Source organism: Prauserella sp. PE36, from assembly GCF_003311655.1.
Taxonomy (GTDB): Bacteria; Actinomycetota; Actinomycetes; order Mycobacteriales; family Pseudonocardiaceae; genus Prauserella_A; species Prauserella_A endophytica.
Genome location: NZ_QEQT01000092.1, coordinates 111,215 through 168,393, shown reverse-complemented (window position 1 = coordinate 168,393; position 57,179 = coordinate 111,215). Strand labels below are relative to the sequence as shown.

At 71.4% G+C, this 57,179-nt stretch carries 50 protein-coding genes (2 of these 50 running past the window's edge); 31 read left to right on the top strand and 19 right to left on the bottom strand.

Annotation, left to right across the window (positions count from 1 at the left end):
* The 3 genes in view from DI005_RS29420 to DI005_RS29410 are tightly spaced (at most 14 nt apart) and all read left to right on the top strand, a layout consistent with a single transcriptional unit that may run on beyond the window.
* Positions 1–592, top strand: partial view of a carbohydrate ABC transporter permease gene (locus tag DI005_RS29420; RefSeq protein WP_199543304.1) — the 3' portion only. The gene continues 302 nt to the left of window position 1, outside the view; the window shows 592 of its 894 coding nt (coding positions 303–894); its start codon lies beyond the left edge, outside the window; it ends in the stop codon at positions 590–592.
* Complete coding sequence (locus DI005_RS29415; RefSeq protein ID WP_112269836.1) at positions 589–1,953, top strand: sugar ABC transporter substrate-binding protein; 1,365 nt, start codon at positions 589–591, stop codon at positions 1,951–1,953. The genes DI005_RS29420 and DI005_RS29415 overlap by 4 nt, the downstream gene beginning before the upstream one ends.
* Positions 1,954–1,967: 14 nt before the next feature.
* Positions 1,968–3,026 (top strand): ester cyclase, encoded by a 1,059-nt coding sequence (locus DI005_RS29410; protein WP_233520361.1) that lies wholly within the window; start codon positions 1,968–1,970, stop codon positions 3,024–3,026.
* On the opposite strand, the gene DI005_RS29405 is transcribed toward DI005_RS29410, so the two are convergent.
* On the bottom strand, positions 2,955–3,860 hold the full coding sequence (locus tag DI005_RS29405; protein WP_112269840.1) for a LysR family transcriptional regulator: 906 nt from the start codon (positions 3,858–3,860) through the stop codon (positions 2,955–2,957). The genes DI005_RS29410 and DI005_RS29405 overlap by 72 nt on opposite strands.
* A 72-nt stretch (positions 3,861–3,932) precedes the next feature.
* On the opposite strand from DI005_RS29405, the gene hisD reads away from it, so the two are divergent.
* From hisD to DI005_RS29385, 4 genes are read left to right on the top strand one after another with little or no spacing between them, the layout of a single operon-like run.
* Positions 3,933–5,267 (top strand): histidinol dehydrogenase, encoded by a 1,335-nt coding sequence (gene hisD, locus DI005_RS29400; RefSeq protein ID WP_112269842.1) that lies wholly within the window; start codon positions 3,933–3,935, stop codon positions 5,265–5,267.
* A complete protein-coding gene (locus DI005_RS29395) occupies positions 5,264–6,451 on the top strand; it encodes an ester cyclase (RefSeq protein WP_112269844.1) in 1,188 nt (395 codons plus the stop codon). Before hisD ends, DI005_RS29395 begins: the two co-directional genes overlap by 4 nt.
* Positions 6,448–7,245 (top strand): nitrilase-related carbon-nitrogen hydrolase, encoded by a 798-nt coding sequence (locus DI005_RS29390; RefSeq protein WP_113644301.1) that lies wholly within the window; start codon positions 6,448–6,450, stop codon positions 7,243–7,245. The genes DI005_RS29395 and DI005_RS29390 overlap by 4 nt, the downstream gene beginning before the upstream one ends.
* A gap of 44 nt (positions 7,246–7,289) precedes the next feature.
* A complete protein-coding gene (locus DI005_RS29385) occupies positions 7,290–7,874 on the top strand; it encodes a helix-turn-helix domain-containing protein (protein ID WP_113644300.1) in 585 nt (194 codons plus the stop codon).
* Here DI005_RS29385 and DI005_RS29380 read toward each other — a convergent pair.
* A complete protein-coding gene (locus tag DI005_RS29380) occupies positions 7,871–8,599 on the bottom strand; it encodes a hypothetical protein (protein WP_369973629.1) in 729 nt (242 codons plus the stop codon). The two genes, DI005_RS29385 and DI005_RS29380, sit on opposite strands and share 4 nt — an antisense overlap.
* 46 nt (positions 8,600–8,645) lie before the next feature.
* On the bottom strand, positions 8,646–9,575 hold the full coding sequence (locus DI005_RS29375; RefSeq protein ID WP_199543301.1) for a LysR substrate-binding domain-containing protein: 930 nt from the start codon (positions 9,573–9,575) through the stop codon (positions 8,646–8,648).
* 84 nt (positions 9,576–9,659) lie between these two features.
* On the opposite strand from DI005_RS29375, the gene DI005_RS29370 reads away from it, so the two are divergent.
* Positions 9,660–10,949 carry an aspartate aminotransferase family protein gene (locus tag DI005_RS29370; protein ID WP_112269852.1) on the top strand — a complete coding sequence of 430 codons (1,290 nt, stop codon included), beginning with the start codon at positions 9,660–9,662 and terminating at the stop codon, positions 10,947–10,949.
* A gap of 43 nt (positions 10,950–10,992) precedes the next feature.
* On the opposite strand, the gene DI005_RS29365 is transcribed toward DI005_RS29370, so the two are convergent.
* Positions 10,993–11,685 (bottom strand): DNA alkylation repair protein, encoded by a 693-nt coding sequence (locus DI005_RS29365; RefSeq protein WP_113644298.1) that lies wholly within the window; start codon positions 11,683–11,685, stop codon positions 10,993–10,995.
* Positions 11,686–11,814: 129 nt separating this feature from the next.
* On the opposite strand from DI005_RS29365, the gene DI005_RS29360 reads away from it, so the two are divergent.
* A complete protein-coding gene (locus DI005_RS29360; RefSeq protein WP_199543299.1) occupies positions 11,815–13,056 on the top strand; it encodes an aromatic acid exporter family protein in 1,242 nt (413 codons plus the stop codon).
* On the opposite strand, the gene DI005_RS29355 is transcribed toward DI005_RS29360, so the two are convergent.
* Both DI005_RS29355 and DI005_RS29350 read right to left on the bottom strand, forming a co-directional pair.
* Entirely contained in the window at positions 13,046–14,236 is a 1,191-nt protein-coding gene (locus tag DI005_RS29355) for an RtcB family protein (protein WP_113644297.1), read from the bottom strand. The genes DI005_RS29360 and DI005_RS29355 overlap by 11 nt on opposite strands.
* Before the next feature lie 225 nt (positions 14,237–14,461).
* Positions 14,462–14,995, bottom strand: coding sequence for a hypothetical protein (locus DI005_RS29350; RefSeq protein ID WP_112269857.1), 534 nt, complete (start codon positions 14,993–14,995; stop codon positions 14,462–14,464).
* A gap of 371 nt (positions 14,996–15,366) precedes the next feature.
* On the opposite strand from DI005_RS29350, the gene DI005_RS29345 reads away from it, so the two are divergent.
* From DI005_RS29345 to DI005_RS29290, 12 genes are all read left to right on the top strand, one after another.
* A complete protein-coding gene (locus DI005_RS29345) occupies positions 15,367–18,003 on the top strand; it encodes an ABC transporter permease (RefSeq protein WP_147263921.1) in 2,637 nt (878 codons plus the stop codon).
* On the top strand, positions 17,990–18,667 hold the full coding sequence (locus tag DI005_RS29340; RefSeq protein ID WP_233520360.1) for an ABC transporter ATP-binding protein: 678 nt from the start codon (positions 17,990–17,992) through the stop codon (positions 18,665–18,667). The genes DI005_RS29345 and DI005_RS29340 overlap by 14 nt, the downstream gene beginning before the upstream one ends.
* Positions 18,664–19,281, top strand: a complete 618-nt coding sequence (locus DI005_RS29335) for an ABC transporter ATP-binding protein (protein WP_113644295.1) — start codon at positions 18,664–18,666, stop codon at positions 19,279–19,281. The genes DI005_RS29340 and DI005_RS29335 overlap by 4 nt, the downstream gene beginning before the upstream one ends.
* 114 nt (positions 19,282–19,395) lie before the next feature.
* Positions 19,396–20,352, top strand: a complete 957-nt coding sequence (locus DI005_RS29330) for a MaoC family dehydratase (protein ID WP_113644294.1) — start codon at positions 19,396–19,398, stop codon at positions 20,350–20,352.
* 43 nt (positions 20,353–20,395) lie between these two features.
* Positions 20,396–21,763, top strand: coding sequence for an MFS transporter (locus DI005_RS29325; RefSeq protein WP_112269862.1), 1,368 nt, complete (start codon positions 20,396–20,398; stop codon positions 21,761–21,763).
* Entirely contained in the window at positions 21,760–22,764 is a 1,005-nt protein-coding gene (locus tag DI005_RS29320) for a hypothetical protein (RefSeq protein WP_112269863.1), read from the top strand. The genes DI005_RS29325 and DI005_RS29320 overlap by 4 nt, the downstream gene beginning before the upstream one ends.
* A 36-nt stretch (positions 22,765–22,800) precedes the next feature.
* Complete coding sequence (locus DI005_RS29315) at positions 22,801–24,495, top strand: thiamine pyrophosphate-binding protein (RefSeq protein ID WP_112269864.1); 1,695 nt, start codon at positions 22,801–22,803, stop codon at positions 24,493–24,495.
* A gap of 5 nt (positions 24,496–24,500) precedes the next feature.
* Positions 24,501–25,697, top strand: coding sequence for a CaiB/BaiF CoA-transferase family protein (locus DI005_RS29310; RefSeq protein ID WP_113644355.1), 1,197 nt, complete (start codon positions 24,501–24,503; stop codon positions 25,695–25,697).
* Between the two features lie 2 nt (positions 25,698–25,699).
* Positions 25,700–26,416, top strand: coding sequence for a GntR family transcriptional regulator (locus DI005_RS29305; protein WP_199543296.1), 717 nt, complete (start codon positions 25,700–25,702; stop codon positions 26,414–26,416).
* Positions 26,413–27,852: an FGGY-family carbohydrate kinase gene (locus DI005_RS29300; protein WP_113644293.1), complete on the top strand. Its 1,440-nt coding sequence runs from the start codon at positions 26,413–26,415 to the stop codon at positions 27,850–27,852. The genes DI005_RS29305 and DI005_RS29300 overlap by 4 nt, the downstream gene beginning before the upstream one ends.
* 357 nt (positions 27,853–28,209) lie before the next feature.
* The gene (locus DI005_RS29295; protein WP_112269866.1) at positions 28,210–28,869 is read left to right on the top strand and encodes a class I SAM-dependent methyltransferase; all 660 of its coding nucleotides are present in this window, start codon (positions 28,210–28,212) and stop codon (positions 28,867–28,869) included.
* Positions 28,870–29,247: 378 nt separating this feature from the next.
* Positions 29,248–29,868 carry a dihydrofolate reductase family protein gene (locus DI005_RS29290; RefSeq protein WP_112269867.1) on the top strand — a complete coding sequence of 207 codons (621 nt, stop codon included), beginning with the start codon at positions 29,248–29,250 and terminating at the stop codon, positions 29,866–29,868.
* Positions 29,869–29,953: 85 nt separating this feature from the next.
* On the opposite strand, the gene DI005_RS38360 is transcribed toward DI005_RS29290, so the two are convergent.
* Positions 29,954–30,115: a hypothetical protein gene (locus DI005_RS38360; RefSeq protein ID WP_158559919.1), complete on the bottom strand. Its 162-nt coding sequence runs from the start codon at positions 30,113–30,115 to the stop codon at positions 29,954–29,956.
* Between the two features lie 217 nt (positions 30,116–30,332).
* On the opposite strand from DI005_RS38360, the gene DI005_RS29280 reads away from it, so the two are divergent.
* From DI005_RS29280 to DI005_RS29270, 3 genes are read left to right on the top strand one after another with little or no spacing between them, the layout of a single operon-like run.
* Positions 30,333–30,665 (top strand): type VII secretion target, encoded by a 333-nt coding sequence (locus tag DI005_RS29280; RefSeq protein ID WP_112269870.1) that lies wholly within the window; start codon positions 30,333–30,335, stop codon positions 30,663–30,665.
* A gap of 22 nt (positions 30,666–30,687) precedes the next feature.
* On the top strand, positions 30,688–35,658 hold the full coding sequence (locus tag DI005_RS29275; protein ID WP_113644291.1) for an RHS repeat-associated core domain-containing protein: 4,971 nt from the start codon (positions 30,688–30,690) through the stop codon (positions 35,656–35,658).
* On the top strand, positions 35,655–36,215 hold the full coding sequence (locus DI005_RS29270) for a YbaB/EbfC family nucleoid-associated protein (protein WP_112269874.1): 561 nt from the start codon (positions 35,655–35,657) through the stop codon (positions 36,213–36,215). Before DI005_RS29275 ends, DI005_RS29270 begins: the two co-directional genes overlap by 4 nt.
* 15 nt (positions 36,216–36,230) lie before the next feature.
* On the opposite strand, the gene DI005_RS29265 is transcribed toward DI005_RS29270, so the two are convergent.
* The 9 genes from DI005_RS29265 to DI005_RS29225 are packed head-to-tail and all read right to left on the bottom strand — an operon-like array spanning position 36,231 to position 45,447.
* Entirely contained in the window at positions 36,231–37,313 is a 1,083-nt protein-coding gene (locus DI005_RS29265; RefSeq protein ID WP_113644290.1) for a serine hydrolase, read from the bottom strand.
* A gap of 2 nt (positions 37,314–37,315) precedes the next feature.
* The gene (locus DI005_RS29260; RefSeq protein WP_112269878.1) at positions 37,316–38,911 is read right to left on the bottom strand and encodes an ABC transporter ATP-binding protein; all 1,596 of its coding nucleotides are present in this window, start codon (positions 38,909–38,911) and stop codon (positions 37,316–37,318) included.
* On the bottom strand, positions 38,908–39,756 hold the full coding sequence (locus DI005_RS29255) for an ABC transporter permease (protein WP_112269880.1): 849 nt from the start codon (positions 39,754–39,756) through the stop codon (positions 38,908–38,910). The genes DI005_RS29260 and DI005_RS29255 overlap by 4 nt, the downstream gene beginning before the upstream one ends.
* On the bottom strand, positions 39,753–40,709 hold the full coding sequence (locus tag DI005_RS29250; RefSeq protein ID WP_113644353.1) for an ABC transporter permease: 957 nt from the start codon (positions 40,707–40,709) through the stop codon (positions 39,753–39,755). The genes DI005_RS29255 and DI005_RS29250 overlap by 4 nt, the downstream gene beginning before the upstream one ends.
* A 13-nt stretch (positions 40,710–40,722) precedes the next feature.
* Positions 40,723–42,276, bottom strand: coding sequence for an ABC transporter substrate-binding protein (locus tag DI005_RS29245; protein WP_112269884.1), 1,554 nt, complete (start codon positions 42,274–42,276; stop codon positions 40,723–40,725).
* 32 nt (positions 42,277–42,308) lie between these two features.
* On the bottom strand, positions 42,309–42,746 hold the full coding sequence (locus tag DI005_RS29240) for a thioesterase family protein (RefSeq protein WP_113644289.1): 438 nt from the start codon (positions 42,744–42,746) through the stop codon (positions 42,309–42,311).
* Positions 42,739–43,692, bottom strand: coding sequence for a 3-hydroxyacyl-CoA dehydrogenase NAD-binding domain-containing protein (locus DI005_RS29235; RefSeq protein WP_113644288.1), 954 nt, complete (start codon positions 43,690–43,692; stop codon positions 42,739–42,741). The genes DI005_RS29240 and DI005_RS29235 overlap by 8 nt, the downstream gene beginning before the upstream one ends.
* On the bottom strand, positions 43,685–44,578 hold the full coding sequence (locus tag DI005_RS29230) for a 3-keto-5-aminohexanoate cleavage protein (protein WP_113644287.1): 894 nt from the start codon (positions 44,576–44,578) through the stop codon (positions 43,685–43,687). Before DI005_RS29230 ends, DI005_RS29235 begins: the two co-directional genes overlap by 8 nt.
* Positions 44,575–45,447: a TetR/AcrR family transcriptional regulator gene (locus DI005_RS29225; RefSeq protein WP_112269891.1), complete on the bottom strand. Its 873-nt coding sequence runs from the start codon at positions 45,445–45,447 to the stop codon at positions 44,575–44,577. The genes DI005_RS29230 and DI005_RS29225 overlap by 4 nt, the downstream gene beginning before the upstream one ends.
* Positions 45,448–45,979: 532 nt before the next feature.
* On the opposite strand from DI005_RS29225, the gene DI005_RS29220 reads away from it, so the two are divergent.
* The 6 genes from DI005_RS29220 (at position 45,980) to DI005_RS29195 (ending at position 53,281) form a co-directional block, all read left to right on the top strand.
* Complete coding sequence (locus tag DI005_RS29220) at positions 45,980–46,648, top strand: GntR family transcriptional regulator (protein ID WP_113644286.1); 669 nt, start codon at positions 45,980–45,982, stop codon at positions 46,646–46,648.
* Entirely contained in the window at positions 46,645–47,787 is a 1,143-nt protein-coding gene (locus DI005_RS29215; RefSeq protein WP_113644285.1) for a mandelate racemase/muconate lactonizing enzyme family protein, read from the top strand. The genes DI005_RS29220 and DI005_RS29215 overlap by 4 nt, the downstream gene beginning before the upstream one ends.
* Before the next feature lie 109 nt (positions 47,788–47,896).
* Complete coding sequence (locus DI005_RS29210) at positions 47,897–49,630, top strand: IlvD/Edd family dehydratase (protein ID WP_228713672.1); 1,734 nt, start codon at positions 47,897–47,899, stop codon at positions 49,628–49,630.
* Between the two features lie 22 nt (positions 49,631–49,652).
* Positions 49,653–50,270: a bifunctional 4-hydroxy-2-oxoglutarate aldolase/2-dehydro-3-deoxy-phosphogluconate aldolase gene (locus tag DI005_RS29205; RefSeq protein WP_113644283.1), complete on the top strand. Its 618-nt coding sequence runs from the start codon at positions 49,653–49,655 to the stop codon at positions 50,268–50,270.
* 47 nt (positions 50,271–50,317) lie between these two features.
* Positions 50,318–51,736 (top strand): Nramp family divalent metal transporter, encoded by a 1,419-nt coding sequence (locus DI005_RS29200; protein WP_113644282.1) that lies wholly within the window; start codon positions 50,318–50,320, stop codon positions 51,734–51,736.
* 105 nt (positions 51,737–51,841) lie between these two features.
* Positions 51,842–53,281, top strand: coding sequence for an NAD-dependent succinate-semialdehyde dehydrogenase (locus DI005_RS29195; RefSeq protein WP_112269901.1), 1,440 nt, complete (start codon positions 51,842–51,844; stop codon positions 53,279–53,281).
* 94 nt (positions 53,282–53,375) lie between these two features.
* Here DI005_RS29195 and DI005_RS29190 read toward each other — a convergent pair whose 3' ends face one another.
* The 3 genes from DI005_RS29190 to DI005_RS29180 are packed head-to-tail and all read right to left on the bottom strand — an operon-like array spanning position 53,376 to position 56,028.
* Positions 53,376–54,206, bottom strand: a complete 831-nt coding sequence (locus DI005_RS29190; RefSeq protein ID WP_113644281.1) for an ABC transporter permease — start codon at positions 54,204–54,206, stop codon at positions 53,376–53,378.
* Complete coding sequence (locus DI005_RS29185; protein ID WP_113644280.1) at positions 54,203–55,009, bottom strand: ABC transporter ATP-binding protein; 807 nt, start codon at positions 55,007–55,009, stop codon at positions 54,203–54,205. Before DI005_RS29185 ends, DI005_RS29190 begins: the two co-directional genes overlap by 4 nt.
* Positions 55,006–56,028, bottom strand: coding sequence for an ABC transporter substrate-binding protein (locus tag DI005_RS29180; RefSeq protein ID WP_113644279.1), 1,023 nt, complete (start codon positions 56,026–56,028; stop codon positions 55,006–55,008). Before DI005_RS29180 ends, DI005_RS29185 begins: the two co-directional genes overlap by 4 nt.
* Positions 56,029–56,274: 246 nt before the next feature.
* Here DI005_RS29180 and DI005_RS29175 point away from each other — a divergent pair, with 246 nt between their 5' ends.
* Positions 56,275–57,179 carry the 5' portion of a TauD/TfdA family dioxygenase gene (locus tag DI005_RS29175; protein ID WP_113644278.1) on the top strand. The gene runs 22 nt beyond the window's last position, so the window shows 905 of its 927 coding nt (coding positions 1–905); its start codon is at positions 56,275–56,277; its stop codon lies beyond the right edge, outside the window.

The window sequence follows — 57,179 nt, the reverse complement described above, 5'->3', positions numbered from 1 at the left end:
GGCCACCACCATCGTCTCGATCCCGCTGGCGCTGCTCGCGGCCTACGCGTTCTCGCGCTACCGGTTTCCCGGCCACCGCGGGATGCTGCTGGCCATCGTCGCCACGCAGTTCATCCCCGGCGTGGCGATCGCGCTGCCATTCCTGACGCTGTTCCGCAGCCTCGGGCTCATCGACACGCACCTCGCGCTGGTGGTGGTCAACCTCTCGCTCGTCGTCCCCTACATCACGTGGCTGCTCAAGGGTTTCGTCGACGGCTTGCCCATCGAGATCGAGGAGGCCGCCCGGCTCGACGGCTGCGGCCAGGTGAGCCTGCTGTGGCGGGTGATCACGCCGCTCGCCGCGCCCGGCATCTTCGTTGCCGCCGTGTTCTCGTTCCTGCTGTCGTGGAACGAGTTCCTGTTCCCCACGTTCCTGGCCCGGACCGACGCCTCGACGCTGCCGGTCGCGCTGATGACGCTCGTGCTGCCCGAGGGCGTCGCGTGGGGGCAGATGGCGGCGGCCGGCCTGCTGGTGATGGCGCCGATGCTGATCATGGCGTTGCTGGTGCGCAAGCACTTCGCCGAGGGAATGACGATGGGAGCCGTGAAATGAGGCGCACACCGAGGCTCGTGGCCGCGCTCGGCGCCGCGCTGGCGTTGCTGGCGAGCGGTTGCGCGGCGGGCCCGAGCGAGCAGGACCTGCTGGACTCGGTGGCCACCGGGCCGACCGACGAGCTCGGCCTGCTCACCGGCAAGCCCTACGACGGCACGCACATCCGGCTGCTCAGCTGCTGCAAGACGACCGCGCAGTTCGCCGCTCTGCAGGAGAAGACCGACCGGGAGTTCACGGCGAAGACGGGCATCACCGTCGAGTGGGCCAACATCCCCTACGAGTCGTACCTCCAGAAGATCGTCGCGGAGACCGCGGTCGGCGGCGGCACCTACGACCTCGTGGTGTGGCCCGACGCCTACGGCGCCTCGGCGAAGATCGGCCTGCAGCCGCTCGACGAGGTGATGCGGCGCGCGGACCGGTCGATCGACGAGTTCTCCCCGCCGTTCCAGCAGGCCGCGCGGGCCGGTGACCCGGACACCGTGTACGGCATTCCGTTCCGTGGCTTCTCCTACAACCACTTCTACCGCAAGAGCGAGTACGAGCGGCTCGGCATGACACCGGCGACGACGTGGGACGAGTTCACCGCGCAGCTGCGGCGGCTCGACGGCGCCGGCGGCAGGGCCGCCTTCGCCGGGCAGTACGGCCGGGGCGGAGGGCAGAACCTCTACACGTGGATGTCCATGCTGTGGAGCAACGGAGCCGACGTCCTCGGCCGTGACGGCGAGCCCGCGTTCACCACACCGCAGGGCGTGGCGGCCACGGAGCAGTATCTCGCGCTGCTGCGCGACGGGCACAGCCCGCAGGCGTCGACGAACTGGACGGAAACCGATTCGACGCAGTCCTTCGAGCAGAACCGCACCAACTCCGTGTTCACGTGGGCGTGGCAGATGGACGACTTCACCGACCCGGCCAAGGTGCAGCCGGAGGTCGCCGGCGACATCGGCGTCGCCCCGCTGCCGGGCTGGCCGGGCAAACCCACGGTGACCTACGGCTTCACGTGGCTGATGGGCATCCTCAACACGTCCGACCACCAGGGAGCGGCGTGGGAGTACCTGAAGTGGGTCACCAGCGCCGAGACCGAACGCGACGTCGCGCTCGACAAGTCCGATCCGGACACCGCCACCAGCGTGGTGGTGCACACGGCGAACATGCTCGACCCCGAGGTGAACGCCGTCAACCACGGGCTGCCGAAGCTGCAGGAGTCGGCCCTGCGCACCGCCCGCACGGTGCCGATGACGATCGACTGGCCGCAGATCCAGGACGTGCTGGAGGTCGCGATCAACGAGATGGCCCACGGCGCCGACGTGCGCACCAAGCTCGATGAGGCCGCCGCCCAGATCCGCACCTTGACCCGGCGCTGACCGCAAGGAGAAGAGTGACCACAGTGGACAAGATCGCCTACGAGCCCTACCGCGATCCGGAGGAGTTCATCGTCGAGTGGACCGACCGGATCTGGGTGCGCAGGGGCATCGGGCTGATCAGGGAGAACTACGCCTCTGACGCGATCGTGCACGGCGCCTACGGGACCAGCAAGGGTGTCGAGCCGGTGGTGCGCTCGACGCTGATGAAGATCGCGGCGTTCCCGGGCCGGGTCGGCCAGGCCGAGGACGTGGTGTGGGAGGCGCGCGGGGACGACGCGTTCCTCAGCTCACACCGGGTGTTCAGCTCGGGAACGCACACCGGCTGGTCGGCCTACGGGCCGCCGACCCACCGCTCGTTCTCCTCCCGCACCATCGCCAACTGCCTCTACCGGCGCGGCGTGATGGAGGAGGAGTGGGTGGTGCGCGACGAGTACGCGGTGGTGCGCCAGCTCGGCCTCGACCCGTTCGCGGTGGCCAGGACGCTGGCGTTCTCCGGTTGGGACGGCGTGCGCGCCCCGCTCGCGGATGTGCTCGCCGAGGGTGACTCGGGCGCGCGGCCCGGTCACCACCGCGCGGAGTGCGAGCACGTGCTCGGGCTCGTCGACGCCGTGTGGAACCGGCGGATGCTGCACGAGGTGACCGAGTTCGTCGCGCGGGACGTCACGTGCCACATCTCGCGCGAACGCACGCTGACCCGGCCGGACGGCTACCAGCTGGGGCTGCTCGACCTGCTCGCCCCGTTGCCGGACGCGCGGTTCGAGGTGCGGGACGTCGTCGCGCACGACTCCCCGGCGCACGGTGGTGTCCGCGTGGGCGTGTTGTGGTGGCTGGAGGGCACCTACAGCGGGACCCCGGCCTACGGCGCCGTCACGGACTCGCCGGTGACGCTGCTCGGCTCGTCGCAGTTCCTGTTCAGGGAAGGCCGGATCGTGCGCGAGTGGCGGGTCTACGACGAACTGTCCATTCTGGCCCAGATCGCCAGGGCGCGCGGCGACGAGCCCTCAGCGCCCTCCGTCGCGGGCGAGGAGCATCCGCTGGGCGAGCCTGGCGAGCTCCCTGCTGGCAGGGGATAGCACCTCGGCCTCGCGCCGCACGAGCGCGATCGTGTCGTAGAGCGGCTCCGCGAAGCCCACCGTGCGCACCGACGGAGGGCAGGAGCCGCTCTCGGCCACGGCCCTGGACACGATGGTGTCGCCGATGCCGCGCTCCACGAGGCCCAGCGCGGATTCGACGTGCTCGACCTCGATCCACGGCTCCAGCTTGACGCCGGCCAGCTGCGCGCGTTCGGCGAGCTGGCGGCGCGTCGGGTCCTTCCATCCGTAGTGGGCGTCGTAGAGGATGAGCCTGGAGTTCGCGAGCCCGCCGATGGTCATCGGCTCGGCCACGCGTTCCGGCGCGGTGCTTGCGTAGAGCACCTCGTCGCGCAGCAGCGGCGTCACGGTGAGCCCCGCGTCGTCGATGGGCAGCACCACGAGCCCGGCTTCGACGGTTCCGGCTGCGACCGCGGCAGCGACCTCGACGGAGTTGAGGCCGATCAGGCGGATCCGCACCTCGGGGTAGTTGTCGTGGAAGTGCTCCGCGAGATCGGAGAGCAGATAGTAGGCCGCGTTGCGCAGCAGCCCGAACGTGGCGACCCCGCCGCGCAGCGAACGCACCGAGCGCAGCGCCTGCTGCGCGCCGTCGGCCGCGGCGACCGCGCGCTCGGCGAACGGCAGCAGCGCTGATCCCGCCGCCGTCAGCACGAGCCTGCGGCCACCACGAGAGAACACCGGCGTGCCGTGCTCGTCCTCCAGCTTGCGGATCAGCTCCGACACCGACGCCTGCGTGATGCCCATGCGCGCGGCGGCCGCGGTGAAGGATCCCGTGCGCACCGCTTCCAGGAACGCGCGCAGCTGCTTTAGTGTCATAGGGAAACCCTATCCGAACCTCAAGATTTACTGGCCTTGTCCTTTGGGGACACCGGATTTAGCGTCATCGCCATGAGATTCAGCCCTTCCCGGCTCGCGGAGCTCGACGGCTCCTACCGCCTGCTTAAGACCCCGGCCGACCGGCCGCCCGCACAGCGCGACCCCGCGGTCGCCGAGCGCGTCTCGGCGATGCTGAGCGAGATCGAGCGCGACGGCATGGACGCCGTGCTGCGCCACGCCCGCGACCTCGACGGCTGGCAGGGCGGGGACGTGGAGATCAGCGCGGCCGAGCTGGAGCGCTCCGGCGACGAGCTGCCCAAGGACGTGCGCGTGGCGCTGGAGCTGGGCTCCGAGCGCACCCGTGCCTTCGCGCTCGCTCAGCGCGCCCACCTCGTCGACTTCGAGACCGAGCTGGCGCCCGGCCTCGTCACCGGGCACCGCTACGTGCCGGTCGGCCGTGTCGGCGCCTACCTGCCCGCCGGCCGGTTTCCGCTGCTGGCGAGCGCGTTCATGACCGTGGGCGTGGCCAAGGCCGCCGGTGTCCCGAGCGTGCTGGCCTGCACGCCACCGGGACGGGACGGGCGCGCGCACCCCGCCGTGCTGTACTCCGCGTACCTCTCCGGCGCCGACCGCGCCTACGCGCTCGGCGGCGTTCAGGCGCTGGCCGCGATGGCCTTCGGGCTGCTCGGCGAGCGGCCGGTGGACATGCTGGTGGGCGCGGGCAACGCCTACGTCGCCGAGGCGAAGCGGCAGCTCTTCGGCCGTGTCGCGATCGACCTGCTCGCCGGGCCCTCGGAGGTCGCGGTGCTCGCCGACGACACCGCCGACCCCGTGCTCGTGGCCGCCGACCTGCTCGGCCAGGCCGAGCACGGCACGGAGTCGCCCGCTGCGCTCGTCACCACCTCGCAGCGGCTCGGCGAGGAGGTGATCGCCGAGATCGACCGCCAGCTGGAGACACTCGCCACACGCGACATCGCCGGCCCCGCCTGGCGGGACTACGGCTCGGTCACCTGGGCCAAGGACGCCGCGACCGCAGTGGAGCTGATGGACGAGCTGGCCCCGGAGCACCTGGAGGTGCACACCGCCGACGACGCCTACTACCACGACGCGCTGCGCAACTACGGCTCCCTCTTCCTCGGCCGGTGGAGCACGGTCGCCTACTCCGACAAGGGCATGGCGGGCACCAACCACGTCCTGCCCACGGCCGGCGGGGCCAAGCACAGCGCGGGCCTGTCGGTGTCGCGGTTCCTCAAGCCGCTCACCTACCAGCGCGTGACCAGGGAGGCGACCCCGGCGCTGGCCGAGGCCGTCGACGTGATCTCGGAGTACGAGGGCATGGCGGCACACCGCGCGACCGCGACGCTGCGGCTCGCGGGCTACCGTCCGGAGCAGGAGGGCAACCGATGACCAAGGCCGATCAGAACCACGAGGTGGCCAAGCCCGCGACGGCGAAGGCCGACAGCCGCCCGTCGACGCCGCCGGGCACGATGGCGCCCGGCAGGCGCACCATGCCCGCCGACTACAGCATCTCGCTGCGGCCCGGCTACGGCGCCGACGCGCCGAACGTCAAGCCGGGCGAGCGCAGGCAGTCGCTGCGCGGTTTCGAGGACACCTACACCGACATCGTCGACTACATCGTGCGTATCACCCACCGCATCTGGGAGGACCAGGACGTCGGCTACATCTACGACACCTACAGCCCGGGCTGCCGGCTCTACGACGACAGCGGTGTCCACTTCGGAGTGGAGCAGCTCGTCCACGGCACCATGCAGAGCATCAACGCCTTCCCCGACTGCAGGCACTACGCGGACGACGTGATCTGGGCGGGCACCGACGAGGAGGGGTTCGTCACCTCCCACCGCGCCATCAACATCGGGCACAACACGGGCCCGTGGCGCTGGGGCCAGCCCACCGGCCGCAAGCTCGAGACGTGGGTCATCGCCAACTGCGTGGTGCGGGACAACGAGATCTACGAGGAGTGGGTGCTCTACAACACCGCGGCGAAGCTGCAGCAGCTCGGCATCGACGTGCTCGCCGCCGCCCGCGAGTTCGGCAACGCGGTCACGTTCCCCACGCTGTCGGAACGCCCGTTCGCCGAGGTCGACCGCATCGAGGGCGGGCGAAAGCCGCTGCCGTACCCGGCGGCCGAGCGTCCGGGCTTCGACGTCGAGTACGAGGTGCGCAGGCTCTTCCACGACGTCTACAACCGGCGCGACCTCAGTGCCGTCGACCGCGTCTACGCGCCGACCGTGCGCTGGCACGGCACGACCAACCGCACCGGCTACGGGCGTTCGGACGTCCGCGGCATGGCCCGCAACCTGCTCGCCACGTTCCCCGATCTCGGCGTGCGGGTCGACGAGGTGTACTGGATGGGCAACGAGTCCGACGGGTTCAGCGTGTCGGTGCGCTGGACCGGTGCGGGAACCCACCGCGGCTACGGGCTCTACGGCGAGCCGACCGGGCGGCGGGTACACCTCTGGGGCATCTCGCAGCTGTACTTCGCGCAGGGCCGGATCGTCGAGGAGTGGTCGCTGTTCAACGAGTTCGACGTACTCGCGCAGCTGCTGCGGGACGAGCCGGAGCGCGGGTGACGAGGGTCGCGTGTGCGCAGCTCGCGCCGCGGCTCGGTGACCTGGCCGAGAACCGGGCGCGCACGCTCGCTGCCATCCACGCGGCGCGGCTGCGGGACGCCGAGGTGCTCGTGCTGCCGGAGCTGGCCTCGTCGGGATACGTGTTCGCCGACGAGGCCGAAGCCCGGTCCGTGGCCGTCCCGGCACGGGGTCCACTGCTCGCCGACTGGGTGCGAGCCGCGGGAGAGCTGACCGTCGTCGCCGGGTTCTGCGAGCTCGGCGACGACGGCGCGCTCTACAACAGCGCCGCCGTGCTCGACGGCGAAGGCGTGCGGGCCGTCTATCGCAAGACCCACCTGTGGGATCGCGAACGGCTGGTGTTCACACCGGGCGAGCTCCCGCCACCCGTGGTGCGGACCAAGGCCGGTTCGCTGGGCGTGCTGATCTGCTACGACCTGGAGTTCCCCGAGCTGCCCCGGACACTGGCCCTGCGCGGTGCCGAGCTGATCGTGGCGCCGGTCAACTGGCCGCTCGTGCCGAGGCCGCACGGGGAGCGTCCGCCCGAGGTGGTGCAGGCGATGGCGGCCGCGCGGACCAACCGGGTGTTCGTGGCGATCTGCGACCGCACGGGAACCGAGCGGGGGCAGCGGTGGACGGCGGGTACCTCGATCATCGACGAATCCGGCTGGGTGGTCGCGGAGTCCACGGCGGACACCCTGGTCGTGGCCGACCTCGACCTGTCTCGCGCCCGGGACAAGGCGATCTCGGAACGCAACGACGTGCTGGCCGACCGCAGGCCCGAGTTGTACGACTGACAAAGCCCTTTGCGCGAATCGCAAGACCGGTCGACGATGGCCACATGAGCGACGATTTCGACGCGGTGCTGGCCGCGGTCGGGCCCCGGCTCCGTGAACTGCGCCGCCGCAGCGGAGTCACCCTCACCGCCCTGTCGGAGACCACCGGCATCCCGATCAGCACGCTGTCGCGGCTGGAGTCCGGGCAGCGAAAGCCGGGCCTCGAACTACTGCTGCCGCTGGCCAAGGCCCACCAGGTGCCGCTCGAGGAGATCATCGGCGCCCCGGCGAGCGGGGATCCCCGCGTCTACCCGCGGCCGTTCAGGCGCAACGGCATGACCGTCGTCCCGCTGACGCGCAGGCCCGGCGGACTGCAGGCGTTCAAGCAGATACTCCCGGCAGGGCGGGCCGATCAGGAGCCCGACCCCCGCTCCCACGAGGGGTACCACTGGCTGTACGTCCTCAATGGACGCCTGCGCGTGGTGCTCGGTGACCAGGACCTCGTGCTCGGCGCCGGGGAGGTCGCCGAGTTCGACACCCACCTCCCGCACTGGTTCGGCAACGCCGACTCACACCCCGTGGAGTTCCTGAGCATCCTCGGCCCGCAGGGCGAGCGCTTCCACATCCGCGCCCGCTATCCGGCCGACTAGGCGGGGACCCGCTGGGCGAGCGTCTGGACCACGGCTTTCATGGCTTTGGTGCCCTTCCGGAACGCGCGCTCGACCAGCGCGGTGTACTCCTCGTCGAGCACGGTCTGCGGGTGGTCGGCCTGATCCGCCCTGGCCCGGAACGCCTTCGTGGCGGTGCGCTCGCCGAGCACGTGGGCGGTGACGATCAGGAAGTCGTAGGCGCTCGCCTCCCGGCCCTCGCCGACCGACTCGGCGTTGGTCACCGAGTGCGCCCAGTAGTACAGCGCCTCCGCGCCTCGCCCCCTCTGCAGCATGGCGGTGCCGGCGAGGTCGAGCAGCCAGTACTTGCGCGGACAGGTGCGCAGGCCCTGCTCGATCACCTCCAGCTGCCGGTCCGTTCCCCGGTACACGGGCGCCAGCCAGCTGTAGAGGGAGTCGAGCGCGGCGTAGCGCGGGTCGGCGAGCAGGTCCTCCACCACCGCCGTCATCGCCGGTGAGGTCGAGCCGTCCGTCCTGGCCACCTCGATGATCCGGTTCAGGGCGTCGCCGTCGCGGAGATTGCGCGTCTCCGGTTCTTCCGGGAACGCCGGGGTCAGGCAGAGGGTGGTGTACCCGGGAACGTCGGCGGAAAGGCCGCCACGCCAGGTCTCCAGCGGCCATCTCGGGATCCCGGCCGCCGCGGCGGGCACGTCCGGTCCGGGAGTATCGCGGCGATTGCGTTTGAGCCAGCCGAGCACGCCACCCATCGTATGCGCGGCGACCGTGGTCCGGACCGCTTCTGGCAGGGTCCGGTCAACGCGCGCGGGGATCGCCGGCAGGTGCGGACAGGGCGGGGACGTCCGGGTGGTCGAGCAGCGCCTCGACCACCGCGTCCACGGCCGCGCGCGGAGCCGTTCCCCGGCGCACCACGATCGCGATGTTGCGATGCACCGGCGTGGTCAGCTCGCGGGTCACCACCTGGTGGCCGGGTTCCACGGTCAGCGCGGGCAGCAGCGCGACCGACCGGCCGGCCTCGACGTGCCGGAGCAGCAGCAGGTAGTTGCTGAACCGGCACGCGACCCTCGGCTCGAAACCGGACTCGTGGCACAGCCGCTGCGTCAGCTCGGCCATGTACGAGCCGGCCCGGTCGCACGCCCACACCTCCTCCGAGCACGCGGCGAGGTCCACCACGCGGCGCCGGGCGAGCGGATGGCCGGGCGGCAGTACGAGCACCACCGGGTCCGTGCCCAGCGGGACGATCTCCAGGTCCCGGCTCCACGGGAACTCGACATAGTCGATGGTCGTGACCACGACGTCCAGCTCCCCGGTACGCAGCGCGGGGCCGCTCTCGTGCGGTTCGGACTCGACCAGCTCCACGTGCAGGTGCGGATGCGAGTCCGCGAGCCGCGCCGCCGCGGGAACCGCGAGCGGGTGGATCGCGCTCTGGAACGTCCCGAGCCGGACGGTGCCGATCGGCTCGTCGTTGAGCGCGCGCAGCTCGGCCTCCGCCTCGGCCATCCGGTCGAGGATCTCCCGGCCGCGGCGGGCGAGAACCATCCCGGTCCTGGTCAGCCGCACCCGGCGGCCCGAGCGCTCCAGCAGCCGGCTGCGCGTCTCGGACTCGAGCACGGCGAGCTGCTGGGAGACGGTCGACGGGCTCAGGTGCAGCGTCTCGGCCACCGCGCGCACGGTGCCGAGGCTGTCGAGCAGGCCGAGCAGACGCAGACGCCACGGGTTCAGCACCCCGCCATTGTGCGATGTCGCCGAACAGCGTCGTCGCATTCGTGCGCTGGACGCGCGGGGACGTCCGTTCGTAGCGTCGGAGCCATGCCGGACGACACCGCACCCGAACGCTTCCTGGTCCGCTACGCCGGACACGGCGCCTTCAGCCCCGGGATCATCGACCGCGCCAAGGGCACCTCGGTGTTCACCGAGGACGGGCGCGAGCTGCTCGACTTCACCTCGGGGCAGATGAGCGCGATCCTCGGCCACTCGCATCCGGAGATCGTCGCGACCGTCCGCGAGCAGGCCGGCAAGCTCGACCACCTCCACAGCGCCATGCTGAGCCGCCCGGTGCTGGAGCTTGCCCAGCGGCTCACGGACACCCTGCCGCGGCCGCTGGACAAGGCGATGTTCCTGAGTACCGGCGCCGAGTCGAACGAGGCCGCGCTGCGGATGGCGAAGCTGGTCACCGGCAGGCACGAGATCGTCTCGTTCGCCCGGTCCTGGCACGGCATGACGCAGGCCGCCGCCAACGCCACCTACAGCGCGGGGCGGGCCGGGTACGGGCCAGCCACCCCCGGCAACTTCGCCCTGCCGGTGCCGGACCGGTTCCGGCCCGCCATCGTCGACGCCGACGGGAACCTGGACTGGCGTCGTCAGCTCGACCTCGGGTTCGACCTGATCGACGCCCAGTCGGTCGGCAGCCTCGCGGCGTGCCTGATCGAGCCCGTCCTGAGCTCCGGCGGGGTGGTGGACCTGCCGCCCGGCTACCTGGCCGCGCTGCGGGACAAATGCCACGAGCGGGGCATGCTGCTGATCCTGGACGAGGCGCAGACCGGGCTGTGCCGCACCGGTCACTGGTACGCGTTCCAGCGCGACGGCGTCGTGCCGGACATCCTCACGCTGTCCAAGACCCTCGGCGCCGGGCTGCCCCTCGCTGCCGTGGTCACCAGCGCGGAGATCGAACAGGAGGCTCACGACCGCGGGTTCCTGTTCTTCACCACGCACGTCAACGACCCGCTCCCGGCCGCCGTCGGCAACACCGTGCTGGACGTGCTGACCCGCGACCGGCTCGACGAGCGCGCCCGGGAGCTCGGCGAGCGGCTGCGCGCCGGACTGACCGAGCTGGCCACGCGGCACCCCGTGATCGGCGACGTCCGCGGCCGGGGCTTGATGGTCGGGCTGGAGCTGGTGGAGGAGGACGGCGGGAACGCCGACGCACTCGGCCCCGCCGTCACCCGGCGCTGCGCAGAGCTCGGCCTGCACATGAACATCGTGCAGCTGCCCGGCATGGGCGGCACGTTCCGCATCGCGCCGCCGCTGACCGCCACCGAGGCCGAGATCGACCGGGGACTGGCCATACTCGACACCGCGCTGACCGGCATCCGCCGCTGACCCATCGATCGGCCGCGTGCAGCGCGGTGACCGGGCACCGGCCTCACCGATCGAGCTCGGCACGCTCCTGGTCGGTGAGCAGCGATGTGGCCAGCCGCAACGTCGGGCGTTGCACGCGATCGTGATGCCGGTGGAGGAACTCCATCAGGCGTCGCTGGTCGATCTTGCCGACCTCGCGCAACGCGGTTCCGACCGGCTTGGTGACCAGTTCGGACCGGTCGTCCAGCAGGAGCTCCGCCAGCGCGAGCGGATCGTCGAGTTGTCCTTGCCGGATCAGCCAGAAGGCGGCGGTGATGGCGGTGCGTCGTTCGATGGCCCTGGGCGAGCGCGCGAGGTCGAACAACGGCCGACGGGGCTTGTCCAGGAGGTAGCCGCCGACGACCCGGGGCGCCGCGCGGTCGACCAGGTCCCACACGTTGATGAGGTCGTGGTGATCGAGGTAGGTCTCGTACAGCCGGCGACGGCCGGCGTCGGTCAGCTTCGGACGTCGTGCCTTGAAGTCCAGGATCGACACACCGACCATGCGGACCTCGTACAGGGGGCTGGCCAGCAGCTCGGGGACCTGATCGAGATCCAGGTCCGTCCACGTTTTCGCGGTGTCGAAGACATCCTTCATGCGGACCCCGATCGCCTTCAGCCCACTGTCCGCAGGGAGCCGTCTGGTGATCTTGGCGTGCTCGGTGTCGCTTCGCAGCGCTTCCAACGCCGTGCGTACCCGCGTGATCTCGGCCGTCATCCGGACATTCTCGCGTGCCGGGTCGCTGCCGCGCTCACCTGCCGCGACGGCCGGAGGGCGGCCCACGGTTTGCTCCGCCCGGTGCCGCGGGTAGCCGGAAGCACTTCGAGCGGGAACGTGGGGGTTACGGTGAGCGAGCACACCGGGATGCGGCAACGGCGGACCGAGCCGCCGGAGCAAGGGCGCGCGGCCCGCCTCCGGCAGTGGCTCGGCAGGGCGCTGACCGGCAACGGACACGAACGCCACACCGTCGTCTTCATCGGCAAGAGCACTCTCGCGGCCACCGCGGCATGGGCGGTGGCCTATTACGTGCTCAAGGCGGAGTCGGCGGCCTTCGCGCCGTTCTCCGCCGTCCTGATGTTGCGGGTCACCGTCTACCAGTCGGTGTGGCATTCCCTGCGCTACGTCGTCGCGGTCGCCGCCGGAGTCGCGGTGCAGCTGGTGTTCGGCTTTCTCTTCGGCACGGGGCTCGCCACCTTCGCGCTGGTCGCGGCCACGGCGGCGACGATCGGCCGCTGGCGCCGGCTCGGCGCCGAGGGAGCGCAGGTGGGGACGGCGGCGTTCTTCGCCTTCTCCACCTACGTCTCCGCGGCCAGCGGGCTGGAGCGGCTGAGCCAGCTCGGCGAGATCATCGAGCTGGTCGCACTCGGCTGCGGCATCGGCGTGCTGGTCAACGTGCTCGTCCTGCCCCCACTGCGCTACCGCAGCGCCGAGTACGGCGTGCAGGTCCTCGCGCGGTCGCTGTGCGACCTGATGAGCGACATGTACCCCGCGCTGCGGCAGGGTGAGCTGGACGAGGACAGCGCAGCGCACTGGCGGGACCGCGCCTCGCGACTCGGCCCGCTGGTGACGCAGGCGCAGTCCTCCGTGGACCTGGCCAGGGAGAGTAGCTTCTACAATCCCCGGCGGATCCTCCGGCGGCATGCCCGCGACCACGCGTTCGCCGGATACCAGGCCGTGATCGACGCGCTCGAGCGCGTGACGTACCAGGTCGGGTCCATGACGCGCAGCCTGACCCAGTACCCGAAGGACGGCGACGGCCCCGAGCACGCGGGGTTCTTCCGCCGCTACGGGGACCTGCTTGCCGCGCTCACCGACGTGACGCAGTTGCTCGGCGACCTGGACGAGGACCGTCTCGACGAGCAGACCACGCAGCTGCGGGCCGCCGCGGAGGACGCCCGGGAGCACTGTCGCCGCCTGGCCGAGTACGCGCAGGACTCGTTGCCCCTGGCCGATCCCAGCCGACCGTACGGCGTTCTGCTGGCCGATCCCAGCCGACCGTACGGCGTTCTGCTGGCCGAGGCCACCCGTCTCATGGAGGAGGCGGAGTACACGTGCGACGTCCTCCGGCGGACCGTCGCTAGCCCTTGACGCAGACGACCTGCTTGAGGTGGGCGACCACCTCGACGAGGTCCGTCTGCGCGGCGACCACCGACTCGATGTCCTTGTAGGCGGCCGGAATCTCGTCGACCACCCCCGCGTCCTTGCGGCACTCGACACCCGCCGTCTGGTCGGCGAGGTCCGCCGCGGTGAACGTCTTCCGTGCCTTGGTGCGCGACATGCGCCTGCCCGCACCGTGTGAGGCCGACTGGAACGACCGCTCGTTGCCGAGTCCGCGCACGATGTAGGAGCCGGTGCCCATGCTGCCCGGGATGATGCCGAGATCACCTGAGCCCGCGCGGATGGCGCCCTTCCGGGTCACGAGCACGTCCAAGCCGTCGTAGGTCTCCTCCGCGACGTAGTTGTGGTGACACGAGATCGGCTCGTCGAACCGCGTACCCGGCACGGTGGCGGCGACCGCGCGCTGCACGAGTGCCACCATCGTCGCCCGGTTGCGCGCCGCGTAGTCCTGGGCCCAGAACAGGTCCCGCCGGTAGGCCTCCATCTCCGGCGTTCCCGCCACGAACACCGCCAGGTCCGGGTCGGGCAGGTCGGCGTTGTGCGGTAGGCGCCGGGCGATGTCCATGTGCCGCTTGGCGAGCTCGTTGCCGATGCCACGGGAACCGGAGTGCAGCATCAGCCACACCCGCCCCGCGTCCGCGCCGCCCTGTTCCAGGCACACCTCGATGAAGTGGTTGCCCCCGCCGAGGCTGCCGATCTGCCGCCGGGCGCGGTCGAGGTGGTTCCGCACACCGGGGTGCAGCTCACCGAACGCGCGCCAGAAGGCGTCCCAGCCGCCGACGCCGTGCACGACCGCCGGGTTGACGGGTGTGCGGTGCAGGTCGAACCCAACGGGCACCGCTGACTCGATCCGGCGGCGCAGGCGGCCGAGGTCGTCCGGGAGGTCCGAGGCGGTCAGCGACGTGCGCACGGCGCTCATCCCGCAACCGATGTCCACCCCGACGGCCGCGGGCGACACGGCGTCGCGCATGGCGATGACGCTGCCCACCGTGGCGCCCTTGCCGTAGTGCACGTCCGGCATCACGGCCAGCCCGTGCACCCAGGGAAGGTTCGAGACGTTGCGCAGCTGGCCCATCGCGGCGTCCTCTACCGTGGACGGATCCGCCCACATCCTGATCGGCACCCGGCCACCGTCAACCGACGCATACATCAAGTTTCCTTCCCTTGCGGTACCGGCGATCCAGGATGATCGCTCGGCACGGCGGGCGCAACCGGATTGTCACGGCGCCCGGTGAGTCCGATGTGGACATACCGGCCCCGTTACCGCGCGGCTGGCCAGCGGCCGCCCGTGCAGGGCCGGGCTCCGGTTCGGCGGGGCGAGCGGATTCGGCCGTGGTTCCGCGTTGCTCGTGTGGGCGCCGGGCGCTCGGAGCGCCTACCGGGTGTGGGCGTGCTCGCGCGGTATCGGCCCGACGTCGGCGTGACGGCCGGGACGCAGCGCGGCATGGCGCTGCCCCGGGCCAGGGCCGGAGCGGGCGGCCAGCGCGTCGGCGACGGCGCCGGTGGTGAAGGCGTACACGGTCTTGTGCAGCAGGTCCACCACGAGTTCCTGCCGGGGCCAGGTGGGCGGCGGGGAGCCCACGCCCGTGGCGTTCTCCAGGATCTGGTCGTTGGTCAGCCGCACCACGGCGAACTTCGCCGAGGACCACGGGCCGCGTAGCCCCGCGTGCGCCATCACCGAGCGCAGCACGCCGAGCAGTATGCCCTGGCCGATGTGCATCGCCAGGTTCACCGGAGCCGGCTGCCGGCCGGCTCGTTCCCGCATCCCGGTGAGCCGTTGCATGGTCCTGGCGGGAACGTGCGAGTCCGGGCGACCGGTCAGGCGTTGCTCCACCTTCTCGCCCAACGTCATCGCCAGCACTCCCGCCGCACCGGCGGCCGGCCCTTCCCACAGCGCGCGTTTCATCATGTCGCCTCGGCTACCCCGGTCCGCCGCACCTATTCACGATTTCGGCCTGTCGACGGCGGATGTGCCGAGCCGCCTTCGACCCGGCCAGGGCGACGATTCCGGGCGGCTCGGCGTCACAGCCCGTCACCGCGTGTCCGGCCGGACCAACGCACGGCGTCCCCGTGGCCGTAGCGAATCAGGAAGTCCGCGTCGCGGGAGGAACTGCCGGCCCTGCAGGACCATCTGCCGCCTCCGCGAAGCGATCAAGGCCGGAGCCGAGGCCTGGCGGCGCACCAGGTGGACCGCGATCCGGCGGCACTGCCGGAAAGCGCGGGGCCGCGAATCGGCGGCAGCCGGATGAGCGTGCCCGACGACATGACAAACTCCACCGGATGAGCCGCTGGGGGATGCCGGCGCCGTGGTCGCGCGCGCCGCTGATGCTGTTGCGCAGGCCCGTCGTGGCGCTGGCGGTCGCGGTGGGTGCGCTGCTCGTGGCGATGCCTGCCGCCGCGGCTCCGCTGTTCCTCTCCTCCGCGGGCAACGCCACGCTGAGGCAGCTGGTCGACGCATCGTGCACGTGGCAGACCGGGATGCACCTCGCCGGCGCCGTGCCGACGCGGCCGACGCCGGAGGCTCCGGCTGACCCGGTGGGGGAGGACCTCGTCGACCGGCGGGTGGATCTGGTGCGTGCGCGGACCGGCGGGCTGGATCACCTGAGCGAGCCGGTGGTGACACTGCTGACGACCGCGAGCGTGGGCCCCGCGGCCGCACCCGACCAGTCGCTCGTGACGCTCGCGGCGCGTGACGGGTTTCGCGAGCACGTCGACGTCGTCGCCGGGGGCCAGGGCCGGGGCCTGTGGCTGCCCGACCGTTTCGCCGGGCTCCAGGGCCTTTCGGTGGGCGACGAGGTGACGCTCTCCAGCGGCGACGCCCGAGTGACCATGCCCGTGGCCGCGGTGTTCCGCGACCTGCGCTCGGTGCCGGAGCTGCCGTTCTGGTGCAGCCTGCGGGAGACCATCCACGGCGCCCCGCTCAGCGACGCGCCGGTGTTTCCGATGGCGTTCGTGTCGCGCGGCGACCTGCTCGCCGTCGCCGGGGACACCGGCGCGTCGATGTGGATCGAGCGGGCGGTCGACACCGGCGGGCTCACCACGGTCGGCGCCCGGCCTTCCGCCGACGGGCTGGAGCGGTTGCGCGCCGGCACCGTCGGCTCGCCGGAACCCGGCCTGTTCGACGACTCGGCGCCGTACGGCGGCGTGTTCACGTCCTCGCTGGCCGACAAGGTCAACCGCTCCGAGCTGGTACTGGCCGCGCTCACCGGCACGGTCGTGCCGCTCGCGGGTGCGGGCACGGTCGCCGGGCTCGTGATCGCCGCGGCGGCGGGCGCGTTCTGGGCCGACCGGCGGCGGGCCGAGCTGGCCGTGCTGTCCGCGCGCGGGGTGGGGCCGGTGGCGCTCGGCGGGAAGGCCGCACTGGAAACCGCGGGAGCCGTGGTGCTCGGTGCCGTCGCGGGGTGGGCGGGCGCGCGGGGGCTCGTCGCGGCCGCGGGACCGAGCCCACTCGTGACGCCCGGTGCCACCACGGCCTCACTCGTGGCCGCCGCCACGGCGCTGGTGGCCGCGCTCGCGGTGATCGCGGGCGTCGCCGGGTTCCGGGCCGGACGCCTGCACGACACGCGGCCCGCGCGGCGCCGGCGGCGGGGCCGCGTGCCGTGGGAGATCCTGCCGCTGGGCGCGGCCGTGGTGTGCTGGTTCGCGCTCGACGCAGAGGTGCAGGTACGCGCCGCTGACGCCGTGGGCACGGTCGCCCGCATCCCGCCCCGGCTCATCGTCGCGCCGATCCTGCTGGCGATCGGGCTGGCGATGCTCGGCGCCCGGCTCGTCCGGTGGACGTTGCGACGGCTGCGTTCCCGTCCGCGGTCGATGGCGCGTCCCGCGGTGTACCTGGCGGCGCGGCGCGTGGTCGCCGCGCCGCTGGTGGCCTCGGTGCTCGTCGGCGCCACCGCCGTGCCCGTCGCCCTCGCCGGGTACGGCGCCACGGTCACCGGCTCCGTCGATCGCACGATGCACGCCGAGGGGCAGCTGATCGTCGGCACCGACGCGGTGCTGTCGCTGAAGGAGCGGACGCCCGTGCCACCGGAACTGGCCGGGCGCGCGAGCGTGGTCACGCGCTACGTCGACGGACGGCTCGGCGACACCACCGTCCACGTGCTGGGCGTCGACCCGGAGACCTTCGCCGGTGCCGCGTTCTGGGACCCCGCCCTGCCCGGGCCTTCGCTGAACGAGGTGCTCGGCCAGCTCTCCGGCGAACCCACCGGAGCGGCCGTCGCCGGGATGTCCTCAGTGGACACCGGCTCGGTGCTCACGATCAGGAACGAACGCAGGGAGCTCGACCTCGTCGATGTGGCGCAGCTACCCGGCAAGCAGGCGGGCTACCCGCTGGTGCTCGTCGACCGCGCGCTGCTCGAGGAGCTGGCGCCGTCGGCACAACCGCAGCTGTGGGCGCGCGGCGACCCCGGCGAGATCGTGGCGGCGGCCTCGGCGGCGGGGCTGCCGGTGAGCGCCGTCGCGCGCGCCGAGGACGTGCAGGCCAGCGGTGTATACGCCGGGGTCACCTACACCTTCGCCTTCCTCGCGGCCGTCTCGCTGCTCACCGGCGTGGTGATCGTGGTGGGCCTGCTGCTGTATCTCGACGCGCGGTCACGGGCGAGGCGCAGTGCGTCGGTGCTGCTGCGCCGGATGGGTATCGGCGCGGCAGCGCACTGGCGTGCGCTGCTGCTGGAGGTCGGCGGCCTGCTGCTGGCCGGGTTCGCCACGGGCGCGGCGTTGGCGGCGGCGGTGATCGCGTTGACGGCGGCGGACTACGACCTCAACCCGGCGACCTCGCCCGGCACGCTCGTCGCCCTGCCCTGGCCGGTGTTCGCCGCGCTCGCCGTGGCGACCGCGCTCACCGCGGTGCTGGCCTCGGCGGCGGCACAGCGTGCGGCTTCCGCCGCCCGGCCCTCGGAGGTGCTGCGTGACACCCGCTAGCCCCGCGCTGCGCTGTGCCGGCGTGAGCCACAGCTACCACGTGGACGGCGCGCCCGTGCGAGCGCTCACCGGCGTTTCGCTGACCGCTCCGCGCGGTGCGGTCACCGTGCTCGCCGGGCCATCGGGCTCCGGCAAGTCCACGCTGCTGCGGATCCTCGGCTGCCTCGACCGGCCCGAGGAGGGCAGCGTCGAGGTCGAGGGCGTGGAGACCGCAGCGCTGTCCACCCGGCGGCGCCGGGCCCTGCGCCGGGCCCGCATCGGCTACGTCTTCCAGGACCCCGCCGACAACCTCCTCGGCTACCTCACCGTCGCCGAGCACGTCGCGCTCGGCGCGCGCCTGCGCGGGGCCGGGGGAGACCCCGCGGCGCTGCTGGACGCGCTCGGGCTCGGATCCCGCGCTGGGCACCGGCCCGCGCAGCTCTCGGGCGGCGAACAGCAGCGCGTGGCGCTCGCCTTCGCCGCCGCGGGCGGCCCGCCGGTGCTGCTGGCCGACGAGCCGAGCGCGCAGCTCGACCGCGCGGCCACCGGGCTCGTCGTCGGCGCGCTGCGTGAGCTCGCCGCACGCGGGCACGCGGTGCTCGTCACCACCCACGACCCGGAGGTGCTCGCCGTGGCCGACGAGGTGATCGAACTGGTCGACGGCGTCCGGAGGGACACGGCATGAGCGGGGCACCGATCCTGACGTTGTCCGGCGTGCGCAAGGACTACGGGCGCACGACGGCGCTCGCCCCCGTCAGTCTCGAGCTGTATCCGGGGGAGCTGGCCGTGCTGACGGGACCGTCCGGCTCGGGCAAGAGCACGCTGCTCATGATCGCGGGCGGCTGGGAGACGCCGGACGACGGCGAGGTGAAGCCGCACCCGCCGCTGCCGGACGTGGGCATGGCCGAGCAGCCGTGGGAACACCTCGGCGTGGTGCCGCAGTCGATCAGCCTCCTCGACGAGCTCAGCATCGAGGACAACCTCGCGTTCGCGGCCCGCCGCACCGCGGGAGCCGACGTGGCCGGCCTGCTGGCGGCACTGGACCTGGCGCCGCTCGCGGGCAGGCTGCCGGGCGAGACCTCACGCGGCGAGCAGCAGCGCGCCGCCGTCGGGCGGGCGCTGGCGGCCGGGGCGTCGCTGGTGCTGGCCGACGAGCCGACCTCGCACCAGGACCGCCGCAGAGGTGCCCTCGTGCTCGACGTGCTGCGCGCGGCGGCCGACCGCGGCGCCGCGGTGCTCATCGCCAGCCACGACCCCGTCGCGATCGCCCGCGCCGACCGCGAGATCACGCTCGGCTGAGCGGCACGCCCCGGGCTCGGGCGCTGGGTTGACAGGCGGACCGTCGCGGCCTTACGTTCTGCCTAGTCGTCTATACATCTAGTCAACGAATCGCCGATCCCGCTGGAGGTGACAATGCCGTCGCAGCTGAAAGAGGCCCGCTACGAGCTGGTCGAGGTGCCCGAGCCGATGGGGCCGGTCTCCGTGACCGTCGACCGGCGCAAGGTGCTCGACTACGCCTACTGCGAGGACGACTTCGGGTCGTGGTACTTCGGGGAGTCGCCGTTCGGCGGCCCGGTCGGCCATCCGCTCGTCCTCGCCAACGACCTGCTGTTCCTCTTCTACGAGAACTACGACGGCAACACGGCACAGGGACTGCACACCCACGAGCACCTGACGTTCCACGCGCCGATCCCGGTCGGGGAAACGGTGACGATCCAGGGCGGCTACGTCGAGAAGTACGAGCGCCGAGGCCAGGGCTACGTGACGCTCGAGGCCGAGGCCCGCGGGGCCGACGGCAGGCTACTGGTTCGCCACGTCGGCAAGGAGATCATGCGCACCGTCGCGGGCGAGGTGGTCGGAAAGGGCAGGGCCGCGGGTGACGAACGGCCGCGCACGGTCCGAGGCACGGTCGACGCGGGCCTGCCCGTGGTCGAGCGCGCACGGCTCGACGCGCCCGAGCACGCCGGCATCCCCTCCCGCTCGACGGCGTTCACCCAGGACCAGATGTCGGTGTTCTCGTGGGCGGGCCGCGGTTACTCCAATGTGCACACTCACCCCGAGAGGGCCGCCGCGTCGGGGCTCGATCGCACGATCGTGCAGGCTCAGCAGCAGACCGGTTTCATCATCTCCAACGTCGTCGACTTCTTCGGGGCGAGCTTCTTCACCTCGGGCGAACTGGACCTGCGGTTCGTCTCGCCCGTGTTCGTCGGCGACGAGCTGACCACGGGCGGCGCGATCTCCGGCCTCACCGGCGACGGCAGGCTGGAGCTCGAGGTCTGGGTCGACAAGGCCGACGGCACGCGCACGGCGCTCGGCTGGGCCTCCGCGCGGGTCGACGACGACCCCTCCCGTCCAGCCCCGCTGCTCTGATCCCCGTTCCACCCCCGTCCCCCCGATCGACAAAGGAGTCATCATGGCCGAACCCGCCACAGCTCCTCCCTCCACCGAGACCGAGCGCACCAAACTCGCCAAGCGCGCCGCCGTCGCGAGCCTCGTCGGCACCGCCGTGGAGTGGTACGACTACTTCATCTTCGGCACGGCCTCCGCGCTCGTCTTCGGTCAGCTGTTCTTCCCCAACGAGAACGACCCGATCATCGGCACGCTCTCGGCGTTCGCCGTGTTCGGCGTCGGTTTCTTCGCCCGGCCCGTCGGCGGCATCGTCTTCGGGCACTTCGGCGACAAGTTCGGGCGCAAGGCCGCGCTCGTCACGACGCTGATGCTCATGGGCGTCTCGACGTTCCTCATCGGACTCCTGCCCACCACCGACGACATCGGTATCTGGGCTCCGGTGCTGCTGGTACTGCTCCGGCTGATCCAGGGCTTCGGCGTCGGCGGGGAATGGGGCGGCGCCTCACTCGTCGCCGTGGAGTACGCGCCCGAGGGCAAACGCGGCGCGTACGGCAGCTTCCCCCAGATCGGCAACGCCGTGGGCCTCGTGATGTCCACGAGCATCTTCGCGATCGTCTCGACCCTGCCGGACGACGCGCTGCTGTCGTGGGGCTGGCGGGTCCCGTTCCTGCTCAGCGCCGTGCTGATCGCGGTTGGCCTGTTCATCCGGTTCAAGCTGACCGAGACGCCCACGTTCCAGGCCGCGCAGGAGAAGCTCGAGGCGCAGGCGGCCAGCGCCAAGGCCAAGGAGAAGATGCCGATCGCCGAGCTGTTCACGCGGTTCAAGCGGCCGCTGCTACTCGCGATGGGCATGCGGCTCGGCGAGGCGGTGTTCGGCTACATCATCCTGACGATCGGCCTGACGTTCGCCACCAACTACACCGACATCCCGCGCACCGACGTGCTCATCGCGGGCACGGTCGCGGCGGCGCTGGCGATCTACACCTACTACTTCTTCGGCAGCCTGTCCGACCGGATCGGCAGGCGCGCGGTGTTCGTGCTCGGCTCGGTGGTGGCCGTGGTGGTCTCGTTCCCGTTCTTCTGGATCCTCGACGCCGACGCGGTCGTGCTGATGTACGTGATCTACGCCGTGGGCTACGCGATCGGCGTCGGCGCCCTCTACGGAGTCGAACCGGCCTTCTTCTCGGAGCTGTTCGGCACGAAGGTCCGCTACACCGGGCTGTCGCTCGCCGCGCAGGTGCCGAGCATCCTCATCGGACTGTGGCCGCTCGCCTCGACGGCCCTGCTGGCCGCCACCGACGGAGACCCGTGGCCCATCGCGCTCATCACCGCGGTCTGCGCCGTGATCGGGCTGGTGTGCGCGGTGCTGGCGCCCGAGACCAACAAGGCCGACATGACCCGCATCGGCGAAGAGCACGAGGAGGCCCGATGACGAACGCGCCGGACCGGCCCTGGCGGGACCTGACCGACCCCCGCCGGGCACTGAAGGTCGACGACCTGGAGGCCGGGCTCAAGGAGCCGGAGTTCGAGAACCTCGAGATCCCAGAGGACCTGGGCACCGTCCAGGTCGTGGTGGACGATCACAAGATCAAGCGCTACGCCTTCACCCACGACGACCACTCGCCGTGGGCCCTGCACGACAGCCCCTTCGGCGGCCGCGTCGGGCACGCGGCCCTGCTGGGCAACGACCTCGTGCAGCTGTTCACCCTCGTCTACGCGGGCAGCAAGGTCGTCGGCTACCACACCGAGGAACAGATGTGGTTCGACAGCCCGGCGAAGCTCGACGAGGTGGTGACGCTGAGCGGCACCTACACCGAGGCATACGAGCGCCGCGGTGAGGGCTACGTCGTGATGGAGGCGCGGGCCACCGGCGAGGACGGGCGCAGCATCGTGCGCCACCGCGGCGTCGAGATCCTCAAGACCAACCCCGGCGCGATCGGCGGGCGCGGCTCCGCCAGACCCGAGAAGCGTGTCACTGGCGAGGTGCCCGAGAACGCCAGGGTGATCGAAAGCGTCGACGCCGGAACCAGGGCCGGCGACGTGCTCGCCCCGCTGCACAAGACGATCACCGCCGAGCAGGCGGCGGTGTTCAGCCGGATCGGCGAGTACGTGCGCAACATCCACAACGACATCGACGTGGCCCGCGCGGGCGGTCTGCGCATGCCGATCGTGCAGGGACAGCAGCAGTTCGGCGTGCTCGCCCAGCTGCTCACCCTCCGTTGTGGACCGTCGTTCCTCACCTCCGGCTGGCTGCGGGTCAAGTTCCTCGCCCCGCTCGACGTCTTCGACCCGTTCACCTCGACCGGCGTCGTCACCGCGGTGACACCCGTCGATGGCGGGCTCGACGTCGAGCTCGAGATCTGGGTGCGCCGCGACTCCGACAGCAGGCTGATGACGGCCGGCTGGGCGAGCGTGACCGTGCCCGCGACCTGACCGACCGCACCGACAACAGAAAGCGGAACCACCTCCATGAGCAATCCCAAGACCGGTGGCCAGCTGGTCGTCGACATGCTGCGCTCCTTCGGCGTCGAGTACGTCTTCGGCGTCGTCGGCGGGCAGACGCTGGCGATCACCGACGCGATCATCGACACCCCGGGTATCGAGGTCGTGCACACCCGGCACGAGAACGCCGCCGCCGTGATGATGGACGCCTACGGCAGGCTCACCGGCAAGCCGGCCGCGTGCATCTCCACCACCGGGCCCGGCGCGACCAACCTGCTCACCGGCATCGGCGGCGCCTACCGCGACTCGAGCCCCGGATTCGTCCTCACGTGCAACAACAACGGCGAGAACATCCACAAGGACGACGCGCAGAACGCCGACCACGTCGAGCTGATCAAGCCGCTCGTGAAGTACTCCCGCCTCGTGGCGCACGCGTCATCGATCAAACAGGCGATGGAGGAGGCCTACGTCAACGCGCTGACCGGCAACCCCGGTCCGGTGCACCTCGACTTCGCCCGCGACACCATCGAGGGTGAGGTCGCGAACCCGCCCTCGGTGCCCGAGACGCACCCGAGCCGCGACTGGGTCGGCGAGCGGCCGTCGGCCAATCCGGTCGCGCTCGCGAGGGTCGCCGAACGCGTGCTCGCCGCGGAGCGGCCGGTGATCTGGCTCGGCAACGGCGGCAACCGCGCGCGGGCGAGTGACGACGTGCTCGCGCTCGCCGACGCACTGGGCATCCCCGTGGTCACCACGTTCAACGGCATCGGCTCCGTCCCGACCACCCACCCGCGGGTCTTCGGCGCCGTGAGCCGCATGGGCACGGCACTGTCCGGGCAGGTGCTCGGCGACGCCGACCTCGTGTTGGCACTCGGCAACAGCCTCAACGCGGTGTCCACCGGCCGCTGGAAGCGGGCCCTGCCGGAGGTGATCCAGGTCGACGTCGACCCGGCGATGATCGGGCGCTACTACTCCGAAGTCACCCAAGGCGTGGTGAGCGATCTCGGCTCGTTCGCGCGGGATCTCGTCACCGCGGTCGGCGACCGTGCGGAAGCCGCCAGGCAGGGCAGGGCCGAGTGGCTCGCGTCGCTGAGCAAGGCGCGCACGGTGTGGTGGCAGGGTTCCGAGGTCCGCGACCCCGACGCCGAGGGCGCGCTCTCGCCCGCCGACATCGTGCGCACACTGCGCGAGGTGGCGCCCGACGACACCCTGCTGATCCCCGACGCGGGCAACCCCGGCGTGTGGTCGTTCCTCTGGGAGATCACGCGGCCGAACAGCTACATCAAGCCGGTCGGCTTCGGCAACATGGGCTTCGCCCTGCCCTCGGCCATCGCGGCCTCGCTGATCGACCCGCGACGACCCGTGCTCGCGCTCATCGGCGACGGCTCGCTCGGCATGAGCCTCGGTGAGCTGGAGACACTCGCGCGCGTCGGCGGCAACGTCTGTGTCGTGGTCCTCAACGACTCCAGCTATGGCAACATCCGTCAGGAGCAGGAGTTGCACTTCAACGGCCGCACGGTCGGTGTCGACTTCGGACCGGTCGACTACGGCATGGCGGCCCGCGCGATGGGGGTCGGCGGCGAGGTGGTGACGAGCCTGTCGAAGCTGCGGCAGGGCGTCGCCGACGCGTTCGCCGCGGGTGAGCCGGTGTTGTTCGACGTGCCGATCGACCGCGACGTCAACGCGTGGACGTTTCCGTCGTTCGTGGCGCCGAGGAAGGGATGACGACGATGGCGAACGCGACAACGGGGCCGCTCGCCGGAGTGAAGGTGCTGGACCTCTCCCGGTTCATCGCAGGCCCGCTGTGCGCGCAGATACTGGCCGACTTCGGGGCCGAGGTGGTGAAGCTCGAGCGGCCGGGGGGAGAGGACTCGCGCCACCACGGGCCGTACTACCGCGACGAGAGCATCTACATGTTCCTGTACCACCGGAACAAGTACGACGCGAGCCTCGACACCCGCCACCCCGAGGCCCTCGGCATCCTGGAGCGGCTCATCGAATGGGCCGACGTGGTGGTGGAGAACTACCGGCCGGGCACGATCGAGAAGATGGGCATCGGCTACGAGCGCATGAAGGAGCTCAACCCCGACATCATCCTCGTGTCGATCTCCGGGTTCGGCCAGACCGGGCCCGATTCGCGCAGGGCGCTGTTCGACGCGATCTCCCAGGCGTCGTCGGGGCTGATGAGCATGACCGGGGAGCCCGACGGCAAACCGACGCTGAGCGGCACCTACATCGCCGACTACACCACGGGCTACCAGGGCGCGATCGGCGCACTCATGGCGATCCTGCACCGGGAGCGCACGGGCGAGGGCCAGCTGGTGGACATCGCGTCGTTCGACACGATGTTCTCCGCGCTGGGCATCCGGCTCATGTCGGAGCTGATGCTTGGGCAGGACATGCCGCGCAGCGGGTCGCGGGACCTGCTCACGGCCCCGGTCAACGTGTACGAGGCCGCGGACGGTCCGATCTACATCCAGGCGGGCACGGCGTCGCTGTTCCCGAGGCTGTGCGAGGTGATGAAGCGGCCGGAGCTCGCCGACGACCCGCGCTTCGGCACCGTCGAGGGCAGGATGGCGCACCAGGAGTACCTGGAGGGCGAGATCGGCGCATGGGCGGCGACCCTGACCACCGACGAGATCGCGCGGGTGCTCGACGACGCCGGGGTGCCCTACGCCAAGGTCGCCTCGGTCGCTGAGGTGGCTCGCTCACCGCAGATCGCCGCGCGTGACATGATCGTCGAGTCCGAGCACCCCGAGCTCGGCACGATCCGGATGCCCGGCAACCCGGTCAAGCTGGAGAAGACCCCGCCCACGGTCCGCAAGGCGCCCCCTCGGGTGGGTGAGGACAACGAGTACGTCTACCGGACGATCCTTGGTATGTCGGGCGAGGACGTGGCCCGGCTGCGCGAGGCGGGAGCGATCTGATCATGGCGCACGCACCCAGGTATCGCGTGATCTACGACGACCTCGTGTCGCAGATCCAGGAGGGGCTCTTGGCGCCCGCGGCACAGCTGCCCGGCGAGAACGACCTCGCCAGGCAGTACGGCGTCAGCCGGATGACCGTCCGCCAGGCGCTCGACCTGCTCGACTCCGACAACTTCGTCGTGCGCAGGCAGGGCAGCGGCACGTTCGTCAGCGAGACGGCGAAGCGCGGGCGCAGGCTCAACCGGCTCCGCTCGTTCGCCGACGAGATCGCGGGCACCGCGGGTGAGGTGTCGAGCCGGGTGGTGCGCGCCGAGACCGGCCCGGCCACGGCGGAGGTGGCCGCCGTCTTCGGCATCGCCGAGGGCGACGTGGTCAACCGCGTCACTCGCGTGCGCCTGATCGGCGGCGCGCCCGCCGCGCTGCAGGATGCCTGGGTGCCCTACTCGGTGGCCCCGTCACTGTGCCGCGAGCCGCTGCTCGGCGGTTCGCTCTACCGGACGCTCACCGAGCGGTTCGGCGTGCAGCTGCGCTACGCCGACCAGTCCATGACCGGTGCGCTGCTGACCGCCGAGCAGGCGGGGCTGCTCGACGCCGAGCCGGGCGGCGCCGTCCTCGAGGCCCGGCGTACCACCTACGGCGCGGCCGCCGAGGTCGTCGAGTTCACCACGAGCTGGACGCTGCCCGCGTTCCCCGTGCTGCTGCGGATCGACGCCGAATGAGCGGCGTCGTCGTGGCGGTCGACGTCGGCACCTCGGCCGTGCGCGCGGCGCTCGTGCACGCCGACGGGCAGGTCGTCACAGCGAACCAGATCCGCAGGGCCTCGGGAATCGGTGGCGAGACCTTCGACCCCGAGGCACTGCACAAGGACGTCGTCGCCGCGCTCGCCGGGCTTGCCGGTGGTCCGCGGCCGTCGGCGCTGGCGATCGCCGCGCACATCGGCACGGTCGCGGTGGACGCCGTTCTCCGGCCCGTCGAGGCCGGGGGAGGGTGGGCCGACCCGCGCGGCACCGATCGGATCGCCGCACTCGACGAGGACACCACGCGCGACCTCCTGCGGGCCTCCGGCCGCCCGGCGCCGACGGGGGGAGCGCTGGCCTACCTGCTCGGACTCGACCCCCGGGTGGCCGAGCGCGTCGCGGCCGTCCTTTCGCCCAAGGACTACCTGGTGGCCCGCCTGACCGGACGCGTGGTCACCGACACCGTGGACGCCGCCTACACGCTGGCGTCCGACGTGCACGGCCGCGCGTGGAACACCGCGACGCTTGCCCGGGTCGGGCTCGACCCGGCGCTGTTCCCGCCGCAGGCCGAACCGGCGTCGGTCGTCGGCGAGCTCACCCGGGAGGCGGCCGAGGACACGGGACTGCCCGAGGGGCTGCCCGTGGTGGCGGGCGGCCCCGACGGCTCCGTCGGGCTCGGCCTGCTGCTGGGCACACGCGAGGACGTACTCGCCGACGTCGCGGGCACCACCGATGTCGTCGGCCGCCTGCTTCCCGCGGGGAGTGCCACGCCGCCCGGCGCGGTACTCAACCCGTCGGTGCTGCCTGAACGGTTCGTGGCGGGCGGGGCCACCGGGCTCACCGGCGGCGCGGTCGCCCGCTGGCGGGCACTGGCGGGCTCGGTCGAGGACGAGCGCCTCGCCGCCGTTGCGCCGGGGGCCGACGGACTCGTCGTGCTCCCGGCCATGACCGGGGCGCGCTTCCCGCTGTGGCGGCCCGGCTCACGCGGCGCGCTGCTCGGGCAGCGGCCCGAGCACGACGCGGCCCACCTGCTGCGCGCCGCGCAGGAGGCCGCGACGTACACGGTGCGCGAGGGGCTGGACCTGCTCGACCCCTCTGGCCGGCTGCCCGTGGCGTTCGCCGGGGGCTCCGCCCGCAGCCCGCACGTCGCCCGGCTGCGCGCGGACGTGCTCGGCCGGCCGCTGCTGGTGTCGAAGGAGCCCGACGTGACCCTGCTCGGCGCCGCCTCACTCGCGTTCATCGGCTCTGGGGAGGTCACCGACCCGGACGTACTGCGCACGCGGCTCGTCGGCGCGCCACGCGAGGTGGAGCCCGATCCGGCCCGCGCGGCGCGCTACGCGGCGCTGTACGCGGAGTGGCTCCGGGCGCGCGACGCGGTCGACGGGCTGTCCGGGGACGGCGCCGGTCGCATGTCGTAGGGGCGACCGCGATGGCGGTCCCAGCTCGACGCGAGCGCCGGGTCGATGATGGCGAATCCGGTGCCGAGCGGGCCCGGCAGCGTGGCGGCCCCGCCGAGGGCGCCGGCGCAGGGTGCGACCGCAGCAGGGCGCCGGCGATGCGGGCGCTGTGCGGCGTCCGGTCGGAACCCGGTCGCGGTTCACGGGCGAGCCCGGCCCGTGTCCGCACGTCCCGCCGGCCACGAGCGCGGCGCCGCCCTCCATCCGCATGTCTCGCTCGTTCCTCTTCGTTGTGGCGCTCGCAGGTGGGCCGACCTTCCTCGTGACCTGGACAGCTCGACCGGTCCGGCAGTCAGGTCTCCGCACCGGCAGCGGGCTATGGTTTCCGCCGTGACCGAACCCTCCGTCCTGCACGACACCAGGAGTGCCTACGACGCCGTTGCGTCCCGCTACGCCGAACTTTTCAGCAATGTGCTCGAGACCTTGCCGATGGAACGTGCGATGCTGGCCGCTTTCGCCGAACTTGTGCAGGCCCACAACGCCGGACCGGTCGCCGACATCGGATGTGGCCCCGGCCAGGTGACCGCGCATCTGCACGCCCTCGGGCCGGCCACCTTCGGCATCGACCTGTCCTCCGAGATGGTCGCCCTTGCCCGCCGAGCCCATCCGGATCTGCGGTTCGAAGAGGGGTCGATGACCGCCTTGGACCTCGCCGACGGAGTTCTCGGCGGCATTCTCGCGTTCTACTCCATCATCCACACACCACCGCGGCAACTGCCGGTCGTGTTCACCGAGTTCCGGCGAGTGCTGGCGCCGGGCGGTCACCTGCTGCTCGGATTCTTCGCTGGTGACGACCCCCTGCCGCGGGAGTTCGATCACAAAGTGACGCTCGCCTATCGATGGTCGCCTGACAGTCTCGCGGAACTGTCGCGCCAGGCCGGGTTCATCGAGGTCGCCCGGTTGCTGCGCGAGCCTCACGAGGACGAGCGGCAGTTCCAGCAGGCCCAGCTGCTGGTTCGCAAGCCCCAGGAGTCCTGATCGCCCGCCGGGCCGTGATCGGCGGGCGTCCTCTCGAGCTTCGAGGAGGTGCTCTCGTCCCCGCGACCGAATCGGCCACAATAGACGGTGACGCAGTGCGGAGAGGCTTGTGCGGACACGGGTTTGCGTCAGGTTCACCTCACCGTCCGTGGAGGGGTTTGCGGGGCGCCTCGGCGGCTGGCGAGGCCGGCGTGCCGGTGCGGGTGCGGATCATGAGGGCCTGCGGACATTCTCCTGGACTCCGGTGAGGGCAGCCGCCGCCCACCACACGACGCCGGCGAACCCCTGGCGCCTTTTCTGGCGTGTCCCCCCTCACCGATGAGTTTCGGCGGGGTCCTGGGTCTGTTCCGGTGACCGTGTCACGAGGAGGACAGAGAGATGACCACACGTACCGGCAAGGTGACCTGTGAACTGTCGATCTCGGCCGACGGATACTCGGCCGGGCTGAACCAGACCGAGGACCGCCCGTTCGGCGACGATGGCGCTGACGGCTGGGGCGGCAAGCTGCACGCCTGGATGTTCGACAGTCCCGAGGAGAACCGGGCAGAGGTCGAGCGGATGAACGAGGCCAAGGCTTTCATCATGGGGCGGAACATGTTCGGCCCGGTGCGTGGCGAATGGGATCGGCAGTGGAACGGATGGTGGGGCGACAATCCGCCGTTCCACGCCCCGGTGTTCGTGCTCACCCACTACCCGCGCGATCCGCAGCCGATGGATGGCGGCACCACCTACCACTTCGTCACCGACGGAATCGAGTCCGCGTTGAAACGTGCGCGCCACGCTGCCGGGAACGGCGACGTCTCGATCCATGGCGGCGCCACCACCATCAACCAGTACCTCACCGCGGGCCTGGTCGACGAGCTGCGGCTGCACATCGTGCCGGTCACTCTCGGCGCGGGCACGCGGTTGTTCGACGGGGTTCCGGCGCTGGAACTCGAGCAGGTGGAGTCGCGGGCGGCGGGCTCGGTCACGCACGTCACCTACCGCGTGCTGTCCTGAACCGTGGGGTGAATGCCCGGCTGCCGGTGGTTGAGTCCGACGGGCCGGTCGAGGTCGTCGGACCCGGCGGCCATGGCAGGAACTGTCAGAGCGCTGGCATTCCGGCCGTCCGGGGCCGGGCGCACGATGAGCCCATGCGGGCCGTCGTCGACGGCAGGCCGGTCACCAGCCAGGGCGTCACCCGCACCCGGGTCGAGGTCGGGCTGCTCGTGGTCCACGACAGCCGGAAACCGGGTGGCGGGAGCACCGGCCGTCCTCACCCCGGACGACGACGGAGTGCCGCCGCAGCGCCTTTGAGCGCTCAGTTGAGCACCTTGTGGTCTGGTCCACCATCAGGTCGGTCCGGGCTGTTATGGTCGGTGCCGGGCGCGGGAATGATCTTCGTGCCCTCCGTCGAGATCGGATAGCCGCGGCTGGCGACGGCGCTGGTCGGTGTGCTTGTGAAGCCTGGGGAGGCACCACCGATGGCGTTCGAAGTCGTGCCCGAGGACCTCGTCGCGCACGCGAGCCACCTGGACGGCATCACCGACCGGCTGCGGGTGGCCGTGTCCGCCGCGCAGACCGTCAGCATGGACGACAGCGCCTACGGGCTGCTCTGCTCGTTCCTCCCACCGGTCGTGAACCCGATGGAGGAAAAGGGATTGGAGGCCCTCGACGCGGCAGTCGAGGGCGTGACGGTGACGGCGGACAACGTCCGCAAGGCCGCCGACACCTACCGCGAGTCCGACAAGGCCCACACGGTGCCGATGACCGGCTTCGAACGGGACCTGGCAGCGGTGCGGGTACGCGACGTCTGACGGACGAGGAAAGGGACGCGCTGTGGGCAACCCTCTGGTGGCAGAGGTTCAGGACTCGACCGAGGCGTTCTCCGGGATACCGCTGCTGGAGTCGGTGAACGACACCACCAAGGCGATCGAGAGCGGTGAGTGGGCCGGCGCCGTGCTCGGCGCGGTCGGCGCGGGGCTCGACGCGCTGGGCATGGCGATGGACCCGTTCGGCGCCATCCTGTCCGCCGGGGTCGGCTGGCTGATGGAGCACGTCGGCCCGCTCTCCGACGCGCTCGACGGGCTCACGGGCGACCCGGACACCATCAAGGCGCACTCGGAGACCTGGAAGAACGTCAGCACCGAGCTGACGGCGATCAGCGCCGACCTGCGGAGGCTGATCGAGGAGGACACGGCCGGCTGGACCGGGCCCGCCGCCGACTCCTACCGCGAACGCGGCGCTGACACGGCCACGCTGATCACCGCCGCCCAGTCCGCCGCCGACGGCGCCTCCAGCGGTATCGGCACGGCAGGCGAGGTCGTGGGCGCCGTGCGGACGCTCGTGCGCGACATCATCGCCGACCTCGTCGGGCACATGATCAGCTGGGCGCTGCAGGTGCTGCTGACGCTCGGCATCGGCATGGCGTGGGTAGTGCCGCAGGTCGTGGCCGCGGTGGCGAAGACGGCCACGCAGATCGCCGACCTCACCAAGAAACTGGTGGACGCGCTGTCGAAGCTCTCGCCGCTGCTGCGCTCGCTCGGCGACTCCTTCAGCGACGCCGCCGCCGCGCTGAAGCGCATCAAGGACGGCAAGATCGACGTCCCGCCGCCGGTCAGGAGCGGCCCGGAGCCGAAGCCCGGCGACACCGACTTCAAGGGCGACAAGTACGAGAGCCCCGGCTCCACCGGCGGCCAGACCACCGCCAGTGGCGACAGGGGCGGCGGCACCGTCGCCAGCGGCGACACCGGCAAGACCGACCCGCCACAGCCGCCGAAGACGGACCCGCCCAAGACCGAGCCCGCCCCCAAGAACGACGTCACCTCGACGCCTCCGCCGCCCCCGGTCCAGCAGCCGAAGAAGGGCGGCGACGCCACCACGGCCAGCTCCGTCAAGCCCGACCCCGCGCGCGAACGATCGGTGCGGCCCCCGGACCGCAACTGCAAGGGCGACCCGGTCGACGTCGCCACCGGCGAGGTGATCCTGCCGCAGGCCGACCTGGAGTTGCCGGAGCTGCTGCTGGAGCGCGTGCACGTCTCGTCGTACCGCGCGGGCCGCTGGTTCGGCCCGTCCTGGGCGTCCACAGTGGACCAGCGGCTGGAGGTCGACGCCACGGACGTCTGTTTCGTCGGCCCCGACGGCGTCATCCTGGTCTACCCGGTGCCCGCCGCCGGTGACACGGTGCTCCCGGTGGAGGGACCACGCTGGCCGCTGTCCCGGCACGCCGACGGTGGCTTCACGGTCGCCCAGCCGGTTCCCGGCAGGACACTGCATTTCGCCGGGACCGGGCGGTTGCTGCGGCTGCGGGCCGTCGAGCACGCCGACGGTGCGCGCACCGAGTTCGCCTACGACGACGCGGGCGTGCCCGTCCGGCTGACGCACTCCAGCGGTATCCGGGTGGGACTCCGGTCGGACGGCGCGCGGCTGGTGGAGCTGAGCGTGCTCGGCGCCGACGGGGCGCCGGACGTGCGCGTGCTGACCTACCGCTACGACGAGGAGGGCAGGCTCAGCGAGGTCGTGAACTCCTCCGGCCTGCCGCTGCGGTACGACTACGACGCCGAGGGCAGGCTGACGGGCTGGCAGGACCGCAACGGAGTCTGGTACCGCTACGTCTACGACTCGGCAGGCCGGTGCGTGCGCACGGTGGGCGCCGAGGGCTTCCTGGACGGCGTGTTCGAGTACGACCGGCGGCGCGGGCGCACCCGGCACACCGACTCGCTCGGCCACACCAGCGTGTTCGAGCTGAACGACGCGGGCCAGACCGTCCGGGAGACCGACCCGCTCGGCAACGTCACGGCCTTCGAGTGGGACCGCTACGACCGGCTGCTCTCCCGCACCGATCCGCTGGGCCGCGTCACCCGGTACGCCTACGACGACGAGGGCAGGCCGCTGCGGGTCACGCGCCCCGACGGCAGCGTCCTCACCCTCGAGGACGGGGTGCCTGCTTCGGTCGCCGTGTACGGAGACGGCCGGGTCTGGCGCCGGTTCTACGCCGACGGCGCCGCGCCCGACCCCGTGCGGGAGCCGGTGGGCGTCGCCACCGCGGGGCTGCCCGCGCCGGAACCCGCCGCCGAGCCGGAACCGGTGGAGCGCGACCAGTTCGGCAGGCCCCGCGCGGTGCGGGAGGCCGATGGGGGAGTGGTTCTGCTGGGCTGGACGGTCGACGGGCAGCGTGCCTCCCGGACCGGTCCCCGCCGGGAGCGCGCGCTGTGGCGCTATGACGGAGAGGGCAACGAGACCGAGCACATCGACGAGCTCGGCCGGGTCACCCGGCGCGAGTACGGTCCGTTCGACCTGCTCACCGCCATGGTCGACCCCGCGGGCGCGCGCACGGCCTACGGCTACGACACCGAGCTGCGGCTGGTGTCGGTCACCGACCCCCTGGGCCGAGTGTGGTCCTTCCGCTACGACGCCGCGGGCAGGCTGGCCGGGCAGACCGACTTCGACGGCAGGACGTGGGCCTACGGCTACGACGCGGCCGGACAGCTCGTGCGCTCGCAGGGCCCGGACGGCGGAGTCACCGAGTACCGGTACGACGTGCTCGGCAACCTCGTCGAGGTCCACGCGCCCGACGGGCTCACCACCTACGCCTACGACCCGGTCGGCGAGGTCGTGCGGGTGGCCTCGGCGACCTCGGTGGTGGAGTTCGAGCGCGACGAGTACGGGCGCGTCGTCCGCGAGACGGTCGACGGCCTTTCCGTGACCTTCGCCTACGACGAGGGACGCAACACGATCCGGCGACGGACCCCGTCGGGTGCGGAGAGCGAATGGTCCTTCGACGAGCGGGACCGGCCGATCGCGCTGGCCACCGCCGGGCACACGGTCCGCTTCCTGCTCGACGACGACGGCCGCGCGGCGGCGCGCAAGGTCGACGAGGCCAGCGTGCTGCGGCAGTCCTTCGGCCAGGGAGGCCGGCTCACCGCGCAGCGGCTGCTGGCCACCTCGGGACCGGTGCGCGAACGCGGTTTCGAGTACCAGCCCGACGGCAGGCTCGCCGCCGTGCGGGACGACACCGGTCCGCACCTGACGCTGAGCCGGGACGTCACCGGCCGCGTCGTTTCGATGTCCACTGTGGATGGAAGTGAGGAGCTGCGGTACGACCCGGCCGGCAACCTCGTGGGCTCCTCGGCCGTGCGCGTGGCGGTGGAGCACGACGCCCTCGGTCGCCGGGTCCGGCACCGCGAGGCGCACCCGGACGGCGAGCGCGTGTGGGAATACGCCTGGACCGGCGACCGGCTCACCGGGGTGCGGACACCGGAAGGGCTGCGCTGGCGCTACCACTACGACCCGCTGGGCAGGCGCACCGCCAAGGAGTGCCTGCTGCCGGACGGCTCGGTGGCCGAGTCGGTGCGGTTCGTCTGGGACGGCACCGAGCTGATCGAGCAGGTGCACGTGGACGCTCACGGCGTGCGCCGGGCAACCACGTGGGAACGCCTGCCCGGCCAGCACACGCCGGTCACCCAGCTCGAACGTGGCCCCGCCGGGGAACGGTTCCACTCGGTCGTCACCGACGCACTCGGCACGCCCACCGATCTCGTCGACGAGCGCGGCGACCTCGCCTGGAGCTCCCGCAGGACGCTGTGGGGCCGCGAACTGCCCTCCCCCGGAGCCCGCGCCGCCACGCCGCTGCGGTTCCCCGGCCAGTACGCGGACGCCGAGACCGGTCTGCACTACAACGTGTTCCGCTACTACGACCCGGCGACCGCGCGGTACGTCAGCCAGGACCCGCTTGGCCTGGAGCCGGGACCGAACCCGGTCGCCTACGTCGCCGACCCGTTCGCCGAGTTCGACGCGCTCGGTCTGATGAACAGCTGCACGACCCCCTCGGCGGGTGGTAAGACACCGCCGGCGGTCAACCTGCCGATCAGGCAGCGCCCCAAGAACTCCGGCGGCAGCGCGCCCAGCCCCAACCCGGGCGGCGCGGGCCGGAAGCGCAAGAGCGACGGGAGCGGCACGCAGCCGTCTGCCAAGAAGACCAAGACCAAGAGCGACGACCCCTGGGACAGGCCGGAGTTCAAGAGCGCGACGCAGACCAACATCAAGCATCAGAAGAACGACCCGAACAACCCGGCATACAAGAGCGGCGGCCAGTTCGACAAGCGGCACATCGTGTCGTTCCAGACGATGCGCGACAGCCTCAGGTCGTGGGTGAACCAGACATATGCGCCGGGCACGCCCGAGCACAAGGCGGCGACCGAGAAGTACGTCGAGAAGCTGCGGGAAGCGAACAGCAATATCAGCAACCTCCCGCTCGGCCCCGGCAAACCGAACACCTCCATCGGCGCCACCGTTGACAAGTTCGACATCATCGAGAGCAAGATCGACGGCACCCACCTGGGGAAGGACGGCCTTCCGGAGGCGCCGAAGGACCCGAGGAAGGCGTTCTACGAGTCCTCTGGCTACCTGCACGAGATCCGCAACGAGTTCGCCGGGGACATCATGGCGGCGGCGGACGAGATCAAGGATCCGGTGAGGCGGCGGGAGTTCCTCGACGACGTGCGGTTCAACGCGGATTTCGACTGGCCGGGCGGCACGACCCAGCAGCTCGAGGACTGGAAGGACGCCCGGCGGCAGTGGGTGGACCTCGGCAGGAACCCGGACGCGTACACGGCGGACGACGTCGACGCGATGATCGACCGGTTCAACCAGATGGACAAGCCGAGCGGAAGCCACGGGTCACTGTCCGACTGGGAGAACCGGCCGGGCAGCCGCATCGGCGGCGTCGAGGCGGGCAAGGACCGTCCCGGCTGGGCGGACAAGGAATCGCATCCGGATTTGTTCAAGGACGGCAAGGGCGGTAAGAAATGACCGGTGCCGGTGCGTTCGGCGAGGCGATGCGCGACCCGGAGGAGGCGAAGCGGCGGATCGACGACTGGGCCGCCGGATTCGCGCGCAAGGCCGAGCGGTACAAGGCGGCGCAGGAGCGCACGGAGCAGCTGCGGCTGACGGCGTCGAGCCCGGACGGCACGGTGCGCGTGACCGTCGGCGCCGACGGCGTGGTGTCGGACCTCGAGTTCGGCTCCAGGACACGGACGATCCCGCCGGAGGAGCTCGCCCGCATGGTGCTCAGCACGATGCGCCAGGCGCAGTCGGGGATCACCGAGCGGGTCGCCGAGGTGATGACCGAGCAGCTGGGCGACGAGGACCCGCGGACCCGCACGACGCTGCTCGACTCGCTGCGCAACCGGTTCCCCGACCCAGGGGACCCGCAGGACGGCCCGTCCGGACCCCCGGAGCCGCCGCAGCCCACGCCCCCGCCGGCCCCGTCCTCGGGCGGCGCCGCCGAGCCTCGGGCCGGGGGAACGCCACCGGCCCGCCGTGCGGGCGGCGGTGACCCAGAGGAAGAGGACAACACGCCCTGGTGATCCCGGCGGGGCCGGTCAGAGCGCGTCGTGCAGTGCGGCGAGCAGGCGGTCGGCCCTGCCGTCGGCGTTCTCGGCGCGTAGTTCGTTGGTGAGGAACGAGAATCCCAGCCCGGCCTCGGGCCATGCCCCGTGCCTGCCGCCGCCGGCTCCCGAGTGGCCGAAGGCCGTCGTCGCCGGGCCGTACGTGCCGATCGGGTCGGGCAGCTCGAAGCCGAGCCCGAAGTGAACGGGCCGGTCGTTGATCGCGTCGGTGCCCACCGACCAGGTGCGCGTGGCGAGAGCGAGCGCGTCGCGTGAGGCGACGCGGCCCGCGGCGAGCAGGTCGTAGAGCGTCGCCATCGCCCTGGCGGTGCCGGTCGCGCCACCCGCCGCGAGCTCGGCCCTGCGGTAGCGCGCCGAGTTGATCAGGTCGTCCGAGTCGAGCAGGCCCGCGTACATCCGTTCGACGATCCGCCGCCGCTCGGGGTCGTCCAGGAACGTGCTGATCCGGTAGTCCGGCGCCCGCACCAGCCTCGCGACACGCTCGTCGAGGTGGGCCGGCGTGCCGAGGTGCAGGTCCAGCGCGTGCGGCCGGGCCAGCACCTCGGCGACGGCCTGGCCCGCCGAGCGCCCGGTGGTCCTGCGCAGCAGCTCGGCCACGAGGTAGCCGTAGGTCAGCGCGTGGTAGGCCACGCGCGTTCCCGGAGTCCACAGTGGAGCCTGCGTCGCGAGGAGGTCCGCGCACGCGCGATTGTCGAGCAGGTCGTGATCGGCCTCCACATAGGGCAGGCCGGCCGTGTGGGCGAGCACGTGGTGCACCCGGACCCCTGCGGTGAACCCCGGCCAGTACCGCCGCACCTCGGAGCCGGGGTCCAGCACGCCGAGCGCGGCGACGACGGCGGCCATCACGCCCTTCGTCCCGGAGAACAGCACGCACAGCGTGTCCTCGCGCCACGGCAGGCGCCGCTCGGGGTCGGCGAGCCCGCCCCAGAGGTCCACGAGCACCTCGCCGTGCCGGACGACGGAGAACGCCGCACCCCCGCGGCTGTCCGCGACGACATCGGCGAAGGCATCGCGGACGCCGTCGAACCCGGGGCGGGCCGTGCCGCTGACCCGCATGCTCACATCCTCGGGGTGTTGGCCAGCAGCCGGCGGGTGTACTCGTGCCGGGGGTCGCTCAGCACCTCGTCGACGGGGCCCACCTCCACGATCTCGCCGCCCCGCAGGACCGCGATGCGGTCGGCGACGTGCCGGGCGAGCGCGATGTTGTGGGTGACGAACACCATCGCGGTGCCCAGCTCGGCCCGCAGCTCGCACAGCAGGTCGATGATCGTCGCCTGCACCGAGACGTCCAACGCCGAGGTGACCTCGTCGCACAGCAGCACCTTCGGCGTGGTGACGAGCGCCCTCGCGATCGCGGCGCGCTGCCGCTCGCCGCCGCTCAGCTGGTCCGGCAGGCGGCCGGCGAGCTCACGGCTCAGCCGCACGCGGTCCAGTGTCTCGGCGACCCGCTCGCGCCGCGCGGCCTTCGGCAGCTCGGTGAGCATCTCCAGCGGGACCTCCACCGACTGCGCGATGGTGCGCCGCGGGTTCAGCGACGAGTACGGGCTCTGGAACACGTACTGCACGGCACGCAGCTCCTCCGCCGAGCGCCGCCGCGTGGCCGGGGCCAAGGCGGCGCCGTCCAGCTCCACGGTGCCGGTGTGGTGCTCGTTGAGGCCCGCCACACACCGCGAGAGCGTGGTCTTGCCCGACCCGGACTCGCCGAGCAGCAGCAGGCACTCTCCCGAGTGGACGGTCAGTGACACGTCGCGCAGCACCTCGTGCTCGCCGTACGAGACCGACAGGTCCTTGACCCGCAAGGTCTGCGTGTCGCCGTCCGGGGCGGGCAGGTCGCCGCCGCGGTCGAGATCGGGCACCGCGTCGACCAGCTCCCGCGTGTAGGCGTGCGCGGGGCGGCGAAGCACCTCCCCGGTCGTGCCGCACTCCACGATCTCGCCGCCGCGCATCACGGCGACCCGGTCGGCGATCGCGGCCACCACGGCGAGGTCGTGGGTGATGTAGAGCGCCGCGACACCGTGCTCGGCGGTCAGCGCGGCGACGGTGCGCAGCACGAGCGTCTGTGTGGTCACGTCGAGCCCCGTGGTCGGCTCGTCGAGCACCACCACGCTCGGCCTGCACGCGAACGCCATCGCGATGCCCACCCGCTGCTGCTGGCCGCCGGAGAGCTGATGCGGGTAGCGCCGCTGGTAGGCCTCGTCGGCGGGGAGCCCGACCTCGCCGAGCACCTCCGCCACGCGCGCCGCGCGCTCCTCGTCGGACGTGCCGTGGCCGTGCGCCTCCAGCACCTCGCCGATCTGGCGGCCGATGCGCAGCGCGGGGTTGAGCGACAGCGCGGGGTCCTGCGGCACGTAGGCGAGCGTGTGGCCGCGCAGCGTCCTGCGCTCGCGCTCGCCGAGCCCGAGCACGTCCACCGGCTCCCCGTCGCGGGGGCGCGCGGTGACGGTGCCGCCCGCCGGGACGAGCCCGCGCCGGAAGTGGCCGAGCGCGGCCAGCCCCGCCGTGGTCTTGCCCGATCCCGACTCGCCGACCAGCGCGAGCACCTCGCCGGGCGCGATCGCGTACGAGACACCCTTCAGCACTGGGGAGTCCGTGAGCGTGTTCACGCGCAGCTCGCTGACCTCGAGGGCGCTTGCGACGGCGACGTGCGCGGTCATGCGGTGACCTCCTTCTCGCGACCTGCGGCCGCGGACGCGAGCGAGTCGGTGACCAGGTTCGTGCCCACCGTCAACACCGCGATCGCCAGCACCGGCAGCAGCACGCCCCACGGTTCCACCACGAGCGCGATGCGGTTCTCGTTGATCATCAGACCCCAGTCGGCCGAGGGCGGCTGGATGCCGAGCCCCAGAAACGACAGCGACGCGACGTAGCCGATCGAGTAGGTCAGGCGAAGCCCCAGCTCCACCATGAGCGGGCCCGTGATGTTCGGCAGCACCTCCCGCAGCAGGATGCGCCGCCTCGGCATCGCGTACAGCTGCGCGGCCCTGATGTAGTCGCTGTCCTTCACCGCGACCGTGGCCTGCCGCGCCACCCGCGCAACGCGGGGCGCGTGCGTGATGCCGATGACGAGCACCAGCAGCCAGCCCTGCGGCCCGAGCATCGCTATCGCCAGGAGGGCGAACACCAGCTGCGGGAACGACAGCAGCACGTCGTTGCCGCGCATGATCACGCTGTCCAGGCGCCCTCCGGTGTACCCGGCGAGCATGCCGAGCGCGGTGCCGAGCACGACGCCGATCGCCGTGGCCAGCACGGCGTAGAGCAACAGCGTCGCGCCGCCGGCGAGGAACCGGGTGAACACGTCGCGGCCGAGCCCGTCGGTGCCGGCCACGCCGTCGGACTGGAACGGCTTGCCCGCGAAGCCGGTGGTGTCGTGGCCGGTGAGCCACGGCCCAAGCCACGGGCCGAGCACCGCGAGCAGCACCACCACGGCGGTGAGCGTGAGCCCGATCTTGGCCTGCGGCAGGGACAGCGCGCGACGGAACACAGTGGAGCGGGTACTCATCGCGTCACCTCGGCACGCAGCTTCGGGCTGGTCAGGATGCCGACGATGTCGGCGAGCAGGTTCACCACGATGTAGACGGCGGCGATGAGCAGCGTGATCGCCTGCACCACCTCCACGTCACGGCTGTTCACCGCGTCGATCAGCGCCTGCCCGACACCGGGGTAGCGGAACAGGAACTCCACCACCACGACGCCGCCCGCGAGCCACGCGAGCTGCAGCGCGATCACCTGCGCGACCGGGCCGATCGCGTGCGGCAGCGCGTGCCGCAGCAGCACCGTCTTCTCCGGGATGCCCTTGAGCCGCGCCATCTCGACGTAGCCGCTGTCGAGCACCTCGCTCATCGTGGCGCGCATCATCCTCGTGATGTAGGGCGTGACGACGAGCGTGAGCGTCAGCACCGGCAGCACGAGCTGGCTCGGCTGCGACCACACAGGCTCACCCGGCGGCGCGAGCGTCACCGACGGCAGCAGCGGGAACACCGTCGTGGACAGCAGCACGATCAGCGCGACACCGATCACGAACTCGGGCAGCGCCGCGATCACGAGACTGATGCCGGACACGGTGTGGTCGGCCGGCCGGCCCCGGCGCATGGCCGTCCAGGTGCCCAGTGCGAGCCCCACCAGCGTGCTGAGCACCGCGGCGGCCACGAGCAGCACGAGCGACGCGCCGATGCGGTCGCCCAGCAGGTCGTTGACCGGGCCCTGCGTGGCCGTCGACGTGCCGAGGTCGCCGGTGACGACGCCACCGAGCCAGTTCAGGTAGCGCTCCCACACGGGCGCGTCGAGGTCGAGCTGGGCGCGCAGCGCGGCGATGCGCTCGGGCGTGGCCTGCTGACCGAGGATCGCGCGGGCGGGATCGCCGGGCAGCAGGAGCGTCGCGACGAAGACCAGCAGCGTCACCAGCCACAGCACCGCGAGGCTCACGAGCAGCCTGCGGACGATCAAACGGGACAACGAACCCACCTCCTCAGCCGAGCCACGCTTCGCGGAACGAGTAACCGGACAGGGGCAGGCCGGTGCGGTCGGGCAGCAGCCCGGCCACGTACACCTGGTGGGCGTCGACCTGGTTCATGAAGCCCCAGATGATGTTGCCGCCGCGCTCGTACTCGATGCGCTGCGCCCGCTTGAGCAGGTCCTCACGCTCGGCGCGGTCCACCGTGCGGTCGGCGCGGCGCACCAGCCCGAGGAACTCCGGGTCGCTCCAATGCGTCTCGTTGTACGGCGACTGCGGCAGCGAGCCGGAAGCCACCTGCGGCAGGTAGTTGCGCGTGTACCAGAACGACTGCGCGAAGTCCCAGCTCAGGTAGTTCTCCCAGAAGGCGGTGGTGTCCAGCCGGCGAAGGCGGACGTTCACGCCGGCGGCCTTCGCCTGCTGCTGGAACACCTGCGCGGCCTCGACCGCGCCGGCCTGGATGGGCGCGGTGACGAGCTCGACGTCCAGGTTCGGGTGCCCGGCCTCGGTGAGCAGGCGGCGCGCCTCGGCGATGTCCTGCCTTCGCTGCGGCAGCTCGCTCGCGTAGGCGGGGTCGAACGGCCCGTAGAGGTCGTTGCCGATCCGGCCCTGTCCGCTGAGCACCTGGTTGATCATCTGCTCGCGGTCGACGACCAGCCGCAGCGCCTGCCGCACGCGCACGTCGTCGAACGGCGGGCGGTCCACCCGCATCGTGAAGGGCAGCCAGGTACCGGTCTGCGCGCTCAGCACCCGCAGCCGCTCGTCGCTGCGCAGCACCTCCACCAACGCGACCGGGACCTGGTCGATCGCGTCCACCTGCGACGACAACAGAGCGTTGATCCGGGCGTCGTCCTCGGCGAAGTTGATCAACACGAGCTCGTCGAGGTAGGGCTGGCCGGGCCGCCAGTAGTGCTCGTTGCGTACGAACGTGCTCTGCAGGCCCGGCGTGAAGTCCTGCGTGCGGAAGGGTCCGGTGCCGATCGGACGGTCCACCGAGAAGTCCGCCGGCACGATGCCCAGTGAGTACTGCGCGAGGTAGTCGTCGAACACCGTGGACGGCTCGGTGAGCCGGAACTCGACCCGCCGGTCGCCGCTGGCCACGACCTCGCCCAGCATGGTGAGGCTCGCCGCGCCGCTTTTCGGATCGTCGGGGTCCATGATCCGGCGGAAGGTCGCGATGACGTCGGCGGGCGTCACCGGCCTGCCGTCGTGGAACCGGACGCCCTCGCGCAGGGTCGCCGTCCACGTCCTCGCGTCGGGCGAGGGCGTGAGCGACTCCGCGACGAGCATCTCGAGCCGGTAGTCGTGGTCGCGGTAGAGCAGCGGCTCGTAGAGGTTTCGCACGCGGGCGATGTCCGGGCTGGTCGCCGGGATATGGGGGTCGAGGGTGTCGGACGCGCCGCCGCCGGTGATGCCGACGCGCAGCGTGCCGCCCCGGCGGGGCGCTCCGGTGGGGGCCGCGACGGCGCTCGACCGTCCGCCGCACGCCGACAGCAGCGGTGCCGTTCCGGCGAGAACGGCGCTGCCGACGAGGAAATTCCTTCTGGAGATGCGTTTGTCAAACGACATGAAGTCGGGCTTCCGGATAGGGGACCTGAGGGTCAGGAGCTGATGGCTCGCCCCGCGTAGCCGGGGGCTGGGCGGAGGTGTCTTCGCAGGCGCTGCGCGACGTCCTCGGGCAGGGGCGCCGCTCTGGCCCCCGCGACGTGGATCGCCAGCAGCTCCTCCGTTGCCACCAGCTCACCGTCCACTCGCATCTCGTGGCAGAGCCGTACCTTCTTCTCTCCCACGGAAAGCACGAATGTGGTGACGTGCAGGTCCGCTTTCGGCCCGACCTCGCGGAGGTAACGGACGTGGGCCTCGACGGTGTAGAGCGAGCGGCCCGTCTCGGCGCGGTAGCGCTCGTCGAGCCCGGTGTGCTCCATCAGGTTGGTGGTCGCGAACCCGAACACCATCACGTAGAACGGCTCGCTCAGGTGTCCGTTGTAGTCGATCCACTCGTCGCGAACGGTGTCGTGGTACTCCAGTGGTTCACTCACCGCGCCTCCCCCTGCTGGCCTCGACGGCGCGTTGCACGGCGATGATCGCGCGGTCGCGCTCGGCGACGAGGTCGGCGATCGAGCGGTCACCCGCCGCGGAGTCGCAGCCCGCCACCATGTCGTCACGCAGCCGCTGGGTGAGCTCGGGCGCTTCCAGCCGGGTCCACGGCGCCTTGAGGGACGGTCCGAAGTGGTCGAGCATGTGCGCCATGCCGCCCTCGCCGCCGGCGAGGTGGAACGTCAGGCACGGTCCGTGCACCGGCCAGCGCAGGCCGGGCCCGTCGGTGATCGCTGTGTCGATCTGCTCCACCGTGGCCTCGCCGTTGGCGACCATGTGGAGCGCCTCTCGCCACAGCGCCTCCTGCAGGCGGTTGGCGATGAACCCTGGCAGCTCGTGGTCCATGGTGATCACCGACTTGCCCACCCGGCGGTAGAACTCGCTCGCCCATTCCACGGCCCACGTCTCGGTGCGCGTGCCGCCGGCCACCTCGACCAGCGGGATGAGGTACGGCGGGTTGAACGGATGGCCCACCACGAGCCGTTCGGGGTTGGCGGCCTCGGTCTGCATCTCGCTCATGCCGTAGCCCGATGTGGACGAGGCGATGACGACGTCGGCAGGGGTGACCTCGGCGATGTCGGCGAGCAGCGCGCGTTTCACTGCGAGGTCCTCTGGGGCGCTCTCCTGCACGAACCCGGCGCCGTCCACGGCTTCCGCGAGGGTCGGCAGCACGGTGAGGTTGTCCCGCGAGGCGCCGTCGGCGAGGCCCAGCTCGGTGAGCGCGGGCCACGCGGCCTCGACGAGCCTGCCGAGCCGCTCGGCGGCGCCGGGCGCGGGATCCCAGGCGCGCACCCGGTAGCCGCGGGCGAGGAAGTGGGCGGCCCACCCGCCGCCGATCACGCCCGCGCCGACGCACGCGACGGTGGTGACCTCCGCTGGCTCAGGCACCCGCGGCCCCCTTCAGATTCAGGATGCGGCGCGCGTCGTCCGGGGAGGCGACCTTCGCGCCGAGGTCCTCGACGATGTTCACGGCACGCTCGACGAGCTGGCCGTTGGTGGCCTTGACGCCCTTGCTGAGGTAGAGGTTGTCCTCGAGTCCGACGCGGACGTGCCCGCCCAGCAACGCCGAATGCGCGACCCACGGCAGCTGGTTCCGGCCGATGGCGAACGAGGCCCACTGCGCTCCCTCAGGGAGCATGTGCACCATCGTCTGCAGCAGCTCGGGGTTCGCGGGCGCGCCGTAGGGAATTCCCATGCACAGCTGGAAGAGCGGCGGAGCGTCGATGAGCCCTTCCTCGATCAGCTTGGTGGCGAACCACAGCTGGCCGGTGTCGAAGATCTCCAGCTCCGGCTTGACGCCGAGCTCCTGGACGCGTTTGGCGCCCGCACGCAGCATGTCCGGAGTGGACACGTAGAGCTGGTGGCCCTCGCCGAAGTTGAGCGAGCCGCAGTCGAGCGTGCAGATGTCGGGCAGCAGCTCCTCGACGTGCGGCAGGCGGTCCTTGGCGTTGACGAGGTCGGTGCCGTCCACTGGCTTGAGCGGGTCCTCGTCGTCGATCACCAGGTCACCGCCCATGCCCGCGGTGAGGTTGATGACCACGTCGACGCCGCTGTCCCTGACCCTGCGCACGACCTCGCGGTAGAGCGCCACGTCGCGGGAACCCTGGCCGGTCTCGACATCGCGCACGTGGATGTGCACCACGGCGGCTCCGGCGTTCGCGGCCTCGACGGCCGAGGCGGCGATCTGCTCGGGAGTGACCGGCACGTGCTCGCTCTTGCCCACGGTGTCGCCGGCGCCCGTGAGGGCGCAGGTGACGATGATCTCGCTGTTCATGGTTCTTGCTGTCCTCCGTGGACGATGTTGCGGTCGATGAAGTCCCTCAGGTGCTCGCGCATGGAGTCCACCGAGCTGCCGGGCTTGCCGGTGAGCACCTGGATGCCGAGCCCGTCGATGAGCGCGCTCAGCTGGGTGGTGATCTCGCGAGGGTCCCGCTTCCGGAACACCCCCTGCTCCTGTCCATTGCGGATGGTCATCGCGATCGTGTCGAACCAGCGGTCGTAGGAGTCCCAGTACAGCTCGCGCATCGCCGGGTTCAGCGCGCTCTCGTTCCACACCTGCAGCCACACCGACCACTCGTCCCTGAGCAGGCCGTCCGCCGGCAGCTGCAGCTCCACGAGGCGCACCAGCCGCTCGTGGGCGTTGTCGATCGCGTGCAGCTCGGCCACCTGCCGGTCGAACGCGAGCTTCACGTTGCGCCGCAACGCCTCGTTGAGCACTTCTTCCCTGGTCGGGAAGTGGTAGTGGATGGTCGCCGTGCTCGTGCCGCACGCCTTGGCGATGTCGGCGATGCGCACGTGGTGGTAGCCGCGCGTGGCGATCAGCTCCCACGCGGTCTCCAGGATGTGCCGCCTGCGCTCGGTCCGGCCGCCCTCGCCCGGTGCGCTCGCGGACCGCGCCGCCGGTGCGGGCACCGCGGTGACGGTCACGGCGTCGTCGCTGCCGTTGAGCAGCCAGTTCACCGTCACACCGGCGTACTCGGCAATGCGCACGAGCTCGTGCGGGGAGAACCGCCGCGTGCCCTTGAGCGACTTGGACAGTTTGGTCTCGTCGATCCCGATGGCCCTGGCGAACTCGCGCTGTGCGCCGGGTTTCGCCGGAATGAGACTCCGAACCCGCGTTCGCAAGTCCTCGGTCTCGGCCATGTGGGACGACCGTAGTGTCATCTTGCGATTCGCGCAAGGCTACTGACTCGTCAGCCAGGTCATCGCAAGTTCGGTGCCGCCCGCGGACCGCCCACTATGGACTCGGCGGGACGCTCCCGGTCTTCCGCTCGCTGAGCGTGGTCGTGCGGCCGCCACTTGGTGGCGAATACCGCGACGAGGGCGTGGCCCTCGCCCTCGCCCTCGGTCCGGGCGGCTGCTCCAGCTGCGACACCCCGCGGCTGCCGGAGGTGATCTAGGTGGCCGCGTTGCCGCACAAGGTGACCGAGCCCGGCCACGAGACCTGGCCGACCGCCGACGAGATGCTGCGGGCCCCACCCTCGATCTCGACCCGCTCGCCTTCACGCCGAGGAACAGGCTCGATCGGCGACCGGTGTACTCGGAGAACGCCAGCTCGCCGCGGCACGTCATGATCGGGGGCGAGCTCGTGCTGGAGGACGGCCGGCTCGCCACGAGGCGAAGCGCCCTGCCACATAGAATGTAAGTTCGACGGTTTACATGTAAGCTGGCCGTCATGGTGGGAGTGAACGAGAAGACCGCGGCCCGGACCAGGGTCGCCGACGCGGTCTACGAGCGACTGCGTGAGATGATCTTCACCGGCGAGCTTTCCCCTGGCGCGCGGCTGAGTGTTCCCGCGCTCGCCGAGTCGCTCGACGTCAGCCGGAGCCCCGTGCGCGACGCGGTGCTGCGGCTCGTGCAGGAACGGCTCGCCAGTGAGGAACCGCGCCGGGGGGCGATCGTGGCGAGCGTCGGCCTCGCCGAGCTCGTCTCGATCTACGAGATCCGCGAGGTGCTGGAAGGGCTCGCGGCGCGGCTGGCCGTCGAGAACGCCGGGCGCAAGCTGGTGCGGGCGCTGAAGGAGGCGCTCGACGAGCACGAGGCCGCGACGCGCACCGCTGACCTCGCCGCGAGCACCGAGGCGGACCTGCGGTTCCACCGGCTCATCCGGGAGGCCGCGGGCAACCCGGAGGTCATCCGGCTGCTCGACGACGTGCAGACCCAGGTGCGGCTGGCCATGCGCACCACCACGGTGACGGCGGGCCCGAGGCAGGCCATCGACGACCACCGCGCGATCCTCACGGCCATCGAGTCGGGCGACGCCGTCGCCGCGGAACAGGCCGCCAGGGCGCACATCTTCCGCCTGCGCAGTGTGCTCCTGCGGCAGCTGGAGGGCAGCGAGTGAGCCGGATCGTCGGTGCCCGCCTGCGGGTTCTGCGGGCGCCGGCGAACGACGGGATCGCGATGTCCTTCTCCCCGCTGCGCGACCGGTCGATCGTGCTGGTGGAGGTGACCACCGAGGACGGTCTCACCGGCCGGGGCGAGAGCTGGATCAACTACCCGCCGTGGGCGGCGGAGGAGCGTGTCGCCACCTTGCGCGAGGGCGTGTTCCCGCTGCTGCTCGGCGAGGACGCCACCAGGATCTCGGCGCTGCACCGGCGGCTGTGCGCGCGGCTGGACCCGCTCGGCAGGCAGTGGGGCGCACCGGGACCGATCCGGCAGGCGATCAGTGGGGCCGACCTCGCGCTGTGGGACCTGGCCGGCCTGCGGGCCGGAGCAGCGGTCAGCACCCTTGCCGGCGGCCGGGTCCGCGACCGGATCCCCGTCTACGCCAGCAGTCTCGGCCCCGAGGACGTCGGCGAGAAGGCGCGCGAGTGCGTCGGCGCGGGCCACACGGCGGTGAAGGTCAAGCTCGGCTTCGGCAGGGCGAAGGACGAACGGAACCTGGCGGAGGCGCGGGAGGCGGCCGGACCCGGGGTCACCCTCTACGCCGACGCGAACCAGGCGTGGGACGTGGCCGAGGCCGTCGCGATGGCGCCGCTGCTGAGAGACGCCGGCGTGGAGTGGATCGAGGAGCCGGTGCGGGGCAACCCGCTTGCCGGGCTCGAGGAGCTGCACCGTCGCACCGGCCTGCCTATCGCGACAGGGGAGAACCTCTACGGGGTCGAGCAGTTCCGCGACTTCGCGGCGTCGCCCGCGATCGCGGTCCTGCAACCGGACCTCGCCAAGACCGGCGGGCTCACCGAAGCGCTCGCGGTGTGCGCGCTCGCCGCGGCACACGGCAAGTCCGTGCTGCCCCACCTGTACGGCGGCGCGGTGGCGTACGCCGCGACACTGCAGCTCGCCGCGATGGCGGAGGCGGTGACCGGGGTCGAGTACGACGTCAGGGACAACCCGCTGCGTGACCCGTTGCTGGCCGGCCCGCCGACACCCGAGCGGGGTCTTGTCGACCTGCCCGACCTGCCGGGCCTCGGCGTGCGCCTCGATGAGACGGCGGTCGCCGCGGCGACCGAGACCGAGGTGGGTGCGACACCGCGTACCTGACCGACCGCGGTTCCGCGGCGGCTCCTGCTGCCAACATGTTGCATGTAACTTTGAGAAAATCTATGCTGCAGATCTGCTTTGCATGCAGATGTGCCCTCACTGTGGAGCGATGATGCATCCAGACAACGACGTGTCACCCCGGCGCAGCGCCGCGTGGTTCGGCCTCGACGGCAAACTCGGCTTCGTCCACCGCTCGAAGATGTACAACCAGGGCTACTCCGCGTCGATGTTCGACGGGCGGCCGGTGATCGGGATCTGCAACAGCTGGTCGGACCTGGCGCCCTGCAACGCGCACCTGCGTCAGGTCGCGGAGGCGGTCAAGCGCGGCGTGCTGATGGCGGGAGGGACTCCGCTGGAGTTCCCCACGATCTCGCTCGGCGAGACGCTGATGCGGCCCTCGGCCATGCTGTTCCGCAACCTCATGGCCATGGACGTCGAGGAGACCCTGCGCGCCAATCCGCTCGACGGGGTCGTGCTGCTCGGTGGCTGCGACAAGACCGTCCCCGCGCAGCTGATGGGCGCGCTCAGCGTCGACCTGCCCGCGGTGATGGTGACCGGCGGCCCGATGCTGAACGGCAAGTTCCGTGGCTGTGACGCCGGGTCGGGCACCCACGTGTGGCAGTTCAGCGAGGAGGTGCGCGCGGGCCGCATGAGCCAGGCGGACTTCAACGCGGCCGAGGCGTGCCTCTCGCGCAGTGCCGGGCACTGCACCACGATGGGCACCGCGTCGACCATGGCGTGCCTCGCCGAGGCGCTCGGCCTCTCCCTGCCCGGCAGCGCCGCGATCCCAGCCGTCGACGCCCGGCGACACCGCATCGCCGAGGAGGCGGGCGGCCGGATCGTGTCCATGGTGGAGGAAGGGCTCACCCCGTCGTCCATTCTGGACCGCCGGTCGTTCGAGAACGCCATTCGCGTCAACGCGGCCATCGGCGGCTCCACCAACGCCGTGGTGCACCTGCTCGCGATCGCGGGACGCGCCGAGGTCGAGCTTTCGCTCGACGACTTCGACACGCTCGCGGCGAAGGTACCGCTGCTGGTGGACCTGTTGCCGTCCGGCCGGTTCCTGATGGAGGACTTCGCCTACGCCGGCGGCCTGCCCGCCGTGATCAAGGAGCTGGGCGAACTGCTGCACACCGACGCGGCCACCGTGACAGGCCGGAGCCTCGGCGAGAACTGTGCCGACGCCGAGAACTGGAACACCGACGTGATCCACACCCGCGCGGAGCCGCTGCGCGAGGCCGGGAGCCACACCGCGGTGCTGCGGGGCAACCTCGCACCGGACGGTGCGGTGATCAAGGTGTCCGCGGCGTCGGAGGAACTGGTGCGGCACACCGGAACGGCGCTCGTCTTCGACACGATCGAGGAGTACCACGAGCAGGCCGACTCACCCGACCTTCCGGTGGACGCCTCGACGGTGCTCGTGGTGCGCAACGCGGGCCCGTCCGGATATCCCGGCATGCCCGAGATCGGCAACCTGGCCATCCCGAAGAAGCTGCTCGACGCCGGTGTCCGCGACATGGTCCGGATCACCGACGGCCGGATGAGCGGGACCTCGTACGGGACGGTGGTGCTGCACGTGGCGCCGGAGTCCGCCGCGGGCGGCCCGCTGGCGCTGCTGCGCACCGGCGACCGGGTGACCCTCGACGTCCCCGCCCGCCGCATCGACATGGACGTGCCCGAGGACGAGCTGCGCCGCCGCGCGGCCGAGCCGACGCAGGCGGAGAACACCGGTTCCGGCTACGCGTGGCTGTACCGCGAGCACGTGCGGCAGGCCGACACGGGCGCCGACTTCGACTTCCTGGTGGGCAGGCGGGGACACGCCGTGCCCCGCAGGCACCTCTGACGACGCGAGAGAGGAACGACCTATGGCCAACGACCTCCTGAGCCGGGTGCTGGAGCACCGCGCGATGGTGATCTATCGAGGGCAACCCGCCGGGCAGTGCCTCGAGCTGACCGAACTGCTCCACGAAGAGGGCATCCGGCTGTTCGAGGTGACTCTGGGCCGCGGTGAGCCGTTCGCCGCCATCACTGCGCTGGCCGAGAAGTACGGCCACGAGATCCCCATCGGAGCGGGGACGGTGATGACCGCCGACGACGTCTCACGGGCCGCCGACGCGGGCGCGCGGTTCATCGTCTGCCCGCATGTGGACGAGGCCGTGATCGAGCGGGCCAAGGCGCTCGGCCTCGGCGTCGTGCCGGGCGCCTTCACGCCGACGGAGATCGTCCACGCCACGCGCCTCGGCGCCGACCTGGTGAAGGTCTTCCCGATCGGCCCCGTCGGCGCCGGCTACCTCCGGCAGCTCAAGGGCCCGTTGCCCGACGTGCCGCTGCTGGCCACCGGCGGGGTCGGGGCCGATCTCGCGCGCGAATGCCTGGCCGAGGGCTGTGCGGGCGTCGGCGTCGGCGTCCAGCTGCTCGGCGATCCGGCCGCCCCGGACGCGCTCAGGGCGGAGGCCCGCCGCCTCCTCGCCGCCACCCGCTGAAGGCGGCGGACACCGGCAACGACGCCGAGTCGAAAGGAAGCCTTTCCATGTCAACCCAAGAGGTGCCGCAGCAGGCGGAGCCCGAGGACGCCTACCGGCTTCGTGCCGAGGACGTCAAGGAGGCGCCGACGACGCTGCGCGGCAGGCTGCGCTATCTGGGGCCGGGCATCATCCTCACCGCCTCCGTGGTGGGTTCGGGCGAGCTGATCGTCACGACGTCGCTCGGGGCCCGCGCGGGGTTCGTCCTGCTGTGGCTGGTGATCGTCGGCGCCACCGTCAAGGTGTGGGTGCAGATGGAGCTCGCCCGCTGGGCGATCCTCAACGGCAAGACCGCGCTCGCCGGGTACAGCACCGTGCCGCCGAGGATCGGCCGCATGGGCTGGATCAACTGGCTGTGGATCGGGCTCGACCTCGCCAAGAACTTCCAGCGCGGTGGCGTCATCGGCGGCTCGGCCGCCGCGTGCTCGATTCTGTGGCCCATCGTGGGGGAGCCGCTGAGCAGCGGCTCGCTCGCCATGTGGGCGGTCATCATCACGGCGCTGACGATCGGGCTGTTGCGCAGCAACCGGTACAGCGTCGTGGAGGCGATCACCACGTGGTCGGTCGCGATCTTCACGCTGAGCACCGTGGCGATCGTGCTGGTGCTGCCGTTCACCCCGTTCTCCTACAGCCCCGGAGACTTCGCCGACGGGCTGAGCTTCGCGATCCCGGCGGGCACCGTCGGCCTCGCGGTGGCCATGTTCGGCTCGACCGGTGTCGGCGCCGACGACATGACCAACTACACGTACTGGTGCCTGGAGAAGGGCTACGCGCGCTGGACCGGTCCCGACGACGGCAGCGAGGAACGCGCCCGGCGGGCCGAGGGCTGGATCAAGGTGATGCAGCTCGACGTGTTCGTGTCCTGGCTCGTCTGCACGGTCACGACGCTCTCGTTCTACGTGGTCGGCGCGAGCGTGCTGCATCCGCAGAACCTCGTGCCCGAGGGCAATGCCGTGATCACCACCGTGTCCCGGATCTACACCGACACGCTGGGCCCGTGGGCGGAGACCCTGTTCCTGTTCGGGGCGATCGCGGTGCTGTTCTCCACCAACATCGCCTCCGCGGCCGCGGTCCCCCGGCTGTGGACCAACACGCTGGGCCTGCTGGGCGTGATCGACTGGCACGACGTCAAGGTCCGGGCGCGGATCCTGCGGATCCTCACCGTCTGCCTGCCCGTGCTCTGGCTGCTCATGTTCCTGTTCGTCCAGTCGCCGCTGGTGATGATGCAGATCGGCGCGATCGCGACCGGTATCTTCCTGCTCGCGGTGCTGATCGCCGTGTGGCGGCTGCGCACCCTGGAGGTCGACCCGCGCTTCCGGCGCAACCGGTGGCTCACCGCGGCGTTCGTCGTCAGCAGCATCGGTATCTTCCTGCTCGCCGTCTACACGGTGCTGGAGGTGTTCGGTGTCGGGATCGCCGGTGCGTGATCGATCACATGACGTGCGCGAGCCCGACTCCGGATACGGTCGGGGGAGCGGCACATCGCCCGTTGACGCCGCGTGCCGACAGCACGCCACGAGGGAGGCTTCTCGATGACCTATCCGGACACCCAGCTCTTCATCGACGACCAGTGGCTGGATGCTGCGGAGGGCCGCACGATCGACGTGCACAACCCGGCGACCGGCCAGGTCATCGGGCGCGTCGCCCACGCGACCAAGCAGGACCTCGACCGGGCCGCCGACTCGGTGCGGCGCGGCTTCGAGGTGTGGCGCGACCACACGCCCGCGCAGCGGAGCAAGATCATGCGCAAGGCGGCCGAGCTGGTGCGCGCCCGCGTCGACGAGATCGCGGCGCTGATGACGCGGGAGCAGGGCAAGCCGCTGGTGGAGGCCAAGGGCGAGATCCTGGCCGGTGCGGACATCATCGACTGGTTCGCCGACGAGGGCCTGCGCGTCTACGGCCGGCTCGTCCCGCACCGCGCCAACCCCGCCATCCAGCAGCTGGTGATCAAGGACCCGGTGGGGCCGGTGGCCGCGTTCACGCCGTGGAACTTCCCGATCAACCAGGTCGTTCGCAAGCTCGGCGCCGGACTCGCCGCGGGCTGCTCGATGATCGTGAAGGCGCCCGAGGAGACGCCGGCCAGCCCGGCGGCGCTGGTGCGCGCCTTCCAGGACGCGGGCCTGCCCGCCGGGGTGCTCGCGCTGGTGTACGGCAACCCGGCCGAGATCTCGGAGCACCTGATCGCCCACCCGGTGATCCGCAAGATCACCTTCACCGGGTCGACCGCCGTCGGCAAGCAGCTCGCCGCGCTGGCGGGCAGGCACATGAAGCGCGTCTCTATGGAGCTGGGCGGGCACGCGCCGGTGATCGTCTGCGAGGACGCCGACATCGAGCTGGCCGTCAAGACCATGAGCAGGGCGAAGTTCCGCAACGCGGGTCAGGTCTGCATCTCCCCGACGCGGTTCCTCGTGCACGAGTCGGTGCGGCAGGACTTCGCCAAGGCGTTCGCCGAGGTCGCCACCGGCCTCAACGTCGGCGACGGGCTCGCCGAGGGCACCGAGATGGGACCGCTCGCCAACACGCGGCGCGTCGACGCGATGTCGGCGCTGTACGCCGACGCCGTCGAGCGGGGCGCCACGGTCCTCTCGGGCGGCAAGCGCATCGGCGACGAGGGCAACTTCTGGGCGCCCACCGTGCTCGACGACGTCCCGGCCGAGGCCAAGCTGTTCAACGAGGAGCCCTTCGGCCCCGTGGCGGCGATCCGCGGCTTCCAGGACCTGGACGAGGCGGTCACCGAGGCGAACCGCCTGTCCTACGGCCTCGCCGGGTACGCCTTCACCCGCTCGCTGGCCACGGCCGACCAGCTCACCCGCAAGGTCGAGGTGGGCATGCTCTGGGTCAACATGCCCGCCATGCCCTCGGCCGAGCTGCCCTTCGGCGGCGTCAAGGATTCGGGCTACGGCTCCGAGGGCGGCCCCGAGGCGATGGAGGCCTACCTCAACACCCGCGCGGTCAGCATCGCACACCAGTGACCTGGTAGGCCCGAACCGCAGTGAAGGCCACCTCCCCTGCGTTCAACGCAGGGAAGGTGGCCTTCACTGCGGTGGCTCAGAGGTGCCCGTCGGGTCACTTCCAGCTCGTCAACCGCCGCTCGACCACCACGAGCAGCTGGTTGAAGCCCACGCCGAGCACCGAGATGGCCACGATGCCCGCGTACATGGACGGGATGGCGAAGTTGTACTGGGAGTCGTTGATGAGGAAGCCGAGCCCCGCCTTCGCCCCCACCATCTCCGCGGCGATCACCACGACGATCGCGGCCGCGCCGGCCAGCCGCAGGCCCGTGAACACCGTCGGGATCGACGCGGGGAGGATCACCTTGCGGAACAGGGCCGGCGGCGGCAGGTTCAGCGACCTGGCCAGCTTCAGCAACGTGGGGTCCACGTTGCGCACCGCGGTGATCGTGTTCAGCAGGATCGGCCACGTGCACGCGTAGACCACGATCGCGATCTTCGACGTCTCCCCGATGCCGAGCACCAGCACGAACACGGGGAGCAGGGCCAGCGCCGCGGTGTTGAGGAACAGCTGCACCAGGGGCGTGAGGACGTCGGAGACGGTCTTGTACCAGCCGATCAGGATCCCGAGGGGCACGGCGATCAGCACCGCGATGCCGAACCCGGACAGCGAGCGCGTCAGGCTGGCCTGGATGTGCTCGGCGAGCTGCCCGCTGGCGGCCAGCTCGCCGAGGGCACGCACGACCCCGGAGAACGGCGTGAGGAACGTGGAGTCGATCAATCCAGCCCTCGGCGCGAACTCCCACACCGCGAGCAGCAGGAGGACCGCGACCGACCTGGTGGCGACGCCCGACAGCGCCGATCCGGCCCGCCGGCCGGCGCCCCGGCGAGGCTGGGCCTCGGTTTTCCGCTCCACGGCCCGCTCGGTGATCGTGGGCGCGCTCATGCCGACACCGCTTCCTTCTCGAGCTCCTGTGCGCGCACGACCTCGTCGTGCAGCAGTGTCCAGATCTCGTGCCGGTAGCGGGCGAACTCCGGCGTCGAGCGGATGTCCTCGGCCGCGCTGCGGTCGAGGACGATGTCCACAACGGACTTGATCCGGCCGGGGCGAGACGTCAGCACGGCCACCCGCTGCCCGAGGTACACGGCCTCGTCGATGCCGTGGGTGATGAACACGATCGTCTTGCCGGTGCGCTGCCAGATGCGGCGGAGCTCGTCCTGCAGCGACTCGCGGGTCTGTGCGTCGAGCGCGGCGAACGGCTCGTCCATCAGCAGCACGCCCGGGTCGTAGGCGAGACTGCGCGCGATCGCCACGCGCTGTTTCATCCCGCCGGAGAGCTCGTGCGGGTGCCGGTCGGCGAACGACGCGAGGTCCACCAGCTCGAGGTACTCCCGCGCAAGCTCGGCGCGGTCCCTCTTGGGCACGCCGATCGCCTCCAGCCCGAACTCGACGTTGCCCTGCGCGGTGCGCCATGGCAGCAGCGCGTACTGCTGGAAGACGATGCCGCGGTCCACTCCGGGCCCGGTCACCGGCTCGCCGTCGAGCAGGACCTGTCCCGAGGTCGGGGTTCCGAGCCCCGCCAGCAGGTCCAGCAGCGTGGACTTGCCGCAGCCACTCGGTCCGACGATGACCGTGAACTCGCCCTGGGCGATGTGCAGGTCGATGTCTTCCAGCGCCGTCAGGCGCTCCCGGCCGCCGCGGATCGGGAACGTGCGCCCGACGCCTTCGAAACGGATCTTCGTCGTCATGCCCCGGCGCCCTTCGCGTAGGAGTTGAACTCGTTGGTGTAGATGTCCCGCACGGTGACCGCGTCTTGTTCGATGTCCCCGCGCTTGCCCAGCCAGTCGACCCACAGCTGGAGCTCCTGGTCCTTGATCACGCCGCCCGTGCCCGCGACGCCGTAGGAGCGCCAGTACCTCAGCGGGTCGGTGTCCTCGTTGCGCCTGCGGTCGGTGAGGATCCGGGTGAAGCGGTCGACGACCTCCTCGTGCGGTGTGCTCTTGCTCCACTCGATGGCCTTGGCTACGCCGGAGACGAAGGTGCGCACGGTGTCGGCGTTGTCCTCGAGGAAGTCCCTGCGGAACACGTAGGTGCCGGCCGTGAAGTCGCCGAGCAGCTCGTGGTCGCTGAACAGCTTGCGGATCCCGCCGCGTTCCAGCGCCTTCTCCCGCAGGATCCCGCCGAGCACGGCCACCTCGATCTGGCCCTGCCGCAGCGCCTGCTCGGTGTTGACCGGCGGGACCACGGTCGGCTCCACCTGCTCGCGCTCTGCCGCCGACAGCCCGTTGCGTTCCAGGTAGATGTCCAGCATGGCCTCGCTGTGCGCGCCGAGCGTGTTCATGCCGACCTTGGCGCCCAGCAGGTCCCTCGGGCCACGCAGGGGGCTGTCCTCCAGCACGTAGTAGCCGCTGGCCTCGTCCCTGTCGACTCCGTAGTAGCCGACGACGGAGGTGATCGGCGCGTTCCGCGCGGCCAGCTTGATCACCGCCCCGTTGAACGCGCCTCCGTAGTCGACCTGGCCGGTCGCGGCGGACTGGATGTCCTGTGGGCCGCTGATGGTGTTGCCGACCCATTCCAGCTTCACGTCTCCTAGGTAGCCGAGGTCGGCGGCCAGCTCCGACGGGATGACCTGGCCTGCCCAGCCCTGGTAGCGGATCGTCCTGGTGTTCACCCCGCTCGCCGCGCCGCAGCCGGTGAGCGCACCCGCGGCGGCAGTGAGCCCGAGCGCGGTCAGCCCGAGGAATTGTCGTCGATTGGTGGTCGTCACAGCGGTTGTCCTTTACGGCGGGGAATAATGGAAACTGAGATTTGGAGAACCGGGGAAATTAACTTCCCGGTCGGGGAAGTCGGCCCCGTTTCGTCAGGCTGGCACGGAAATCGTCGATACGGCAATGGTTTCCGTGTCACGTTCTCACGTCCTGAGAAGCATTGTTTTCACGCCGCAGAAATATTGCCCGATTCTCGGGGAAAGCCGCAGTCTGATGCGGACCGGTACGGAACCAAGGAGTGAGCAATGAGCGTGGATGTGGCACGAAGCACCGAAGTTTCGGTGACCAGGATCGGCGGGCGCATCGGCGCGCGCATCGACGGGGTTCGGCTCGGCGGCGAGCTCGACGCGGACACCGTCGCGCGGATCCGGGCGGCACTGCTGGAGAACAAGGTGGTGTTCTTCCGCGGCCAGCACCATCTCGACGACGCGGGGCAGCAGGCGTTCGGGCGGCTCCTCGGTGAGCTGACCCGGCCGCACCCCACGGTGCGCAGCGTGGGACTGGAGAACATCCTGCCCATCGACGCCGAGTACGGCCGGGCCAACAGCTGGCACTCCGACGTCACGTTCGTCGACCGCATCCCGGCGTTCAGCCTGTTGCGGGCCATCACGATTCCCGCCTACGGCGGCACCACGGTGTGGGCCAACACGGCCGCGGCGTACGCCGGCCTGCCGGAGTCGCTCAAGGCATTGGCCGAGAAGCTGTGGGCCGTGCACACGAACCTCTACGACTACTCCCGTCACGTCGACGAGCGCCGGATCGGCGGGGTGGATGTGAAGGAGCAGGCCTACCGCGACGAGTTCCGCTCCGACGTGTACGAGACCGAGCACCCCGTCGTGCGGGTCCATCCCGAGACCGGGGAGCGGGTGCTGCTGCTCGGCCACTTCGTCAAGCAGCTCGTCGGGCTCTCCTCGGCGGAGTCGAGCGCGATCTTCGGGCTGCTGCAGGCCCGCGTCACCAGGCTGGAGAACACCGTGCGCTGGCAGTGGCAGCCCGGTGACCTGGCGATCTGGGACAACCGCGCCACCCAGCACTACGGCGTCGCCGACTACGACGACCAGGCGCGCCGGCTACACCGGATCACGGTGGCGGGAACGATCCCCGAGAGCGTCGACGGTGTTCGCAGCACCGCACGGGTTGGCGACGCGTC

Excerpts from the sequence above, each read along its gene's own strand:
- DI005_RS29415 (WP_112269836.1), top strand. The coding sequence starts at position 589 with ATGAGGCGCACACCGAGGCTCGTGGCCGCGCTCGGCGCCGCGCTGGCG.
- DI005_RS29405 (WP_112269840.1), bottom strand. The coding sequence starts at position 3,860 with ATGACACTAAAGCAGCTGCGCGCGTTCCTGGAAGCGGTGCGCACGGGA.
- hisD (WP_112269842.1), top strand. The coding sequence starts at position 3,933 with ATGAGATTCAGCCCTTCCCGGCTCGCGGAGCTCGACGGCTCCTACCGC.
- DI005_RS29395 (WP_112269844.1), top strand. The coding sequence starts at position 5,264 with ATGACCAAGGCCGATCAGAACCACGAGGTGGCCAAGCCCGCGACGGCG.
- DI005_RS29385 (WP_113644300.1), top strand. The coding sequence starts at position 7,290 with ATGAGCGACGATTTCGACGCGGTGCTGGCCGCGGTCGGGCCCCGGCTC.
- DI005_RS29380 (WP_369973629.1), bottom strand. The coding sequence starts at position 8,599 with ATGGGTGGCGTGCTCGGCTGGCTCAAACGCAATCGCCGCGATACTCCC.
- DI005_RS29370 (WP_112269852.1), top strand. The coding sequence starts at position 9,660 with ATGCCGGACGACACCGCACCCGAACGCTTCCTGGTCCGCTACGCCGGA.
- DI005_RS29365 (WP_113644298.1), bottom strand. The coding sequence starts at position 11,685 with ATGACGGCCGAGATCACGCGGGTACGCACGGCGTTGGAAGCGCTGCGA.
- DI005_RS29355 (WP_113644297.1), bottom strand. The coding sequence starts at position 14,236 with ATGTATGCGTCGGTTGACGGTGGCCGGGTGCCGATCAGGATGTGGGCG.
- DI005_RS29350 (WP_112269857.1), bottom strand. The coding sequence starts at position 14,995 with ATGATGAAACGCGCGCTGTGGGAAGGGCCGGCCGCCGGTGCGGCGGGA.
- DI005_RS29345 (WP_147263921.1), top strand. The coding sequence starts at position 15,367 with ATGAGCCGCTGGGGGATGCCGGCGCCGTGGTCGCGCGCGCCGCTGATG.
- DI005_RS29335 (WP_113644295.1), top strand. The coding sequence starts at position 18,664 with ATGAGCGGGGCACCGATCCTGACGTTGTCCGGCGTGCGCAAGGACTAC.
- DI005_RS29330 (WP_113644294.1), top strand. The coding sequence starts at position 19,396 with ATGCCGTCGCAGCTGAAAGAGGCCCGCTACGAGCTGGTCGAGGTGCCC.
- DI005_RS29325 (WP_112269862.1), top strand. The coding sequence starts at position 20,396 with ATGGCCGAACCCGCCACAGCTCCTCCCTCCACCGAGACCGAGCGCACC.
- DI005_RS29320 (WP_112269863.1), top strand. The coding sequence starts at position 21,760 with ATGACGAACGCGCCGGACCGGCCCTGGCGGGACCTGACCGACCCCCGC.
- DI005_RS29315 (WP_112269864.1), top strand. The coding sequence starts at position 22,801 with ATGAGCAATCCCAAGACCGGTGGCCAGCTGGTCGTCGACATGCTGCGC.
- DI005_RS29310 (WP_113644355.1), top strand. The coding sequence starts at position 24,501 with ATGGCGAACGCGACAACGGGGCCGCTCGCCGGAGTGAAGGTGCTGGAC.
- DI005_RS29305 (WP_199543296.1), top strand. The coding sequence starts at position 25,700 with ATGGCGCACGCACCCAGGTATCGCGTGATCTACGACGACCTCGTGTCG.
- DI005_RS29300 (WP_113644293.1), top strand. The coding sequence starts at position 26,413 with ATGAGCGGCGTCGTCGTGGCGGTCGACGTCGGCACCTCGGCCGTGCGC.
- DI005_RS29295 (WP_112269866.1), top strand. The coding sequence starts at position 28,210 with ATGGTTTCCGCCGTGACCGAACCCTCCGTCCTGCACGACACCAGGAGT.
- DI005_RS29290 (WP_112269867.1), top strand. The coding sequence starts at position 29,248 with ATGACCACACGTACCGGCAAGGTGACCTGTGAACTGTCGATCTCGGCC.
- DI005_RS29280 (WP_112269870.1), top strand. The coding sequence starts at position 30,333 with ATGGCGTTCGAAGTCGTGCCCGAGGACCTCGTCGCGCACGCGAGCCAC.
- DI005_RS29270 (WP_112269874.1), top strand. The coding sequence starts at position 35,655 with ATGACCGGTGCCGGTGCGTTCGGCGAGGCGATGCGCGACCCGGAGGAG.
- DI005_RS29265 (WP_113644290.1), bottom strand. The coding sequence starts at position 37,313 with ATGCGGGTCAGCGGCACGGCCCGCCCCGGGTTCGACGGCGTCCGCGAT.
- DI005_RS29260 (WP_112269878.1), bottom strand. The coding sequence starts at position 38,911 with ATGACCGCGCACGTCGCCGTCGCAAGCGCCCTCGAGGTCAGCGAGCTG.
- DI005_RS29255 (WP_112269880.1), bottom strand. The coding sequence starts at position 39,756 with ATGAGTACCCGCTCCACTGTGTTCCGTCGCGCGCTGTCCCTGCCGCAG.
- DI005_RS29245 (WP_112269884.1), bottom strand. The coding sequence starts at position 42,276 with ATGTCGTTTGACAAACGCATCTCCAGAAGGAATTTCCTCGTCGGCAGC.
- DI005_RS29230 (WP_113644287.1), bottom strand. The coding sequence starts at position 44,578 with ATGAACAGCGAGATCATCGTCACCTGCGCCCTCACGGGCGCCGGCGAC.
- DI005_RS29225 (WP_112269891.1), bottom strand. The coding sequence starts at position 45,447 with ATGGCCGAGACCGAGGACTTGCGAACGCGGGTTCGGAGTCTCATTCCG.
- DI005_RS29220 (WP_113644286.1), top strand. The coding sequence starts at position 45,980 with ATGGTGGGAGTGAACGAGAAGACCGCGGCCCGGACCAGGGTCGCCGAC.
- DI005_RS29210 (WP_228713672.1), top strand. The coding sequence starts at position 47,897 with ATGATGCATCCAGACAACGACGTGTCACCCCGGCGCAGCGCCGCGTGG.
- DI005_RS29205 (WP_113644283.1), top strand. The coding sequence starts at position 49,653 with ATGGCCAACGACCTCCTGAGCCGGGTGCTGGAGCACCGCGCGATGGTG.
- DI005_RS29200 (WP_113644282.1), top strand. The coding sequence starts at position 50,318 with ATGTCAACCCAAGAGGTGCCGCAGCAGGCGGAGCCCGAGGACGCCTAC.
- DI005_RS29195 (WP_112269901.1), top strand. The coding sequence starts at position 51,842 with ATGACCTATCCGGACACCCAGCTCTTCATCGACGACCAGTGGCTGGAT.
- DI005_RS29190 (WP_113644281.1), bottom strand. The coding sequence starts at position 54,206 with ATGAGCGCGCCCACGATCACCGAGCGGGCCGTGGAGCGGAAAACCGAG.
- DI005_RS29185 (WP_113644280.1), bottom strand. The coding sequence starts at position 55,009 with ATGACGACGAAGATCCGTTTCGAAGGCGTCGGGCGCACGTTCCCGATC.